44 protein-coding genes are annotated in these 57,671 nt (G+C 72.2%); 26 read left to right on the plus strand and 18 right to left on the minus strand.

All coding sequences use genetic code 11. The features are described 5' to 3' along the window. Window positions 1-1,017, minus strand: a 1,017-nt coding sequence (locus tag A6A29_RS00005; RefSeq protein WP_241838271.1) for a serine/threonine-protein kinase, incomplete at its 3' end; no start/stop codon positions are given. A 154-nt stretch (window positions 1,018-1,171) separates the two neighbouring features. Continuing rightward, on the minus strand, window positions 1,172-2,326 hold the full coding sequence (ku, locus tag A6A29_RS00010) for a non-homologous end joining protein Ku (protein WP_073717824.1): 1,155 nt from the start codon (window positions 2,324-2,326) through the stop codon (window positions 1,172-1,174). A 59-nt stretch (window positions 2,327-2,385) separates the two neighbouring features. Here ku and ligD point away from each other — a divergent pair, with 59 nt between their 5' ends. The 9 genes from ligD (at window position 2,386) to A6A29_RS00055 (ending at window position 13,043) form a co-directional block, all read left to right on the plus strand. Then, window positions 2,386-3,282, plus strand: coding sequence for a non-homologous end-joining DNA ligase (gene ligD / locus A6A29_RS00015; RefSeq protein WP_073717825.1), 897 nt, complete (start codon window positions 2,386-2,388; stop codon window positions 3,280-3,282). A gap of 255 nt (window positions 3,283-3,537) precedes the next feature. Next, window positions 3,538-5,826 carry a HEAT repeat domain-containing protein gene (locus A6A29_RS00020; protein WP_073717826.1) on the plus strand — a complete coding sequence of 763 codons (2,289 nt, stop codon included), beginning with the start codon at window positions 3,538-3,540 and terminating at the stop codon, window positions 5,824-5,826. Next, window positions 5,823-6,140, plus strand: coding sequence for a zinc-ribbon domain-containing protein (locus tag A6A29_RS00025; protein WP_073717827.1), 318 nt, complete (start codon window positions 5,823-5,825; stop codon window positions 6,138-6,140). Before A6A29_RS00020 ends, A6A29_RS00025 begins: the two co-directional genes overlap by 4 nt. Window positions 6,141-6,293: 153 nt before the next feature. After that, complete coding sequence (locus A6A29_RS00030; RefSeq protein WP_073717828.1) at window positions 6,294-7,070, plus strand: hypothetical protein; 777 nt, start codon at window positions 6,294-6,296, stop codon at window positions 7,068-7,070. Next, window positions 7,067-8,368: a sensor histidine kinase gene (locus A6A29_RS00035; protein ID WP_073717829.1), complete on the plus strand. Its 1,302-nt coding sequence runs from the start codon at window positions 7,067-7,069 to the stop codon at window positions 8,366-8,368. The genes A6A29_RS00030 and A6A29_RS00035 overlap by 4 nt, the downstream gene beginning before the upstream one ends. A 136-nt stretch (window positions 8,369-8,504) precedes the next feature. Then, window positions 8,505-9,884 (plus strand): FtsW/RodA/SpoVE family cell cycle protein, encoded by a 1,380-nt coding sequence (locus A6A29_RS00040; protein ID WP_073717830.1) that lies wholly within the window; start codon window positions 8,505-8,507, stop codon window positions 9,882-9,884. After that, the gene (locus tag A6A29_RS00045) at window positions 9,881-11,338 is read left to right on the plus strand and encodes a penicillin-binding transpeptidase domain-containing protein (RefSeq protein ID WP_073717831.1); all 1,458 of its coding nucleotides are present in this window, start codon (window positions 9,881-9,883) and stop codon (window positions 11,336-11,338) included. Before A6A29_RS00040 ends, A6A29_RS00045 begins: the two co-directional genes overlap by 4 nt. Window positions 11,339-11,484: 146 nt before the next feature. After that, entirely contained in the window at window positions 11,485-12,558 is a 1,074-nt protein-coding gene (locus tag A6A29_RS00050; protein WP_073717832.1) for an amidase family protein, read from the plus strand. Continuing rightward, the gene (locus A6A29_RS00055) at window positions 12,555-13,043 is read left to right on the plus strand and encodes a DUF3291 domain-containing protein (RefSeq protein ID WP_073717833.1); all 489 of its coding nucleotides are present in this window, start codon (window positions 12,555-12,557) and stop codon (window positions 13,041-13,043) included. Before A6A29_RS00050 ends, A6A29_RS00055 begins: the two co-directional genes overlap by 4 nt. 140 nt (window positions 13,044-13,183) lie before the next feature. Here A6A29_RS00055 and A6A29_RS00060 read toward each other — a convergent pair whose 3' ends face one another. Both A6A29_RS00060 and A6A29_RS00065 read right to left on the minus strand, forming a co-directional pair. After that, window positions 13,184-14,044: a hypothetical protein gene (locus A6A29_RS00060; RefSeq protein ID WP_073717834.1), complete on the minus strand. Its 861-nt coding sequence runs from the start codon at window positions 14,042-14,044 to the stop codon at window positions 13,184-13,186. Between the two features lie 207 nt (window positions 14,045-14,251). Then, window positions 14,252-15,364, minus strand: a complete 1,113-nt coding sequence (locus tag A6A29_RS00065) for a ferritin-like domain-containing protein (protein WP_073717835.1) — start codon at window positions 15,362-15,364, stop codon at window positions 14,252-14,254. Between the two features lie 213 nt (window positions 15,365-15,577). Here A6A29_RS00065 and A6A29_RS00070 point away from each other — a divergent pair, with 213 nt between their 5' ends. The 5 genes from A6A29_RS00070 (at window position 15,578) to A6A29_RS00090 (ending at window position 21,910) form a co-directional block, all read left to right on the plus strand. Next, complete coding sequence (locus A6A29_RS00070; protein ID WP_073717836.1) at window positions 15,578-16,513, plus strand: AurF N-oxygenase family protein; 936 nt, start codon at window positions 15,578-15,580, stop codon at window positions 16,511-16,513. Between the two features lie 41 nt (window positions 16,514-16,554). Further along, window positions 16,555-17,331: a TetR/AcrR family transcriptional regulator gene (locus tag A6A29_RS00075; RefSeq protein ID WP_073717837.1), complete on the plus strand. Its 777-nt coding sequence runs from the start codon at window positions 16,555-16,557 to the stop codon at window positions 17,329-17,331. Between the two features lie 4 nt (window positions 17,332-17,335). After that, window positions 17,336-17,611 (plus strand): hypothetical protein, encoded by a 276-nt coding sequence (locus A6A29_RS00080; protein ID WP_073717838.1) that lies wholly within the window; start codon window positions 17,336-17,338, stop codon window positions 17,609-17,611. An 80-nt stretch (window positions 17,612-17,691) separates the two neighbouring features. Continuing rightward, the gene (locus A6A29_RS00085; RefSeq protein ID WP_073717839.1) at window positions 17,692-20,394 is read left to right on the plus strand and encodes an outer membrane protein assembly factor BamB family protein; all 2,703 of its coding nucleotides are present in this window, start codon (window positions 17,692-17,694) and stop codon (window positions 20,392-20,394) included. Between the two features lie 163 nt (window positions 20,395-20,557). Further along, window positions 20,558-21,910 (plus strand): C40 family peptidase, encoded by a 1,353-nt coding sequence (locus A6A29_RS00090; protein ID WP_073717840.1) that lies wholly within the window; start codon window positions 20,558-20,560, stop codon window positions 21,908-21,910. A gap of 75 nt (window positions 21,911-21,985) precedes the next feature. Here the strand turns inward: A6A29_RS00090 and A6A29_RS00095 are convergent, their stop codons facing one another. Genes A6A29_RS00095 through A6A29_RS00115 form a run of 5 tightly spaced genes read right to left on the minus strand, consistent with a single transcriptional unit; the run spans window position 21,986 to window position 27,908 of the window. Continuing rightward, window positions 21,986-23,221, minus strand: a complete 1,236-nt coding sequence (locus tag A6A29_RS00095) for a styrene monooxygenase/indole monooxygenase family protein (RefSeq protein ID WP_073717841.1) — start codon at window positions 23,219-23,221, stop codon at window positions 21,986-21,988. Between the two features lie 41 nt (window positions 23,222-23,262). Continuing rightward, on the minus strand, window positions 23,263-23,913 hold the full coding sequence (locus tag A6A29_RS00100) for a GTP-binding protein (RefSeq protein ID WP_073717842.1): 651 nt from the start codon (window positions 23,911-23,913) through the stop codon (window positions 23,263-23,265). Next, entirely contained in the window at window positions 23,894-24,307 is a 414-nt protein-coding gene (locus A6A29_RS00105) for a DUF742 domain-containing protein (RefSeq protein ID WP_073717843.1), read from the minus strand. The genes A6A29_RS00100 and A6A29_RS00105 overlap by 20 nt, the downstream gene beginning before the upstream one ends. Further along, complete coding sequence (locus tag A6A29_RS00110) at window positions 24,304-24,783, minus strand: roadblock/LC7 domain-containing protein (protein ID WP_073717844.1); 480 nt, start codon at window positions 24,781-24,783, stop codon at window positions 24,304-24,306. Before A6A29_RS00110 ends, A6A29_RS00105 begins: the two co-directional genes overlap by 4 nt. Further along, window positions 24,780-27,908 carry a sensor histidine kinase gene (locus A6A29_RS00115; protein ID WP_073717845.1) on the minus strand — a complete coding sequence of 1,043 codons (3,129 nt, stop codon included), beginning with the start codon at window positions 27,906-27,908 and terminating at the stop codon, window positions 24,780-24,782. The genes A6A29_RS00110 and A6A29_RS00115 overlap by 4 nt, the downstream gene beginning before the upstream one ends. Before the next feature lie 364 nt (window positions 27,909-28,272). On the opposite strand from A6A29_RS00115, the gene A6A29_RS00120 reads away from it, so the two are divergent. Then, the gene (locus tag A6A29_RS00120; protein ID WP_073717846.1) at window positions 28,273-29,058 is read left to right on the plus strand and encodes a hypothetical protein; all 786 of its coding nucleotides are present in this window, start codon (window positions 28,273-28,275) and stop codon (window positions 29,056-29,058) included. 126 nt (window positions 29,059-29,184) lie between these two features. On the opposite strand, the gene A6A29_RS00125 is transcribed toward A6A29_RS00120, so the two are convergent. After that, window positions 29,185-29,682, minus strand: a complete 498-nt coding sequence (locus tag A6A29_RS00125) for a MarR family winged helix-turn-helix transcriptional regulator (protein ID WP_107468112.1) — start codon at window positions 29,680-29,682, stop codon at window positions 29,185-29,187. Window positions 29,683-29,929: 247 nt separating this feature from the next. On the opposite strand from A6A29_RS00125, the gene A6A29_RS00130 reads away from it, so the two are divergent. Continuing rightward, on the plus strand, window positions 29,930-30,754 hold the full coding sequence (locus A6A29_RS00130) for a lysozyme (RefSeq protein ID WP_073717847.1): 825 nt from the start codon (window positions 29,930-29,932) through the stop codon (window positions 30,752-30,754). Window positions 30,755-31,000: 246 nt separating this feature from the next. Then, on the plus strand, window positions 31,001-31,681 hold the full coding sequence (locus A6A29_RS00135; RefSeq protein WP_385727163.1) for a polysaccharide deacetylase family protein: 681 nt from the start codon (window positions 31,001-31,003) through the stop codon (window positions 31,679-31,681). 168 nt (window positions 31,682-31,849) lie between these two features. Here A6A29_RS00135 and lon read toward each other — a convergent pair whose 3' ends face one another. Next, entirely contained in the window at window positions 31,850-34,270 is a 2,421-nt protein-coding gene (gene lon, locus A6A29_RS00140) for an endopeptidase La (RefSeq protein ID WP_073717849.1), read from the minus strand. A 239-nt stretch (window positions 34,271-34,509) separates the two neighbouring features. Here lon and A6A29_RS00145 point away from each other — a divergent pair, with 239 nt between their 5' ends. From A6A29_RS00145 to A6A29_RS00190, 9 genes are all read left to right on the plus strand, one after another. Further along, on the plus strand, window positions 34,510-35,151 hold the full coding sequence (locus A6A29_RS00145) for an RNA polymerase sigma factor (protein WP_079182514.1): 642 nt from the start codon (window positions 34,510-34,512) through the stop codon (window positions 35,149-35,151). Then, a complete protein-coding gene (locus A6A29_RS00150) occupies window positions 35,148-36,125 on the plus strand; it encodes a hypothetical protein (RefSeq protein WP_073717850.1) in 978 nt (325 codons plus the stop codon). The genes A6A29_RS00145 and A6A29_RS00150 overlap by 4 nt, the downstream gene beginning before the upstream one ends. Next, window positions 36,122-36,892, plus strand: coding sequence for an ABC transporter ATP-binding protein (locus A6A29_RS00155; RefSeq protein ID WP_073717851.1), 771 nt, complete (start codon window positions 36,122-36,124; stop codon window positions 36,890-36,892). The genes A6A29_RS00150 and A6A29_RS00155 overlap by 4 nt, the downstream gene beginning before the upstream one ends. Beyond that, a complete protein-coding gene (locus A6A29_RS00160) occupies window positions 36,889-38,220 on the plus strand; it encodes a hypothetical protein (protein WP_241838272.1) in 1,332 nt (443 codons plus the stop codon). Before A6A29_RS00155 ends, A6A29_RS00160 begins: the two co-directional genes overlap by 4 nt. Before the next feature lie 104 nt (window positions 38,221-38,324). Continuing rightward, on the plus strand, window positions 38,325-38,912 hold the full coding sequence (locus tag A6A29_RS00165) for a hypothetical protein (protein ID WP_073718905.1): 588 nt from the start codon (window positions 38,325-38,327) through the stop codon (window positions 38,910-38,912). A gap of 142 nt (window positions 38,913-39,054) precedes the next feature. Continuing rightward, entirely contained in the window at window positions 39,055-39,732 is a 678-nt protein-coding gene (locus tag A6A29_RS00170) for a spermidine synthase (protein WP_073717852.1), read from the plus strand. 234 nt (window positions 39,733-39,966) lie between these two features. Further along, window positions 39,967-40,704 carry a response regulator transcription factor gene (locus A6A29_RS00175; RefSeq protein ID WP_073717853.1) on the plus strand — a complete coding sequence of 246 codons (738 nt, stop codon included), beginning with the start codon at window positions 39,967-39,969 and terminating at the stop codon, window positions 40,702-40,704. Next, window positions 40,701-41,777 (plus strand): HAMP domain-containing sensor histidine kinase, encoded by a 1,077-nt coding sequence (locus tag A6A29_RS00180; RefSeq protein WP_073717854.1) that lies wholly within the window; start codon window positions 40,701-40,703, stop codon window positions 41,775-41,777. The genes A6A29_RS00175 and A6A29_RS00180 overlap by 4 nt, the downstream gene beginning before the upstream one ends. 258 nt (window positions 41,778-42,035) lie before the next feature. After that, window positions 42,036-45,872: a multifunctional oxoglutarate decarboxylase/oxoglutarate dehydrogenase thiamine pyrophosphate-binding subunit/dihydrolipoyllysine-residue succinyltransferase subunit gene (locus A6A29_RS00190; protein ID WP_073717855.1), complete on the plus strand. Its 3,837-nt coding sequence runs from the start codon at window positions 42,036-42,038 to the stop codon at window positions 45,870-45,872. Window positions 45,873-46,067: 195 nt separating this feature from the next. On the opposite strand, the gene fxsT is transcribed toward A6A29_RS00190, so the two are convergent. The 7 genes from fxsT to A6A29_RS00220 all read right to left on the minus strand — a co-directional run bounded on the left by fxsT (window position 46,068) and on the right by A6A29_RS00220 (window position 57,519). Next, window positions 46,068-49,046 carry an FxSxx-COOH system tetratricopeptide repeat protein gene (fxsT, locus tag A6A29_RS00195; RefSeq protein WP_073717856.1) on the minus strand — a complete coding sequence of 993 codons (2,979 nt, stop codon included), beginning with the start codon at window positions 49,044-49,046 and terminating at the stop codon, window positions 46,068-46,070. A 69-nt stretch (window positions 49,047-49,115) separates the two neighbouring features. Further along, window positions 49,116-50,303 (minus strand): FxsB family cyclophane-forming radical SAM/SPASM peptide maturase, encoded by a 1,188-nt coding sequence (locus A6A29_RS00200; RefSeq protein WP_079182595.1) that lies wholly within the window; start codon window positions 50,301-50,303, stop codon window positions 49,116-49,118. A gap of 167 nt (window positions 50,304-50,470) precedes the next feature. Then, window positions 50,471-50,647, minus strand: a complete 177-nt coding sequence (locus A6A29_RS45105; RefSeq protein WP_158074357.1) for a YxD-tail cyclophane-containing RiPP peptide — start codon at window positions 50,645-50,647, stop codon at window positions 50,471-50,473. Beyond that, the gene (locus A6A29_RS00205) at window positions 50,644-54,054 is read right to left on the minus strand and encodes an SAV_2336 N-terminal domain-related protein (protein ID WP_143196940.1); all 3,411 of its coding nucleotides are present in this window, start codon (window positions 54,052-54,054) and stop codon (window positions 50,644-50,646) included. The genes A6A29_RS45105 and A6A29_RS00205 overlap by 4 nt, the downstream gene beginning before the upstream one ends. 7 nt (window positions 54,055-54,061) lie before the next feature. Next, a complete protein-coding gene (locus A6A29_RS00210) occupies window positions 54,062-55,072 on the minus strand; it encodes an AAA family ATPase (protein ID WP_073717858.1) in 1,011 nt (336 codons plus the stop codon). A 127-nt stretch (window positions 55,073-55,199) separates the two neighbouring features. Further along, window positions 55,200-57,170: a VMAP-C domain-containing protein gene (locus A6A29_RS00215; RefSeq protein WP_073717859.1), complete on the minus strand. Its 1,971-nt coding sequence runs from the start codon at window positions 57,168-57,170 to the stop codon at window positions 55,200-55,202. Next, window positions 57,163-57,519 (minus strand): CU044_2847 family protein, encoded by a 357-nt coding sequence (locus A6A29_RS00220; protein ID WP_073717860.1) that lies wholly within the window; start codon window positions 57,517-57,519, stop codon window positions 57,163-57,165. Before A6A29_RS00220 ends, A6A29_RS00215 begins: the two co-directional genes overlap by 8 nt. Window positions 57,520-57,671 lie beyond the last annotated feature (152 nt).

The raw sequence follows: 57,671 nt of genomic DNA on the forward strand, positions 1-57,671 counted from the left end.
GGGGTTCGTGGGTGTGGGGTTCGTGGGTGTGGGGTGCGTGGGTGTGGGGTGCGTGGGTGTGGGGTGCGTGGGTGTGGGGTGCGTGGGTGTGGGGTGCGCCGGGTTCAGCGCCAGCGTGTGCGCCGCTGGGGGCGGGCCGGTGGGCACGGCCGTGGGGGGAGCGGGCTCGCGGATCGTTCCGGCGGCCGCGTCCGCCAGCATCCTGTCCAGTTCCTCGACGCCGGGGCGGGCGGGGATGTCCCTGGTCAGCAGGGCCTTCAGGACGGGGGTGAGGGCACCGGCCCGTACCGGCGGCGGCACCTCCTCGTCCAGCACGGCCGCCAGCGTGGCGAGTGTGGTGGCCTTGCGCAGCGGATGACGGCCCTCCACGGCGACGTACAGCATCATGCCGAGCGACCAGAGGTCCGAGGACGGGTCGCCCTCGGTGCCCCGGATGCGTTCGGGCGCGATGTAGTCGGGTGAGCCGATGAGGGCACCGGTCATCGTCAGGCTGGTGGACTCGCGGATCGCGGCGATGCCGAAGTCGGTGAGGACCGGGCGGCCGTCGGCGCGGAGCAGGACGTTGGCGGGCTTGACGTCGCGGTGGTGGATGCCCGCCGCGTGGGCGGCGCGCAGCGCGGAGAGGATGCCCCGGCCGAGCTCGGCGGCCTCGGCCGGTTCCATCGGGCCCCGGGCCAGCCGCTCGTGGAGGGAGGCACCGGGCACCAGCTCCATGACGATCCATGGGTAGCCGTCCTCGCCGGGGTCGACGATGTGGTGGACGGTGACCACGTTGGGGTGGTCCAGGCGGGCGAGCGCGCGGGCCTCGCGCAGCACCCGGGCGCGCAGGGTGCGGGCCGCCTCCGGGTCGTACTCCTCCAGGGCGGGGTCCGGGGGCCGGACCTCCTTGAGGGCGACATCGCGGTGCAGCGCCAGATCGTGGGCGCGCCAGACCATTCCCATGCCGCCGCTGCCGAGCCGCTCCACCAGCGTGAAGCGGCCGTCGATCACCCGTCCCGAGGGGGCCTCTGCGCTCATGGGCCGTAGCGTACGGGGGCGGTGGGACAGCGGTCGTCCGGGGCCGGGTCAGCTGCCCACGACGACCCCGTGTCCTATGGGGACGATCTCCAGAGGACGTTCCCATGGGGATGTTCCGATGGGGCGTCCTTGCGGGGCGTTCCCTGCGGGGTGTTCAGGCCGAAGCGCGCTTTCGGGGCGAGGACCGCTCCGTCTTCTTCGTGGTGCTTCGGCTGCTGGACGCCGTCTTCTTCGCAGCGGTGCTCTTCGCCGCCGTCTTCTTCGCCGCGGTCTTCTTCGTCGGCGACTGCGCGGATGTCTTCTTGGCCGTTGCCGTGGACTTCTTCGCGCCGGTCGCCTTGGGGGCGGACTTCTTGGCGGTGGAGGCCGTGCCACCGCCCGAGCGGGTCACCGTCTTGCCGGTCGGGGTCCGGTGCGTCGTCTTCTGCGTCGTCTTCTGTGCCTTCTTCTGTGCCGTCTTCCTTGCCGGTTTCCGGAGGGGATGGACCTCGGCCACCTCTCCCCCGGTCTCCTCCCCGTCCCCCTCCTCGCCGCGGGACTTCTTCGCCGCGCGGACGCTGTTCTCCAGGGCCGCGATCAGGTCGATGACCTTGCCGCCGCCGGAGTCCGCCGCCGCGGCCGGCTCCGTCGCCTCGCCGGATGCCTTGGCGGCGATCAGCTCCTCGACGGCCTCGCGGTAGTCGTCGTGGAGGGTGTCCATGTCGACCTCGCCGAGGGTGTCCATCAGGGCGTCCGCCAGGTCGAGTTCGGCGTCGCGGACCGTCACGTCGGTCTCCGGGGCCACGCCCTCGGGGGCGCGGATCTCGTCCGGCCACAGCAGTCCGTGCATCGCGATGACGTCGTCGACCACGCGCAGCATGCCGAGCCGCTCGCGCCCGCGCAGCGCGTACTTGGCGACGGCGACCTTCCGGCTGCGCTTCAGCGCCTCGCGCAGCAGGGTGTACGGCTTGGCGGCCGGGACGCCGTTGGCGGAGAGGTAGTACGCCGCGTCCATCTGGAGCGGGTCGATCTCGTCGGCGGGCACGAAGGCGACGATCTCGATCGTCCTGGCCGTGGGCAGCGGGAGGGAGGCCAGGTCGTCATCGGTGATCGGGATCATCGTGCCGTCGGCGTCCTCGTACGCCTTGCCGATCTCGGCGGTGGTCACCTCCTGCTCGTCCAGTTCGCACACCTTGCGGTACCGGATCCGGCCACCGTCGGCGAGGTGGATCTGCCGGAAGGAGATCGAGTGGTTCTCGGTGGCGTTCACCAGCTTGATCGGAATGCTGACGAGCCCGAAGGAGATCGCGCCGTTCCATATGGACCTCACCGTTCACCCCTTTTGCCGGTAATAACCTCTTGGGTCGTCTTTCATGTGATTCTTATCGTATGACGCCCATCACGGAGGTGGAGGGGCGGCGCCTGGCGCTCAGCAATCTCGACAAGGTGCTGTACCCGGCCACCGGGACCACCAAGGGTGAGGTGCTGCACTACTACGCGGCCACAGTGGCGGGGGCGCTGCTCGCCCATCTGTACGACCGGCCCGTGTCCTTCCTGCGCTATCCGGACGGCCCCGACGGCCAGCGTTTCTTCACCAAGAATCCGCCGCCCGGTACGCCCGGCTGGGTGCGTACGGCCGCCGTGCCCCGCCACGAGGGCGAGCATGCCCGGCAGGTGCTCGTCCAGGATCTGCCCTCGCTGGTGTGGGCGGCGAACCTGGTGGTGGAATTCCACACTCCGCAGTGGCGGGCGGACGCGCCCGGGATGGCCGACCGGCTGGTGTTCGACCTGGACCCCGGCGCTCCCGCGAGCGTCGTGGAGTGCTGCGCGGTGGCGCTCCGGCTGCGCGAGCGGCTGGCCGCCGACGGACTCCTCGCGTACGGGAAGACGTCCGGGTCCAAGGGACTGCATCTGCTCGTGCCGCTGGAGCCCACCCCTTCCGGCCAGGTGTCCGCGTACGCGAAGGGGCTGGCCGTGGAGGCGGCGAACGCCCTGCCGGAGCTGGTCGTGCACCGGATGACCCGGGCCCTGCGGCCGGGGAAGGTCTTTGTCGACTTCAGTCAGAACGCCGCCGCGAAGACGACCGCCACCCCCTACACTCTGCGGGCCAGAACGGAACCCACCGTCTCCGCACCCGTCACCTGGGAGGAGATCGAGGGCTGCCGGGCACCCGGTGAGCTGGTGTTCCTGGCCGGTGACATGGCGGCGCGGCTGGAACGGTACGGGGATCTGCTCGCCCCGTTGATCAACCCGAACCGGGCGCGGCCGCTGCCCGTGGATCATTAGCACGGGGCCGGCCGGGGCGGGAACGGGCAGGCGGGACGCTGTGCGGCGGCGGTCGCGCCCCGTGCCGCCCGGCGTTCCGGCCATGAAGTGGTCATGACCTGGTCATGGCACGAGGAAAGGCCGCAAGTGGTGGGTGGATTGTCCGGGCCGTGGTGCACACTCTGCCCAGACGCTTCTTCGGAGCGTGCCGGAAGGGTGTGCCGGAAGACTGTGCGCCACTTCCGGGCGCTGCCGTAATCGTGGGGAGGGCATGGCGTGTTCGCGGGGATCGACGAGGTCGACTGGGCTTCGATGGAGCATGCCTACGGACCGGCCGACGATGTGCCCGGTCTCCTGCGGGGGCTCGCCTCCGCGGATCCGGCGGTGCGCGAGAGCGCGCTCGACGGGATGTACGGGGCGGTTCACCACCAGGGCGATGTCTACGCCTGCACACTCGCGTGCATCCCGTTCCTGTTCGAACTGGCCGTGGATCCGGGCGTACAGGACCGGGGCAGTGTGGTCGAGCTGCTCACCAGCATCGGCGGGTTCGATCTGGACGAGGACGACGAGGACGAGATCGATGAGGACGAGATCGAGGGCGCCGCGAACTACGCCATGGCGGCGGCCGCGGTCACCGCGGGGGCGGGGGTGTTCTTCGAGCTGATCGCCGACGAGGACCCCGGGGTGCGGCTCGCGGCCCCGCTGGCCCTCGCCACCCTGCACCGGCACCCGGTGCGGGTACTCGCGCTGCTGCGGGAGCGGCTGCCGGTGGAGGCGGACGAGGAGGTACGGCTGGCGCTCGTCGAAGCGGCCGGGCGGGTCGCCCTCCGGCACCGCCCGCTGGCCGGCCGGGTGGCGGAATGGCTGAGCCTCCTGGCGGCTCAGGCGTACGCGCCGGGGCTGCGCCTGGCCGCCCTGGCCCAGCTGGCGCGCTGCGCCCCGGACGTCCTGCCCGGCGATGTCGTGCCGGTGGTCTCCGGGCTCCTGGGCGAGCTGCGCTCCACGACCGGCACGCCCCCGGAAGCGAGGGTGGAGGCGGAGGCGCATACGGGCGCGGAAGCCGGTACGGATACGGGCGCGGGCGTGGTCACGGGCCCGCCCCCGGGAGCGGGCCCGTCGCCGGACCCGGGCCTGTCGCCGGATGCGGGTCTGTCGCCGGATACGGAGTCCGAGGCCGCATCGGACGCCGAGCCGGACGCGGAGCCCTGTACCGGCGGGAAGACCCCCGTCGTGGAGCAGGCGCCGCCGACCCTCGTCGGACAGTTTCGCGCGCTGTCCGCCGAGGAGTACGTCGGCCGCAGCGCCCCGTGGACCGCCGACCTGCTCCGCACCCTGCACGTCGGGCTCGACGACCGGGTGAACGACCGGACCGCCCTGCTCACCGACCAGCTGCGCAGCCCCGACCGCTGGCAGCGCATCGACGCGGTGCGGATGAGCGGCGGGCTGATCCGCGCCTGGCGCGGCTCGTACGACGGTCTCGTCCGGCTGGTCGGGGAGCAGCTCGCGGACCCCGAGCCCCGGCTGGCCGACGCCGCCTCGCACGTTCTCGAAGAGCTGTTCGGCCTGGCGGCCCCCGCCGCGGACGCCCTGGCGGCTCGGCTGGCCGCCGACCCCGGCGGCTGGGTCAAGGAGTGGGCCAGCGGTCCTCCCGGCCTCGGCTCCACCGTGAAGGCGCTGGCCCGGCTCGGCGACGCCCGTGCGGTGCCCGCGCTGGCGGCGGCGCTGGAGCAGCCCGAGGTGCCGCACGACGTGGGGTACGCCATCGGCCACCTCGGTGCCGCCGCCGCGCCGCTCGCACAGGCGCTGCGGCGCAGGCTCGGCGAGGTCGGCCTCGACGAGGGGGCCTACGACCGGGCGAGCCCGCTGCTGTCCGGGCTGACCGGGCTGCGGGCGGGCGAGGCGGCGCCCGAGGTGCTGCGGGTGCTGCGCGGGGCGCCCGAGTACCGGGGCGAGTGGCTGCGTACGGCGGCGTTGCGGGCGCTCGGTTCGTTCGGGCCCGCGGCGCGCTGTGCCGTGCCGGAGCTGCGGGCCCTGATCCGGCGGCCGGGGACCGTGGCGGCCACGGAGGCGGCCGACGCGCTCTGGGCGGTCGCCGGGGACGCCGACGCCGTGCTGCCCGTGCTGATCGAGGGCCTCCGGACGGAGCATGTGCACGACCGGCGGACGGCGGCGGCGGCGCTGGGCAGGCTCGGGCCGCACGCGCTGGTGGTCGCGCCCCGGCTGCGGGCGCTCCTGGAGCACGAAGAGCTGTGGCTGCGGGTGGACGCCGCGATCGCGCTCTGGGAGGTGTCGGGGCGGACCGAGGAGACCGTTCCGGTGCTCCTCGCCGCCTGGGAGAAGAACCGGCATGTCCGAGTCCGGGTGGCGGAATGCCTGGCGCGGATGGGTCCCGCTGGTGCAGGCTCGGGAGCAGCGCATGTGCTGCGCGCCGAGCTCGTCTCCGTACGCCGCCACAACGCCATGGACGGCGGATACGGCAGCCATGACACGTACGAGGACGAGAGGCTCCTGGCACTGTGCCGGCAGGCGCTTCACGGGAAGACGGGGAGAGGGACCAGAGCATGATCATTTTTGGTACGCGGGGCTATCTGTACCAGTTGGCCATCCTGACGATGGTGTGCGGCTGGTGCGGCAATCCGGCCGCGCACACGCTGCGCAAGCGGGTCACAAAGTTCACGCTGTTCTTCGTGCCGCTGTTCCCGTTCTCGACGAAGTTCGCGACGCAGTGCACCTTCTGCGGCGGGGAGCAGCAGATCCCGAAGGAGCAGGCCGACGCCCTGCTCGCCCAGCACCACGCCGGGCAGGACGGCAACCCGTACGGCCAGGCGCAGCAGCAGCCCGGTTACGCGCCGCCCGGACAGAACCCGTACCAGCGCTGACGTGGGACCGGGGGCCGCGACGCCACAGGGCCGCGTTCGCCCGGACCACCCCGCACAGCTATCGCCATATCGCTGCATAACATCATGAAATAGGCATTGCGCGTCCCTTTCCGTCTAGGGTGTAGGCCCTGTCGTCGAAGAGGAGGCCGCGCCGTGCGTCCGCACCACGTTCCGACGCCGGCCCGCGCCGCCGCGGCCGTCGGCGCCGCGCTGGCGCTGCTCTGCGGCTGCGGCGCCGCCGGGGGGCTGGAGAGCGCCGGGCGCACGCCGTCCGCCGTCGAACCCTCCCTGCTCTGGCCGGATCTGCCCGCCGCCTCGGCCGCCCCGTACGACTACGGGGAGGGCGAGACCGCCCGTATCCCCGGCATCCGGGTCCCGGACGGCAAGGTGCGCGCGCTGGACCCGGTGGCCGTGGTGCGGGCGGGACTGAAGGCCCACCCCGACCGGGACAGCGGCACCGACGAGCTCCCGCAGGAGACCGTCCGGCGGCTGAACACATGCGGCGGACAAGCCCGCACCTGCCCGGTCCTCGCTCCGTATTTCCGCGATCTGACCGGTGACGGGAAGGACGAACTCGTCCTGGGCATCACGCTGCCCGACCGCCAGCTCGCCGTACGGGTCTACATGGCCGACCGGGGCGGGCTGATCCGGATCATGTCCACCGCGGACGCGGTGATCAGCGTGCAGCTGGCGGGCCGCGACCTGATCATGCGGTCGCCTTCGGCAATCACCGGCTACGAGTACCGCACGGCCTGGACCTGGGACGACCAGCAGCACGCGATGCTGCCCACCAGGGACGAGATCCTGCGCATGCCCCGGCAGCGGAACCCGGCCCCCACCCCTACCACCTCACCGTCCCCCTCCGTCTCCCCGGCCGCCTCCGACGCCGTCTCCCCGGCCGCCTCCGACGCCGCGCCGGGGCAGCGATGAAGAGGCGCGGGCTTCGCACACCCTCCTGGACCGCGACCCTCACCTGGAAGTCCGCGGTCTTCCTCACCCTGATGTGCTGCACGCTCGCCGCCCTGCTGGGCGTCCTGGTGCACACCGCCGTGACCCGGCAGACGGTCGGCCACGCCCGCGAGAAGGCCCTGGACCGGCTGGAGGAGGTCACCAGGGCGTACGAGGCCGGCGAACCGCTCCCCCAGGGCTCGGGGGTCGATCCGGCGGGCCTGCCCGCGTCGCTGCGCTCCCTGGCCGTGGGTGGCGAGCAGGGCACGGTGGTCACCGACGACGCGGGCCACCCGGCGATGTGGGCGGCGGGTCCGGCCGACGGCCGCGCGCTCGCCACCTGGATCGACTACAGCCAGAGCGCCCGCACGATCAGCGGCCTCGACCGGGCGATCGTCGGCTCCTCGCTGCTGGCCATCGCCGCCACGCTCCTGGTCGGCCTGTTCGCCGTCAGCCGGGTGACCCGGCGGCTGCACCAGAGCGCCCGGGTGGCGCGCCGGATCAGCGCGGGCGACCTCGACGCCCGGGTCCACGACCCCCGTACCGCACGCCCGGCGCGGGCCCAGGACGAGGTGGCGATCGTCGCCGGCGCCCTGGACACCATGGCCTCCACGCTCCAGCACAAGCTGCAGACCGAGCAGCGGTTCACCGCCGATGTGGCGCACGAACTGCGCACCCCGCTGACCGGGCTGTCGGCCGCCGCCGAACTGCTGCCGCCCGGCCGCCCCGCCGAACTGGTCCAGGACCGGGTCCGGGCGATGCGGGCGCTGACCGAGGACCTGCTGGAGATCTCCCGGCTCGACGCCCGTACCGAACAGATCGATCCCGCCGTGCACGAACTGGGGCCGGTCGCCGAGCGGGTGGTCCGGGTCTCCGGTACGGACACCGAGGTACGGATCACCCGCTCGGCCCGGGTCGAGACGGACCGGCGGCGGCTGGAGCGGGTGATCGGCAACCTGGTCGCCAACGCCCACCGGCACGGCCGCCCGCCGGTGGTGCTGAGCGTCGAAGGCCCCGTGGTGACCGTGCGCGATCACGGGGCGGGGTTCCCGGCGTACCTGCTCGACGGCGGGCCGCAGCGGTTCCGTACGGACGGCAGCGGGAAGGGCCACGGGCTCGGCCTGACCATCGCCGTGGGCCAGGCACGGGTGATCGGGGCGGAGCTGGTCTTCGCCGACGCGGCGGACGGCGGGGCGGTGGCGCGACTGACGCTGCCGGAGTACGTGCCGCCCGACGACGACCCGGCTCCGGAATCCCCCGGCCCCCCGCCGGCCCCCTGAAGCCGACGGGGCGTCCGGGCCGGGGGCGTGGCCCCCGGCCATCCGGGCCCTGGGCGTGGCTCCCGGCCCTCTGCCGCATTGCGGACGCGCTGCGACATAAGGGAAATACCGCACGCCTCTTGCTACGTTGCGTGGCATGACCCCATCGACGGCGGACGCTCCCCCGCCCGAGCTACGCCTGCCCAAGCGGCGCGGGGTGGAGCTCTGTCTTCTCATCGGGGCCGTCCTCATCTCCGTCTACGGCTACGCGAACGTCGGCCTCGCCAGGAACGGAGCCGTGCCGCCCGATGTCGCCGGTTACGGCGCGGGGCTCGGTCTGCTCGCGCTCCTGGCCCATCTCGCGGTCCGCTTCCGCGCCCCGTACGCCGATCCGCTGCTGCTGCCGATCGCCGTCCTGCTCAACGGCCTGGGCCTGGTGCTGATCTACCGGCTCGACCTGGAGACCCCGAAGGACCAGGCCGCGCCCACCCAACTGGTCTGGTCCACGCTCGGGGTCGCGCTGTTCATCGCCGTCGTGGTCCTCCTGCGCGACCACCGGGTGCTCCAGCGCTACGCGTATCTCGCGGTCGCCACCGCGCTGGCGCTGATGATCGTGCCGATCTTCTTCCCCGCCGTGAACGGGGCCAAGATCTGGATCAGGATCGGCGGACTCTCCTTCCAGCCGGGCGAGTTCGCCAAGATCCTGCTCGCGGTGTTCTTCGCCGCGTACCTGGCCGCGAACCGCAACGCGCTGGCGTACACCGGCCGCCGGATCTGGAAACTCCAGCTGCCCACCGGCCGGGTGCTCGGCCCCATCGTGGCGATCTGGCTGCTCAGCGTCGGCGTCCTGGTCCTGGAGCGCGACCTCGGCACCTCGCTCCTCTTCTTCGGACTCTTCGTCATCATGCTGTACGTGGCGACCGGCCGCACCGGCTGGATCGCCGTCGGACTGCTGCTCGCCGCGGTCGGCGCCTTCGTCGTCGGCTCGTTCGAACCGCATGTGCACAGCCGGGTGCAGGACTGGCTCGACCCGTTCGCCTCGATCGACGCAGGGCAGGGGCCGAGCCAGCTCGCCCAGTCGCTGTTCGCGTTCGCGGCGGGCGGCATGCTCGGTACCGGACTCGGCCTCGGCCACTCCGTCCTCATCGGCTTCGCCGCCAAGTCCGACTTCATCCTGGCGACTGCGGGCGAGGAACTGGGCCTGTCCGGGCTGACCGCGGTGTTCCTGCTGTACGCGCTGCTCGTCGCCCGCGGCTACCGGGCCGGACTCGCGCTGCGGGACCCGTTCGGGCGGCTGCTGTCCATCGGCCTCGCCTCGATCCTGGCCCTTCAGGTCTTCGTGATCGCGGGCGGGGTGATGGGACTGATCCCGCTGACCGGCATGGCCATGCCGTTCCTCGCCCAGGGTGGTTCGTCCGTCGTCACCAACTGGATCATCGTCGCGCTGCTGATCCGGGTCAGCGATGTGGCCCGCAGACCCCATCCCGACCAGGTGGAGACCGGCGTCATCGCCCCGGTCCTGGAGGACGAACGGTGATCCGCTACATCCGGCGGGCCGCCGCCTTCTGTCTGCTGCTGCTCGTGGCGCTGCTGCTGAACGCCGCCCGCGTCCAGCTCTTCGAGGCGGACGAACTGGACGACAACCCCGCCAACCGCCGTAACACCATCGACCGTTACGACGAGCCTCGCGGCAACATCCTGGTCGGCGGCAAGTCCGTCACCGGCTCCAAGGACACCGGTGAACAACTCGCGTACGAACGCACCTATCTGCACGGCCCCCTGTACGCACCGGTCACCGGCTACGCCTCGCAGACGTACGGCACCACGCTCATCGAGAACGCCGAGGACGGCATCCTGTCCGGCACCGACTCGCTGCTCGCCCCCTTCCCCCTGTGGAACGACATCACCCGCGGCCGGCAGCCGGGCGGCGACGTCGTCACCACCGTCAAGGACGCGATGCAGCGCGCCGCGTACGAGGGGCTGAGCGGACGCCGGGGGGCGGTCGCCGCCGTGGAACCCTCGACCGGCCGGATCCTGGCACTGGTCTCGACCCCCTCGTACGACCCCGAGCGGCTGTCCGGCACCGGTTCCTCGGTCACCGACGCCTGGGCCCGGCTCAACGCGGCCAAGAGCCGGCCGATGCTCAACCGGGCCATCCGGCAGACCTATCCGCCGGGTTCCACCTTCAAGATCGTGACGGCCGCCGCGGCGCTGGACGCCCGGGTGGTGACCGATCCGGACGCCGACACGGACACCCCGTCGCCCTATGTCCTGCCCGGCACCACGACCACGCTGCCCAACGAGGCGAGCGGCTGCGCCAAGGCGTCGCTGGCCGAGGCGATCCGGGTCTCCTGCAACACCGTCATGGCGCACCTCGGCGTCGAGGTGGGGCTCGACGGAATGGTGGAGGCGGTGGGCAGGTTCGGCTTCAACGACAGCGGCCTGCGGATTCCGTCCGGGGTGGCGAAGAGCAACTTCGACACGGACATGAGCGACGACCAGCTGGCGCTGTCCTCGATCGGGCAGTTCGACACGACCGCGACGCCCCTCCAGATGGCGATGGTCGCCGCCGCGGTGGCGAACGGCGGCGACCTCAGATATCCGCATCTCGTGGACCGTACGACCACCCATGACGGCGACACCGTCCAGCAGCAGGGTTCCCGCTCGTACCACCAGGCCATGAGCCCGTCGACGGCGATGCGGTTGCAGCGGATGATGGTCGACGTGGTGGAGGACGGCACCGGGTCGAACGCCGCGATCGACGGGGTGAAGGTCGGCGGCAAGACCGGTACCGCCCAGCACGGCATCGACAACTCCGGTACGCCGTACGCCTGGTTCATCTCCTGGGCGCAGAACCCGGACTCCGGAAGGCCCGCGGTCGCCGTCGCGGTGGTCGTCGAGGACGCCTCCGCCGACCGGGCGGACATCAGCGGCGGCGGCAGCGCGGCGCCGATCGCACGGGCCGTGATGGAGGCAGCGCTCGACGAGTGAACGGGCGACGGGCGATCGGTTGAGCGGCCGGGCGGCTGGCGATCGGGCGGGTGAGCGGCTGGCGATCGGGGGGGGCGGCCGGGGAGCGGGCGGGCCGATCCGAAAGCCGCTCGACTGCTCGGGGCGCGGGCCGGGAGACTGGCGTCATGACGCGGGTATCGGCGGTGGCGCGGGCGCTGGAGCGGATCGACCGGCTGGACCCGCGGCTGTGCGCGTTCACCGAGGTGTGGCACGAGGCGGCGCTCGCCCGTGAACCAGAGGCCCGGCTGCTCCCCCTGGCCGGGCTGCCGTTCGCGGTGAAGGGGCCGGCCGGTATCCGCTCGTACGCGGCCCGCCGGCTGATCGCGGCGGGCGGTGTCCCGGTCGGCGCGACGTCCGTTCCGGGCCCCGGCACGGTCTGGCAGACCTGGGGACAGGGCAGGCACGGCCGTACGGTCAATCCCTGGCGGGCCGACCGCACCCCGGGCGGCTCCTCCGCGGGTTCGGCGGTCGCGGTCGCGGCGGACCTGGTGGAGCTGGCGACCGGAAGCGACGGGGCGGGATCGATACGCATCCCGGCGGCCTGGTGCGGCGTGTTCGGGCTGAAGACGACGAACGGACTCCTCCCCTCACCGGACCGTTCGGGGCTCGCGGCGGCCGGGGTGATCGCCCGGTCGGCGGCCGGAGCGGAGCGGTACGTGCGCCATGTACTCGACGACTACGCGCCGCCCGCGGCCCCCGCGCCGCCGCTGCCCGCCGTGTACAGCCCGGACCTCGGGTACGCGGACGTGGACCCGGAGGTCGAGGCTGTGGTGCGGGGCGCGGTGGAGCGGCTGGTCGCGGCCGGGGCCGTCACGCTGCTGGACGGGGACTGCGCCCTGCTCGACCCGGCGGCGGCGTGGATCGCGATACGCGGCGGTGGGCCGGACCAGGACGGCGCCCGGTCCGTGCGGGGCGAGAACGACCGCAGGCTCGATGCCCTGTTCGCCCGTACGCCGTTGCTGCTGACCCCGACCACACCGAACCGGCCGCACGGGCACGAGGGTCCGGGCGACACCTATTCCACGGCGCTGACCTGGGCGTTCAATCTGAGTGGCCATCCGGCGGCGACCCTGCCCGCCGGGTTCACCCGGGACGGCTGCCCGGTGGGGCTCCAGCTGGTGGCCGGGCGCGGGGAGGATGTCTCGCTGCTCGGAACGGCCCGCGCGGTGGAAAACGTCCTGCCTACTGGGCGGCCATGACGCATCAGGATGAACCCGTACGCATACCCGGCCACGAACTGGCCCAGGTGAACATCTCCCGGCTCAGGTTTCCGCTGGACTCGGCCGAGTTCGGGGACTTCGTCGACGCCCTCGACCCGGTGAACGCCGTGGCGGACCGGGCCGAGGGCTTCGTCTGGCGCCTGCAGTCCGACACCGGCAACGCCACCGACGTGGCCGTGCTCGGCGACGACTGGCTGATCATCAACATGTCCGTGTGGCGGGACGCCGACGCACTGACCGGATTCATGTACGCGGGACGGCACCGCGAACTGATGGCCCGCCGCCGTGAGTGGTTCGAGCACGTCCAGGAGTCGATGACCGCGCTGTGGTGGGTCCCGGAAGGCCGGCGCCCCACGGTCGCGGATGCCGAGAAGCGCCTGCTCCACCTGCGTGAACACGGCCCCACCGCATGGGCGTTCACGCTGCGGACGCGCTTCCCGGCACCGGCGGGCGGAGCGGGCTGACCCACCGGCCCGACGCCCCACGGGCTTAACAGCCCGCCGACCCGACGGACCGGCGACGGGCCGACGGGCCGACCGACCGGCGACGGGCCGACCGACCGGCGGGCGACCTGACGGCCGGTCCCCGCCGCCGCGCCGCCTGATCAGCCGAGCGGCTTGCGCGTCTCCTCGCGGACCTTGGCGGCCTCCGCGGCGGACGCCTTCAGATCGATGGACTTGGCGTCCTTCAGCACGTTCTCGGGTCGGATGACCGCGACCATCGCCGCGGTGTTGCCGTCACCCCAGGCGCACATCGGGATGTTGGCGATGCCGCCGCTGTCCTTCGACTGCACGATCTGGCACTCGATCGTGATGTCGTACCCGTCGGGGGTGAACTTCTTGGCGGGTACGACGAGGGTCGCGCCCTCGGCCTCCGCGGCCCCCTCCATGATCTTGCCGCGCATGAAGTCCGGGCTGGCGAGCCGCCCGTACATCCCGGAGAGCACGAGGGCGCCCTGCTTGGCCGAGGTGTACTGCGCCATGACCGCCTTCCCGTCCCGGACGCTGGGGTCGGGCGTGTCCTCGATCTCCTTGCCCTCGGTCTCCGACATGTCCTGGGCCAGGGTGAATTCCTCGTCCAGCACCTTCTTGGGCACGACGAGCTTGTACTCGGCCTCGGGGAACACCGCGTCGGCGCCCTTGTCGACCAGCTGGGAGACGCCGAAGGCGATCCCGCCGGCGACGACCACCGCACCGGCCACGATCCCGATGACCAGTCCGGTGCGCTTCTTGCGCGGCGGCTGTGGTCCCTGCGGCGGCCAGCCGGGTATCCCGGGCTGCCCGCCGCCGGGTATGCCCGGCTGACCCCATCCGCCCTGCTGGGGCGGGGGCGGGGGCGTCTGCGGGTAGCCGTAGGGCTGTTGCTGTTGCGGGTAGGACCCCGGGGCGGCCGGCTGGCCGTACGGATTCTGCTGAGGCTGGGGCGGCCCGTACGGGCCCGGCGGCGGCGGAGGCGGCGTGGTCATGCGCTCAAGTTACGTCACGTTTGCGAACGGAATTTCGACCAGGGTCATATCGGTATCAGGTCGAGAGAATCCCGAGGCCGGACCGGCGCCAGCGGGCCGTACACCGCAGGAACCCGAGGAACCGGAGGAACCGGCCGGGCGCCCGAGGAGCCCGGCGCGCCCGGTTCGGCCGTCCGAACACCCCGGCGCGCCCGGCCGGTCACCGGATCACCCCGCCAGAACGCCGCCCTCCGCTATCGCGTCCGCGACCTCGGCGACCCTGGCCTGCTCCTCCACGGCGAAGCGGTCCCGGTCCAACTGCTCGGCGATCTCCTCGTCCTGGGCCATCAGGAGGTCCAGGCTGGAGTCGCCGAGTTCGAGGACGCCCATGTCGACGTACGCCTTCTGGAGCCTGGGGCCCCACAGTCCGATGTCCTTGACGCACGGGACTATCCGGCTGAACAGCAGCTTGCGGAAGAGCTGGAGGTACTCCGAGTGCTCGGAGAGGTCCTTGGCCTCCTGCTTGGCGATACCGAAGTTCTCCAGGACCTCGACGCCGCTGAGCCGGTCGCGCATGAGGTAGCAGCCCTCGATGACGAACTCTTCGCGCTCGCGCAGCTCGGCGTCGCTCAGCTGCTTGTAGTAGTCGCGCAGCGCCATCCGCCCGAAGGCCACGTGCCGGGCCTCGTCCTGCATGACGTACGCGAGGATCTGCTTGGGCAGCGCCTTGGTCGTGGTGTCGCGGATCATCCCGAACGCGGCGAGGGCCAGGCCCTCTATGAGGACCTGCATGCCGAGGTAGGGCATGTCCCAGCGGGAGTCGCGCAGCGTGTCGCCGAGCAGCCCCTGGAGGTTGTCGTTGACCGGGTAGAGCATCCCGATCTTCTCGTGCAGGAAGCGGCCGTATATCTCCGCGTGCCGCGCCTCGTCCATGGTCTGGGTCGCCGAGTAGAACTTGGCGTCCAGGTCGGGGACGGACTCGACGATCCGTGCCGCGCAGATCATGGCGCCCTGCTCACCGTGCAGGAACTGGCTGAACTGCCAGGACGTGTAGTGCTTGCGCAGCTCGCCGCGGTCCTTGTCGGTCATCTTCGCCCAGTGCGGGGTGCCGTACAGCGTGAGGGCCTCGTCCGGGGTGCCCAGCGGGTCGGCCGGGTCGACCTCGACGGACCAGTCGATGCGCTTGTTGCCGTCCCACTGCTTGTCCTTGCCCTTCTGGTAGAGAGCGAGAAGGCGTTGGCGGCCGTCGTCGTAGTCCCAGCTGAACCGGGCGGCCCCGGAGGCGGGCACCTGCCACAGTGGTTCTTCGGGGGCGGTGGTGTAGAGGTCGTGTGTCGACACGGACGGCTCCTTCGCCTCGCATGACTCGGTAAGTTCCTTGGCACCCACGCGCGTTGATCGTTTTCTGAGCACTTCCAGCGACTGCTTCCCTGGCAGGTTCACACGCTGGTAGACGCTGGGTCAACAAGTCGTGCGCAAGGGATTGACGACCTTGCTGACAGGCAGTCTCATAAGGGGTGACCGCCGGTAACCCACGTGTGAGGTGCCCCAGCCATGACGACAGTGACCGATCGCGATGTGCAGGCGCTCCGCGACGCACTCGGCCCGCTCCGCGACCGTGAGCAGGTGGCCGCGCGCCTGCTCGAATCCTCGGCCAAGCACTCCTTCGACCCCGAGACCGAACTCGACTGGGACTCCGCCGTCGAGGAGGGCAAGTGGTTCTGGCCGCCGGAGCTCGTCTCCCTCTACGACACCCCGCTGTGGGACCGGATGTCCGAGGAGCAGCGGATGGACCTGGCCCGGCACGAGTCGGCCGCGCTCGCCTCGCTCGGGATCTGGTTCGAGATCATCCTCATCCAGCTGCTGGTCCGGCACGTCTACGACAAGCCGGTGACCAGCAACCACGTCCGGTACGCGCTCACCGAGATCGCCGACGAGTGCCGGCACTCCATCATGTTCGGCCGCATGATCGACTGGGGCGGCGCCCCCACCTATCCGGTCCCACGGGTCTACCACAACCTGGCGCGGGTTCTGAAGACCGTGTCCACCACGCCCGGTTCGTTCGCCGCGACCCTGCTCGGCGAGGAGATCCTCGACTGGATGCAGCGGCTGACCTTCCCGGACGACCGGGTCCAGACACTGGTGCGCGGCGTGACCCGCATCCATGTCGTCGAGGAGGCCCGGCACGTCCGGTACGCCCGCGAGGAGCTGCGCCGCCAGATGGTGACCGCGCCGCGCTGGGAGCGGGAGCTCACCCGGGTCAGCTGCGGGGAGGCCGCGCGTGTCTTCTCCGTCTGCTTCGTCAATCCGCAGGTGTACGACAACGTCGGCCTGGACCGCCGTGAGGCCGTCGCCCAGGTGCGGGCGAGCGGCCACCGGAAGGAGGTCATGCAGTCGGGCGCGAAGCGGCTGACGGACTTCTTCGACGACATCGGCGTACTGAACGGGGTCGGCCGCCGGTTGTGGAAGCGCTCCGGCCTGCTGGCTTGAGCCCGCTCCCCGGCGCGGGGCGGCCCGTTAGGCTTCGGGCCATGACCTCCACCGCCGCAGCCCCGCCGCCGCCCCGTGCGTACCGCAGGCTCAGCGTCGAGGAGCGTCGCACCCAGCTCCTCGACGCGGCGCTCAGCCTCTTCGCGCACCGGGCTCCCGACGAGGTCTCGCTCGACGAGGTGGCGGTGGTCGCCGGTGTCTCCCGGCCCCTCGTCTACCGCTACTTCCCCGGCGGACGGCAGCAGTTGTACGAGGCGGCGCTGCGCTCCGCCGCGGACGAGCTGAAACTCTGCTTCACCGAGCCCGCGGTGGGTCCGCCCACCGAGCGGGTCGGCCGGGTCCTGGACCGCTACCTCGGCTTCGTCGACGAGCACGACGCCGGTTTCAGCGCCCTGCTCCAGGGCGGCAGCGTCGCCGAGACCTCCCGTACGACGGCGATCGTCGACGGCGTACGCCGGGCGGCGGCCGAACAGATACTGCTGCACCTCGGCCGGGGCACGGGCCCCGGCCCGCGTCCCGCCGGGCGGCGGCTGCACATGATGGTGCGCACCTGGATCGCCGCCGTCGAGGCGGCGTCCCTGATCTGGCTCGACGAGGAGAAGCAGCCCCCGGCTCCCGAGCTGCGCGGCTGGCTGGTCGACCATCTGATCGCCCTGCTCGCGGCGACCGCGGCGACGGACCCGGAGACCCGGTCCGCGGTGGCGGACCTGCTGGCCCTGGAGACCGCCGGAGGGCCGGCCGGACGGCTGGCGGCGCTGGTTCTCCCGGTCGTCGGCGAGGCGGCGCACCTGCTGCCCGACTCCGCTGCGTCAGACTGACCCGGTGAAAAGCGAGAACACCCCCTTCACCGGCGGCCCCCTGGACGGCAGGGTGCTGCCCGTCCTCCTCGGCCCGACCGGCCACCCGCCCAAGTGGTACGAGGTCCCGGTGCCGGACGCCGACGGCGGGCCGGCCACCGTGTACGCGTACCGGCGGGTTCCGGCCGGGTACTCGAAGCGGCTCGGGATCCAGCGCGGCTGGGTGTACGAGTACGCCCCCGACGGACGCGAGCCGCGCACCCTCAAGTGGCCCTGGACGAAGCCCGGGAGCGGCAGCTGAGCCTGTGGGGCGGAGCGGCGCGGGGCAGGCCCTAAGATCGACGGTCAGGTGCCGAGGGACGGTCACGAGGGGGGTGCGCCATGGAGGCGCTGCGTCAGGACGATCCACGCCATTTCGGCCGGTACACCGTGCTGGCCCGCTTCCGCGAGGGCGCCGCCGCCGTGCAGTACCTGGCGCGGGAGACCGGCGCGGACGAACGCGCCGTGATCACTGCGGCGCGGCCCGCCCTCGCCGAGGTACCGGCCTTCCGCCGCCGCTTCCGGTCGGAGGCCCGCACCGCCGCACGCCTGGCGGGCGGCTGGGTGACGCCGCCGCTCGACGTCCGGTGCACCCGTGACGAGGACACCGACAGTGCGGTGGAGGAGCCCGACAGCCTCTGGACGGCCACCGGCTACGTCCCCGCGCTGACCCTGTCCGAGGCGATCGGCCTCGCCGGACCGCTGCCCGAACGCGCGGTGCGGATACTGGGCGCGGGCATCGCCGAGATCCTCTCCCGGGTGCACGCGGGCGGTGCCGTACTCCAGGGGCTCGCTCCCGGCACGGTGCTGCTGGCCGAGGACGGACCCCGGCTCACCGCCTTCGGCCCGCTGGGCGCGGCGGCCTCCGCCGAGGCGAGGGGTGGACAGCTCTCGGTACGGCTGGGGTACCTGACACCCGAACAGGCCGAGGGCAGGGAAGCGGGCGCGCCCTCCGACCTCTTCGTGCTCGGGCTTCTGCTGGCGTACGCGGCCACCGGTACGACGCCGTTCACGGACGGCCCGCCCGAGGAGGCCGCCGACCGGATCGCGCACGCGGAGCCCGAACTGGGCGCCGTACCCGAAGGGTTGCGGGAACTGATCGCCGGGTGCCTCGCGAAGGATCCGGATCAGCGGCCGAGCGCCGGTTCGGTCGCCGCGGAACTGGCGCTGGAGGGAGCGGCGGGCCTCGCCAGGGGCGGCTGGCTCCCCGAACGGCTGTCGGCGGCGGTGGCGGACCAGGAGGCGCGGGTACGGGCGCTGGAGACGCCGGTCGAGGAGGCGGACGAGGCGGACGAGCCCGAGGACGCACCGGTCGACGCTCCGGTCGTGACAGCGGCCGAACCCGAGGACGCCGTCGTCGTCGCACGGGGTGCCGACGTGGTGTCCGTGCCTGCGGCCCCGTCCGGAGCCGTGGCCGGAGCCCCTTCCGGAGCCGTGGCCGGGCAGGAGGACCGGGGAACCACCCGCTTCCTCGGAACCGTGTCCGGCGCCCCGAGGACCGACCATCCGACGACCCAACTCGCCGTCCCCCGCGAGCTGACCGCCGCAGCCCCGGCCGCCGTACAGGCCCCTCCGGCCCTTCCGGCCCCGTCCCCCGCGGCGCCCTACCAGCACCACCAGGGCGGCCCCGCCCCGTACGCCGCCGCCGCTCTGCCGGGGGCCGCCGCACCGGCGGCCACCCCGATGGTGTCGCTCCCCCTGCCGCCCCCGGCGCCGGCCCCCGATCCCACCGCGAGCCGCCGGGCCCTGCTGATCACGGCGGGCGCCGCGGCCGCCGGGCTGATCGTCGGCGGTGGCGCCGTCGCCGTACTGGGGTCGGACGACAGCCCGTCCACCGACGACGACAAGCCCGCCCCGGACCGCCCCCGTACCCTTCCGGGGCAGGCCCCGGAGCCTCGGTGGACCTACGCGCACCCGGCCTCCGAGTCGACGCCGCTCACCACCGCCCTGTGGCAGGACAAGCTGCTGGTGCTGACCAGCGAGAGCCAGGCGACCGGCGTCGACCTGCGCACCGGGAAGCGCGTCTGGCAGCGCGCGGACGCCGCGAAGGGGCAGGCGGCCCTGGCGGCGGGCGAGAACCTCTGCTTCCTGGCGAGCCCGACCGAGTTCCTGTGGCTGTCGCCCGAGGACGGCGCGGTCGAGCACCGGGTGCGGTACATAGACCAGTTCACCGGCCTGCCGAATCTGACGGTGGGACGGATCACCGGGCTGTCCGGTTCCGTCATCTGGTTCACCGGCTCGCACACGGTCACGGTGAAGGCCCCGAAGCCGAAGAAGGGCAAGAAGCCGGGCAAGGACAAGCAGGTCGTCCAGGCGTACTTCTTCGCGTACGACATCGTGCGGCGCAAGGAGCTGTGGCGCACGGCCGTACCCGCGGGCCGGGCCCCGGGAACGCCCTCCTACCAGCTGGTCGCGGAGCGCTCCGCCGACCTTCTCGTACGTCAGGACGCGGCGACCCTCACACCCGCCGACGTCAGGACCGCCAAGGGGAAGGGCACCATCCGCTCCTTCGACCAGAAGACCGGCAAGCTGCTGTGGGCGAAGCAGTACGGCGCCGTCGCCCCGGGCGCGGGTGTGCTGGGCGACGAGGACGGTCGGCTGTACGGCGCGGTGGGCACGAACCTCCAGGCTTTCGAGGCGGACACCGCCAAGCCGGTGTGGGTCCTGAACGGTGGTACGGGTTCCGTGTACGGCACGCCCGTGGTCGCCGGGCCCCTGCTGCACACCACCAACCGCAGCCAGGAGGTCGGCGCGGTCCAGCGGGAGACCGGCCGGCTCGTGTGGCGGCGTTCGACGGAGGTCCCGCTCGGCGGCAACGCCCCCGCCATCACCCTCAGCGCCAGCGAGAAGACCCTGATCGCCGCCGACGCCTCCCAGGTCACCGTGTTCTCGGCGGCCGACGGACGGCGGCTGTGGAAGTTCCAGGACATCGGGGCGCAGGACCCCAAGGGGGCCACGGTCACCGCCCCGTACCGGGCCCTGACCGCCAAGAAGACCGTCGTGGTCCAGCGGGACCGGACGTTCTACTCCTTCCCCGTGGAGTGACGCCCCGCCGGCTGATCCCCCGGCACCGCCTTTCGGGGGATCCGTCGGCCGCCACGCCGCACGGTGCTTGCCTCACCCGACATCGAGTGAGCGGATTAATCAGATTCGCCTACTTATACGGGGCTCCTTCACGGCGCTCCGCCCCCGTCCCGGAGGTGATGTCGTGTCAGGCAGAATCCTGCGCGCGGTCTGCACGGCGGCACTGGCCGCACTCGTCGCGACCTCCCCCGCCACCGCCTCGCCCGCCTCCCCCGTCGATCCGGGCCCCGCCCCGTCCGGGGAGTCCACGCCGGCGGGGGAAAAACCCGGGGAGGAAGCCGGAGCCGAGGACACGGACGCGGATGTAGAAGCGGACGTAGACGTAGAAGCAGACGTAGAAGCGGATCCGAACCTGGACCTGGACACGGACGCCGCCTCGGGCGCGGACGCCGACCCCGGCCTCGGCGCGGACGCCCCCGAGGCGGGCAACGGACCCGGAACCTCCAGGAGCATCGGCGAGCTGCTGACGGAGCTACGGACGCTCTATCAGCAGGCCGAAGAGGCCACCGAGACCTACAACGGCACCGCGGAGGAGCTGAAGAAGCGCACCGCGGCGACCAGGAAACTGACCTCCGATCTCGCGAAGGCCCGGCTCGCCCTCGACGGCAGCCGGGATGACGCGGGGCGGCTGGCCCGTGAGCAGTACCAGGGCCGGTCCGAGTACTCCGCGTATCTGCATCTGCTGCTGGCCCGCGACCCCGTACACGCCCTGGACCAGAGCCATGTCATCGAGCGGGCAGCCGCCGGACGGGCGGCGACCGTGAACCGGCTCACCGGTGCCGAGAAGCGCGCCGCCGCGCTGGCGACCGCCTCCCGCAAGGCGCTGGCCGAGCAGCGGACGCTGACCGCGAAGCAGAAGAAGCAGCGCGACAGCGTGCGGTCGAAGCTGAACAAGGTCGAGGCACTGCTGGCCACGCTCTCCGCCGAGCAGCTCGCCGGGCTGGCGACGCTGGAGGGGCGGAACACGGCGAAGGCCCAGCGCGAGCTGGTCGCCTCGGGGGCGCTCAGCTCGACCCGGCCACCGACCGAACAGGGCGGTGACGCCGTGGCGTTCGCGGTCGAACAGATCGGCAAACCGTATCTGTGGGGAGCGGAGGGCCCGGACTCCTTCGACTGCTCCGGGCTCACCTCGCAAGCCTGGTCGAAGGCGGGGCGCGCCATTCCGCGGACGTCGCAGGAGCAGTGGCGGCAGCTGCCGAAGGTGCCCATGGAGTCGCTGCGCCCCGGCGACCTGGTGATCTACTTCCCGAAGGCGACCCATGTAGCGCTGTACATCGGCAACGGCAGGGTGGTGCAGGCGCCGCGCCCCGGGGCCTCGGTGAAGGTGTCGCCGGTCGCGTCGAACCCGCTGCTGGGCGCGGTCCGCCCCGATCCGCAGGGCACGCCGCTGAGCACGTACACACCGCCGGAGCTGCCCGAGGGAGCGTCGGAGGGCTCGGACGAGGGGTACAGCCCGGGCACGGCCCCGGACGCGTAGACCGGCACATGCGGCGGCCGGGCCGGCAGGTCGACACATCGACTCCGGCCCGGCCCGGCCGCCGGATGTACGGGGTCAGGCCCCGGAGACCTCGGCGAGGTACGCGTTCGTCTTCTCGGGCTCGAAGAAGAAGTTGTCGAAGTCCGCCGGGTCGTTGAACCCGTTGGCGAAGCGGTCGGCGACCGGCTGGAGCTGACCGGCGGCGCCGATCAGGTTCAGGACGTGCTCCGGCGGTACGCCGAGCATCGCGTTGGTCCACTTCGTGACGTGCTGCGCGGTGTCCCAGTAACGGTCGAACGTGGACTGCATCCACTCCGCGTCGAACTCGCGGTCGCCGTGCTCGATGATCGAGTCCAGATACGCGTTCGCGCACTTGGAAGCCGAGTTGGAGCCCTGCCCGGTGATCGGGTCGTTGGCGACGACCACGTCGGCCACGCCGAGGACCAGACCGCCGCCGGGCAGCCGGCCGATCGGCTTGCGGACGGTCGGGGCGTAACGGCCCGCCAGGGTGCCGTTGGCGTCGGTCAGCTCGACCTTGGTGGCGCGCGCGTACTCCCACGGGGTGAACTTCTCCATGAGCTCCAGCGTCTTGGCGAGGTGCTCGGACGGGTCCTTGATGCCCTGGAAGACGTCCAGCGGACCGCCCGGGATGCCCTCCCAGAACAGGATGTCCGCACGGCCGGAGGTGGTCAGGGTCGGCATCACGAACAGCTCGCCGACGCCCGGTACCAGGTTGCAGCGGACCGCGTCGAAGTCGGGGTGCTCGGGGCGCACGCCCATGCCGTGCACATACGCGACCGCCAGCGCACGCTGCGGGGCGTCGAACGGCGAACGGGACGCGTCCCGGCCGAACATGGAGACCAGCTCGCCCTTGCCGGCCGAGACCATCACCAGGTCGTAGGTGCGGGAGAAGTAGTCCAGGTCGGAGACGGCCGCACCGTGGATCACGAGCTGACCGCCGCGCTGGGCGAAGGTCTCCATCCAGCCGGCCATCTTCACGCGCTGGTCGACGGACTGGGCGAACCCGTCCAGCTTGCCGACCCAGTCGACGGCCCGCGAGGAGTCCGGGGCGGCGACCGAGACGCCCAGGCCCTGGATCTTCGGCGCCTGCGACTCCCAGAAGTTGAGCTGGTAGTCGCGCTCGTGCTGGAGGGCGGTGTGGAACATGCACTGGGTCGACATGACCCGGCCGGACCGGATCTCGTCGGCCGTGCGGTTGGACATCAGGGTGACTTCGTACCCTCTCGACTGAAGGCCGAGGGCGAGCTGGAGACCGGACTGACCGGCTCCGACTATGAGTATCTTCCGCATCGCGGTTTCTCCGTTACGTGTTTCCGGCTGACGCCGTGGCTCTACGCCGGGGTGGCGTCGAGAGCGTGGCCGACCAGGGCCAGCAGCGACTCGACGACCGTGATCCTGTTGCGCGCGTCCATGATCACAACAGGTACGTGCGGGGGTACGGTCAGGGCCTCCCTGACGTCCTCCGCCTCGTAACCGGGCGTGCCCTCGAAGTGGTTGACAGCCACGATGTACGGCAGTCCGCAGCTCTCGAAGTAGTCCAGAGCGGGGAAGCAGTCGGCGAGCCGCCGGGTGTCGGCGAGCACGACCGCGCCGATCGCGCCGCGCACCAGGTCGTCCCACATGAACCAGAAGCGCTGCTGGCCGGGTGTGCCGAAGACGTACAGGACAAGGTCGTCGTCGAGCGTGAGCCGGCCGAAGTCCATCGCGACGGTCGTGGTGGTCTTCTCGGGCGTCGCGGAGAGATCGTCGGTCTCCTCGCTGGCCTGGGTCATCAGCGCTTCGGTCTTCAGCGGAGTGATCTCGGAGACCGAGCCGACGAAGGTCGTCTTGCCCACCCCGAATCCGCCCGCGACCACGATCTTGGTGGCGATGGGGGCACGGGTGTGGTCGAGCTGCCAGCTCTGGATCGATTCGTCGGCCTGGTCCCTGGGCCCCGGCTGACGCGGGGCGAAGAGCGGCGACTCAGAGACGACGGAGTCCATTGAGCACCCTTTCGAGCAGTGCGCGGTCGGGCTGGCCGGCGCCGTGGCCGGTTCCGTACACGCGGATCTTTCCTTGGTCGGCCAAGTCGCTGAGCAGCACCCGGACCACGCCGAGGGGCATCTTCAGCAGGGCCGAGATCTCCGCGACCGTACGCATCCGGCGGCAGAGTTCCACGATGGCCTGGAGCTCCGGCATCACACGCGAGGCGAGGTTGCCGTTGGTGAGCTCGCGGCGCTCCTCGGGTGCCTCCAGCGCGGCGACGAACGTCTCGACGAGCAGGACGTGGCCGAAGCGGGTGCGGCCCCCGGTGAGGGAGTACGGGCGGACCCGTGCGGGCTTCTTGTCGGACCCGCGGACGGGGAGCCTGCGGGCGGGTTCAGCAGCGGACGTCACTGGGTGCTCTCCATCGATTTGCGCAGCTCACTGCGGAGTTCGGGGGTGAGGACGTGTCCGGCACGGCCGACGAAGAGGGCCATGTGGTACGCGATGACGCTCATGTCGCAGTCGGGGGTGGCGTGCACACCGAGCAGGGAGCCGTCGCTGATCGACATGACGAAGACGCTGCCCTCGTCCATGGCGACCATCGTCTGCTTGACGCCTCCGCCGTCCATCAGCTTCGCGGCTCCCACGGTGAGGGAGCCGATACCGGAGACGATGGTGGCGAGATCGGCGCTGGACCCCCTGGGCCCGTCCTGGCGGCCTTCCGTGCGGGCGGTCAGATGGCCGGGATCGGAGGAGAGCAGCATGAGTCCGTCGGACGAGACGACGGTGACCGAGTGGACCCCTGGCACCTCCTCCACCAGATTGCTCAGCAACCAGTGAAGGTTCCGGGCTTCGGTACTCAGCCCGAATGTGCTGGGCGCAGTCAACTGCGTGCCTCCTCGACTGTGTCCCCCGTCTCATCGGTCCGGTCATCCGTGCGGCCGGTCAGCTCAGTGTGCTCGGTCGGTGAACTGCGCTCGGTGTGTGCGGTGTGTGCGGTGCGCGCGCCCTGGTCGGTGACGGCCACCTGGCCGGTGCTCTCGGCGATCTCCACCTCGACATCGCGCCGGCCGTCCTTCGCGCCCTGGTGGAAGCCGCCGAGCCGACGGCGCAGGGCTTCCTTGTCGAGGCTGCCCTTGCGCTCGGTGGCGGGTGTCGCGGCGGGCTGGACGACCTTGGGGGTGCGCTTGGGCAGCCCCTTGTCGGTGATCCGCCCGGCCGACGGCTGCCGGGGCCCGGGAAGGGTGTCCACCGCCGGGGCGGGCGCGGGTGCGGGTGCGGCGGGCGGCTCCGGTGCCACCGGGGCGGCGTACGGCTCCCGGGCGGCCGGGACGGGCTGCGTGGGGCCGGTGTCGGCGGGACGTTCGTGCCGGTCGGGGCCGATCGCGTACGGGTCCGAGGTCTCCTCCGGCACCACCGGGAGCCGCACCTGGAGGGTGATCTCGGACTCGGACGGCGTGTGCGCGGACTCGGACGGCGTGTGCTCCGGCGCGGTCGGCGTGTACTCCGGCTCGTCCGGCGCCTGCGCGGCGGTCGGCGCCCGCTCCGGCTCGGACGGCGTCTGCTCGGGGCCGGTCGGCGCCTGCTCGGGCGCGGGGGCCGGAGCCTGCGCTTCTGCGGCCGGCTGGACCCCGGCGTCCCGGATCGCCTGCTCGGCGGCGGCGATCAGCGGGTCGACGGAATCGCTGGGTTCGACCGGTTCGACGGATTCGACAGGTGCGACGGATTCGGCGGGGGCGACAGGTGCGACGGGTTCGGCGGGTTCGGCGGGGGCCGCGAGTGAACGGCTGGGCAGTGCGTTGGAGTTGGCCTCGGCGACCGAGCCCGGCAGGTGCAGCGACGGCGTGTCCCCGGACTTCGGCACCGGCGGCGGCGAGGCGGCCGGAAGTGCCTTCGGCAGCAGGGACTGGGGCAGGACGACGACAGCCGTCACTCCACTCCCCTTCTGCTCGCGCAGCTGGACCCGTACGCCGTGGCGCGCGGCCAGCAGCGAGGTCACCTGAAGCCCGAGCCCGGCGCCGTCGGCATTCTGCTCCCCCGCCTCGAACGAGGTCGGGTCGGCCAGCCTGGCATTGAGTTCGCCCATCCGGACCGACGACATGCCGATGCCCTCGTCCTGCACGGAGAGCATCACCTCACCGGTCTCCAGCAGCCAGCCGGAGAGCTCGACATGGGAATCCGGCGGCGAGAAGGCGGTCGCGTTCTCCAGGAGTTCGGCGACCAGGTGACTGAGGTCGTCCGCGGCGAAGCCCGCGATCTGGGCGTGCGGCGGCAGGGACTGGATGGTGACCCGTTCGTACCGCTCGATCTCGCTGACGGCCGCGCGCAGGACGTCGACCAGCGGGATCGGGCTCGGGTGGCTGTGGCCGTGCTCGGCGCCCGCGAGGACCAGCATGTTCTCGCTGTGCCGGCGCATGACGGTCGCCATGTGGTCCAGCTTGAAGAGCGTGCCCAGGCGATCCGGGTCCTGCTCGCGCTCCTCCAGGCTCTCGATGACGCCGAGCTGACGCTCGACCAGACCGAGGGTGCGCAGCGAGAGGTTGACGAAGGTGTGGTGGACCGTGTTCTTCAGCCGCTCCAGCTGTGCGGCGAGGTCCGCCGCGTGGACCTGGAGTTCGGCCCGCTGGAGGGTGAGGGCCTCGCGGCCCGCGATCAGTTCGCCCCGCTCGCTCTGGAGGTTCTCGAAGCGTCCGGTGAACTCGTTATGCAGCCCGTGCAGCTTGCCGTGCAGCGTGTTCATCGACCGGACGACCTGGGCGAACTCGTCGTTGCGGCCGGTGTAGCGGACCGGTTCCGCGCTCTCCGGTTCGCTCGCGAGGCGGGCGGCGCCGATCCTGAGGACGGCGAGCGGCTGGGTCAGTGTGCGGGCGACCGCGGTGGAGACGCCGACGGCGATCAGGAAGCAGCCGCCGAGCAGCGCGATGCTCAGTTCGAGCGCGGTGACGTCGTCGTCGCGCAGCCCCTCCAGCCGTTGGACCTGGGCGGTGCCGAGGGCGGACTCGACGCTGCGCATCCGGTCGATCCGGGCGGAGAGCGCCGCCCCGACCTTCTCGGCGTCCGCCTCGCGGTCCGACGCGGAGAGCTCGGGCCGGTCGGTGAGCCTGGAGAGGTACTTCTCCGCGCTGTTGACCTCGGACCCGGTGACGACGGTGGCCAGCTTGTCCCGGGCGACGGGGCTCGCCGCCTGGTCGAAGTCGGCGAGCGAGGCCAGTTCGCGCACCCGGGCCTGCTGGGCGGCGGCGCTCAGCTCGTCCCGGTCGCGGTCGCCCTCGGTGTCGCCCTCGTCCTGGGTCTCCAGCGGCAGCCCGGTGAGGGGGTCGGTCTGCGTCTCCGTGGCCTTCTTGCCGGGGACGGCGAGGGCGGCGAGGAGAAGCCCGCGGGTGGCGGACGCCTGCTCGACGGCACCGCCCAGCGCCAGCGGGGCACGGGTGGCCTCGGCGGCGCGCGGCGGGGTCTTCTCGGCGAGCTCGTCGGCGAGGTCGTGGAGCTTGGAGATGACCTCGGAGTACGCCTGGTGGGCGTCCAGGGCCGATCCCTTGCCGGTGAGGGCGTCACGGCGCAGGGAGGGAACGGTGGAGAGGTCGCGGCGCAGCGTGGCGGGTGCGGCGGCGCGGATCTCGTCGATCTGCTGGTCCACCCGGGTGCTGCGGCTCTTGGCGTCGGCGTTCCTGCCGTTCCTGCCGTTCTTGCCGTCGCCCTTTCCGCCCGCGTCCCGGCCGGCGGCGATGTACGCGGTGACCGTGTCGCGCTCGTCGGCGAGGGAGTGCGCGAGGGTGATCGCCTGCTGGTTCAGCTCGGCGAGGGTGACCAGGCTCTGGGACTCGTTCAGTTCTGAGGAGGCGTCAAGAGCGGCGGGCGCACCCGCCGCGATGACGGTGATCCCGACGACTGCCACTCCCGCGACCAGCCGACTGCGTACCCGCACGGTCCGCTTGTCGGCGCCCGCCACCGGAGGCATCGCCCCGGAACCGTCGCGCGTGCTGCCCTTGCTCCGCGGCCGCTTCTTCTGCACCGGTGCTCGCAATCTTGACTCGTCCACCCTTGAAGCGGAGGTGACGCTCGGTCACGTAAAAAGGCGCCCCGCTCCTGGTACGGCTTCCGACCATTCCAGTGCTTTTGAGAGGGGGGCGCGCATCAACCGCTCCGCCACTCGAACGAGTGAACATCACTCCTGAGTTGGCGAACAAGTCTGCCCGCGCGCCCTCTCGGCCACACATGGCCGCCGAGGTGGAACTTCCGCCCCGGCTTTGGCAGGATGCCCGCCCGCACGCCGGGCGGAGCCGTTCCTTCCGCCTTGAGGGACCGTACTGACCTGCCGGTACGAGCCAACGACCTTCTCGTGCAGGCCCCGTGAAGAGTGCGTGCAGACTGGCTGTATGCGCATCGAACTCGCCTCCGCACCCGGCAGTCCCGAACGCCCCAACGAAGACTGGACCTCGACCATTCTTCCCGCGTCCGGGCAGGGTGGAACGCTGGTCCTGCTGGATGGCGTCACACCACCTCAGGGCAACGTCGGATGTGTGCACCCGGTTCCCTGGTTCACCGCGCGGCTGGGTGGCGCACTGGCCGAACTGTCGGGTTCGCGACGAGATCTGACGCTTACCGAGATCCTTTCGGAGTCCATCCGGCGCACCGCCGACGCCCATCGCCCGACGTGTGACCTTTCTCACGTACGCACGCCTCAGGCAACCGTCGTCCTGGCACGCTGGGGCGAACACACGGTCGAGTACCTGGTGCTCTCCGACTCGGTCCTCCTTCTGGAGGCGGCGGACGGGACGGTGCGGCCCGTTCTCGACGACCGGCTCGACCGGCTGCCGCCCGGTTCCCTGGCCTCCGACGCGATCGCCGACGCACGGGCTCGCAACAAGGAGGGCGGCTTCTTCACGGCCGCCGCCGACCCCTCGGTGGCGTCACGTTCCGTGACCGGGGAGGTCCCGTCGACGGAGGTCCGCTCGCTGGCCGCGCTGTCGGACGGGGCGGGGCGCTGGACGGAGACGTTCCGCGAGGGCGACTGGGCGGCCGCTCTGGGGCTTCTGCGCAAGGTGGGGCCCCAGGGGCTGATCGACCGGGTGCGGGAGCTGGAGAACGCCGACACCGACCGCGCGTATCTGCGCCGCAGCAAGACGCATGACGATGCCACGGCGGTGTTCGTGGAGCTCTGAGGGCCGTCCCGCGGTTTCCTTCCCCGGGGCGTCCCGGCGGCAGGGGTGACGGCCGCCCGGCGCCCGGTTCTCCGCTCCGGCGCGCACACCCGCCTCCGGCGTACGCGTCAGCCTCCGGCGTACATGTCAGTCCTCCGCGCGGGCGTTGAAGTGCTGCAGCAGCCGGGCCAGTTCCGCCACCTCGGCCCGGTCCCAGTCCGCGAGCTTGCTCACATAGCGGCTGCGACGGGCGTCGCGGACGCTGCGGAAGCGGGCCAGACCCTCGTCGGTGAGATGGACCAGCCAGGCGCGGCCGTCCGCCGGATCGGGTTCACGTGCCACCAGTCCGAGGTCTTCCAGGGCGCGCAGTTGACGGCTCATCGTCGCCTTGCCGACGCCGAAGTAGCCCGCGAGTTCGGTGGCGCGCTGACGCCCCGCCGACTCCAGGCGTACGAGAAGGCCGTAGGCGGCCGACTCCAGGTCGGGGTGCACCTCGCGGGCCATCTCGCCCGAGTTGGCCCGCGCCCGGCGCAGAAAGACCGCCAACTCACGCTCCAGCGCGAGGAATTCGTGGTCCACACCACTTCCCGCGCTGGCACCGGGCCCCTGCCCGCTATGGCTCCCGTGCACGTCAGCACCCCTCATACGCTTTCCCGCCGATGAAAGTTTCTTTCGCCGTCGGCCATCACCGCAGCTCGGTCAGTATTTCGCAGGCGTAGACCAACGGCAGCGCGCAGGCCCCCTTCCGCCGCACGGGTCTACGTGCGTAGCGTCAGGTCTGTCACGAGTGGCATGAACACACCATGATGCCCTCGCGGGAGCGGCCCCCCAACCGCCCCCGGGTCAGCAGCTCCCCCATGCTCCCCCCACCGAGTCCTCGGAGGCACGCACCATGCCCGTGCTCAGATCCGGTTCGCCCCGCCGCTCGCGCTTCGCCGCCGCGGGAACCCTGCTCGCAGCCTTCTCCCTCCTCCTCGCCCTGCCCGGCACGGCCGCGGCCGGCGACACCCCCGCCCGCGGTACCGCCCGGATGGGCCAGGGCGTCATCGAACACGACGGCCAGGGCGGACTGCCGCGCGACCCGCGCGCCGTGCAGACCGAAGGCGTGGACGTCAGCGGACACCAGAACGCCGTCGACTGGGCGACGCTCTGGAACAGCGGCGTGCGCTGGGCCTACGTGAAGGCCACCGAAGGCACGTACTACAGGAACGAGGACTTCGCCCAGCAGTACAACGGCTCCTACAACGTCGGGATGATCCGGGGCTCGTACCACTTCGCCACCCCGAACACGACCGGCGGAGCGGCCCAGGCGAACTACTTCGTGGACAACGGCGGCGGCTGGTCCAGGGACGGCAAGACACTGCCGGGCGCGCTGGACATCGAGTGGAACCCGTACGGAGCCCAGTGCTACGGCCTGTCCCAGGCGGGCATGGTCGCCTGGATACGCGACTTCGTGAACACCTACAGGGCACGCACCGGACGGGACCCGGTGATCTACACCGCGACCAGCTGGTGGCAGACGTGCACGGGCAACAATGCCAGTTTCGGGGCGACCAACCCGCTCTGGGTGGCCCGCTACGACTCGACCGTCGGAGCGCTCCCGGCCGGCTGGGGCTTCTACACGATGTGGCAGTACACCTCGTCCGGCCCGACGGTCGGCGACCACAACCGCTTCAACGGCGCCCTCGACCGCGTACGGGCGCTGGCCAACGGCTGACCGGCCCGAGGAACCGCACGACCGAGCCCCGGTGACAGCAGGTGTCACCGGGGCTCCGCGCTGCGCGCACCCCACTATGAACACCATGTATACGTGCTGTGTATAGTCCTGGCCGTACCGCACGGGTGTGCGGATCTTACGTTCATGGAGGAGTGACCCGCCTTGCCCAGGAAGACGAAGTCGTTCGGCACCGGGTTGGCTGCCGTCCTTGTGACCGCGCTCACGCTCACGCTGAGCGGCTGCTCGATGGAGACGACCGCTCCGGGCTCGGCACGTCAGGACGCCGCATCCGATGCCAAGGGCTCGTTCGGCCCGGTGGACTGCCGCAAGGCCAAGTGCATAGCCCTCACCTTCGACGCCGGTCCGGCGAAGGACACCCCGCATCTCCTGGACATCCTCAAGGAGAAGAAGGTGCACGCCACCTTCTTCCTGCTCGGCAGGGACCACGTCCTCAAGCACCCCGACACGGTGCAGCGCATCGAGGACGAGGGCCACGAGGTGGCCAACCACACCTGGTCGCACGAGATCCTCACGGACAAGAAGCCCGACGAGATACGCGCCGAGCTGAAGAAGACCCAGGACGCCATCGCGAAGATCACCGGGAAGAAGCCCCGGCTGATGCGTCCGCCGCAGGGCCGCACCGACGACACGGTCTCCGACATCAGCAAGGACCTGGGGCTCTCGCAGATCCTCTGGAGCGCCACCGCCAAGGACTACTCGACGAACGACTCCGCGCTGATCAAGAAGCGGATACTCGACCAGGCGGGCAAGGACGGCATCATCCTGCTCCACGACATCTACAAGGGCACCGTGCCGGCCGTGCCGGGCATCATCGACGCGCTCCAGAAGAAGGGCTACACCTTCGTGACGGTCCCCGAGCTGATGGCCCCCGCCACCCCGGAGCCGGGCACCATCTACCGCCCTTAGCAAGCCCTGACCGCTGCTGACCGCTGCTGACCGCCGAGGGTGTCGGCACGGGCGACGACGCCAGGCACCGATGTCCGCACGCGGAACGGCCCGCCCCCCGTTGACTCGGGTGGGCGGGCCGTCCGTACCGGCCGCGCACCTGGTGCCACGCCCGTCACGCCGTGGCACCTAGGCGGCTGCCGGGATCCTCTCCTCGACCCTGGCCGAGGCCGGGGCGAGGGCGATCTCCAGCACCTGGCGGACATCGGTCACCGGGTGGACCTCCAGCGTGTCGAGGACCTCGGCGGGGACGTCGTCCAGATCGGCCTCGTTCCGCTTGGGGATCACCACGGTGGTGATGCCCGCGCGGTGGGCCGCCAGGAGCTTCTGCTTCAGACCGCCGATCGGCAGCACCCGTCCGGTCAGCGACACCTCGCCGGTCATCGCCACATCCGTACGGACCAGCCGCCCGGAGAGCAGCGAGGCCAGCGCCGTCGTCATGGTGATACCGGCACTGGGCCCGTCCTTGGGAACCGCGCCCGCCGGGAAGTGGATGTGCGCGCCGCGGTCCTTGAGGTCCGCGACCGGCAGTTCCAGTTCCGCTCCGTGGGACCGCAGGAAACTCAGCGCGATCTGCGCCGATTCCTTCATGACATCGCCCAGCTGGCCGGTGAGGGTCAGCCCGGACGCCCCGGTCTCCGGGTCGGCCAGCGACGCCTCCACGAACAGCACGTCACCGCCGGCTCCGGTCACCGCGAGACCGGTGGCCACGCCCGGCACCGCGGTACGGCGCTCGGCCGGGTCCTGGGCGGACTCGGGAACGTGGTGCGGCCGCCCGATCAGACCGCGCAGATCCTTCTCGGTCACCGTGAACGGCAGCTCCCGGTCGCCCAGTTCGTGCTGGGCCGCGACCTTGCGGAGCAGCCGGGCGACGGCGCGTTCCAGGTTCCGTACGCCCGCTTCGCGGGTGTACTCGCCCGCCAGCCTGCGCAGCGCGGACTCGTCGAGGCCGACCTCGTCCTTCTCCAGACCGGCCCGCTCCAGCTGGCGCGGGAGCAGGTGGTCACGGGCGATGACGACCTTCTCGTCCTCGGTGTAGCCGTCGAGCCGGACCAGCTCCATCCGGTCGAGCAGCGCCTCCGGGATGGCCTCCAGCACATTGGCCGTGGCCAGGAACACCACGTCGCTGAGGTCGAGTTCGACCTCCAGGTAGTGGTCGCGGAAGGTGTGGTTCTGGGCCGGGTCCAGGACTTCGAGGAGGGCGGCGGCCGGGTCGCCCCGGAAGTCCGAGCCGACCTTGTCGATCTCGTCGAGCAGGACGACCGGGTTCATCGAACCGGCCTCCTTGATGGCCCGCACGATGCGTCCGGGGAGGGCGCCCACGTACGTACGCCGGTGGCCCCGGATCTCCGCCTCGTCCCGGACACCGCCGAGCGCGACGCGGACGAACTTGCGGCCCATGGAGTGTGCGACGGACTCACCGAGCGAGGTCTTGCCGACGCCGGGAGGGCCCACGAGCGCGAGCACGGCACCGCCGCGCCGCCCGCCGACCACTCCGAGTCCCCGGTCGGCACGCCGCTTGCGCACCGCGAGGTACTCGGTGATCCGTTCCTTCACGTCCGCCAGGCCCGCGTGCTCGGCGTCCAGGATCTCCCGCGCGCCGCGGATGTCGTAGGCGTCCTCGGTGCGCTCGGTCCAGGGAAGTTCGAGAACGGTGTCCAGCCAGGTCCGGATCCAGGAACCCTCCGGGCTCTGGTCGGAGGAGCGCTCCAGCTTGTCGACCTCCTTGAGCGCGGCCTCGCGGACGTGCGCGGGGAGGTCGGCGGCCTCGACGCGGGCCCGGTAGTCGTCGGACTCGTCCTCCGGGTCGCCGTTGAGCTCGGAGAGCTCCTTGCGCACGGCGTCGAGCTGACGCCGCAGCAGGAATTCGCGCTGCTGCTTGTCGACGCCCTCCTGGACGTCCTTGGCGATGGACTCGGCGACATCCTGCTCGGCGAGGTGCTCACCGAGCCACTGGATGGCGAGCTTCAGCCGGGCGACCGCGTCCGTGGTCTCCAGCAGCTGGACCTTCTGCGTAGTGGTCAGGAAGGGTGAGTAGCCGGAATTGTCCGCCAGTGCGGAGATGTCCTCGATCTGCTGGACCCGGTCCACGACCTGCCAGGCTCCCCGCTTCTTCAGCCAGCTGGTGGCGAGCGCCTTGTACTCCTTGACGAGCTCCGCCGCGGAGCCGGGCAGCGGGTCGGGAACGACCACGTCGATCCGGGTCCCCTCCACCCACAGCGCTCCACCGGGACCACTCGTCCCGGCCCCGATCCGCACCCGGTCACGGGCCCGGATGAGCGCGCCCGGGTCGCCGTCCGACAGACGGCCGACCTGCTCGACGGTGCCGAGGACACCGGTCCCCGTGTACGTCCCGTCGATCCTTGGCACCAGCAGCACCTCGGGCTTGCCGTCGCCCGGACGCGCGGCGGCCTGAGCGGCCTCGACGGCGGCCCGCACCTCCGCGTCCGACAGATCCAGCGGCACCACCATTCCGGGCAGTACGACTTCGTCGTCGAGCGGCAGCACGGGCAGGTCGATCGTTGTGAACGCCTTGGACTCCGTAGTCATGATCTCCCCTTCGGCAGGCAAGTTGAGCTATGTGGACTCAATGCACCTGAGCGGCCGATTGTTCCCCGTCCGGTGTTCGCTCTGAGCGATCGGCCGCTTCCGCTGCCTGCGCGCCGCCCTGCCTCAGCACCTCCCGTGCCTCCGTACCGGGTGCAACACCCGCGGAGCCTCCCGCCTTCCATGAAGGAGCCTCCCGCCTTCCATGAACCGGATACGGTCCGGCCGTCGATAGGGAGGGTGTGAGGCTGTTGCGCCCTGCGGGGGAGGGCCCGGGACACCGGGACGACGGGATCGACGAGGACGACGGGCACCGTGCGGACGGGAGGGACGAGGACGCGGCACTGCTGCGGGCGGTCGCGCGGGGGGACGCGGTGGCCCTGGGCACGCTGTACGACCGGCACTCCGGCTGGCTCCACGCCCGGCTGAGCCGCCGGTGCCCGGACGCCGAGACCGTGCGGGAGGTGCTTCAGGACACCTTCGTGGCCGTGTGGCGGTCCGCCGGAACGCACCGGGGCGGGCCGGCGGGCGGCTGGCTGTGGGTGATCGCCGCCCGTCGGCTCGTCGACGCCCAGCGGGCCGCGGCCCGACTGGACCGGACCGCCGACACGGGGTGGAGCACCACCGTGCCCTCCACCGAGGAACGGGTGCTGGCCGGACTGGAGTACGGGGACGTGGGCGACGCGCTCGACCGGATCCCGCCCGAGCTGGGTGAGGTGCTGCGCGCGACGGTCGTCGACGGCCTGACGACCCGGGAGGCCGCGCGGCTGCTCGGCATCCCGGAAGGCACGGTCAAGACCCGCGCGCTGCGGGCCAGACGCGAACTGCGCGCCGCCCTGGCCCGGCCGGCGCCGAACGACGCCCCACTGGGAGGCACGGCATGAGGCACGGCAGGACATCGGGAGCTGCCACGAACGCGGGCCGGCACGTGGGTCAGGAGTCGGCGGCACGGTACGCGGACGGCACGGCGTCCGGGACGGCTGCCCGGTCGCTGGAGGAACACATCGAGATCTGCGGGACCTGCGCGGCCCGTGTGTCGTCGGCGGTCCGGGCCCGGGGAGCGACGGCGGCGGTACTGGCCGACGTCCGGGCGGCGGTGCTGACCGCGGCACTCGCCGAGCCCGGTGGGGCCCACGAGACGCGTGGGACCGGTGAGGCGGTCACCGCGCCGCCGATCCCTCCGATCGCCCCGATCCCCGCCATCGCCCCGATCCCCACGGTCGCCCGGGTTCCCGCCATCGCCCGGGTCCTCTGGGCGGCGGGGCCCGCCCTGCGCGGGCCCTGGTTGCTGGCGCTCGTGCTGGTGGCCGTGGGGGCGGTGGCCCTGGCGTACGGGGCGGGGCTCGGAGCCTCGGCGCGTCCGCTGCTGCTCGTGACCGCGCCGGTGCTCCCGCTCGCCGGGGTCGTCGTCTCGTACGGACGGTATGCCGACCCCCTGCACGAGATCGCCGCCTCGACCCCGTCCGGCGGGGTGGGGCTGCTGCTGACCAGGTCCGCCGCCGTGCTCGGGGTGAGCATTCCGGCGCTGACCTGCGCCGGTGCGCTGCTGCCCGCCTCGGCGGGCGGCCCCGGTGCCGCGGCGTGGCTGCTGCCGGGGCTGGCGATGACCCTCGCGGCGCTCGCCCTCGGCTCGTACATCGGCTGCCGCGCGGGCGCCTCGGTCGTCGCGGCGGGATGGGCCGCAGCGGTCGTCCTGCCCACCATCGGCGCGGCGCCGGGGGCCGCCGCGCTGGTGGCCGGGGCCGCCCCGTACTTCGCGGGGCCGGGCATCCAGGTCTGCTGGGCGGCCGGTGCCCTCGTATGCGCGGCGCTGATCGCCGTACGCCGTAGATCCTTCGACCATCTGGAGACGTTGTGAGCGTAAAGGTCACCAGACTGACCGTCCGGCACCGCAGGAAAGCCGTGCTGGACGCCGTCGACCTGGACTTCGCGCCGGGCGTACACGGCCTGCTCGGTCCGAACGGCGCGGGCAAGACCTCGCTGATCCGGATCCTGGCGACCGTGGCGGCCCCCGCCGAAGGCCGGGTGGAGCTGCTCGGCAACGAGGTCGGCGCCGCGTCGGACCACCGCGGCCGGTCGGCGGTGCGGCGCAGGCTCGGATATCTGCCGCAGGAGTTCGGCCACTACCCCGGCTTCACGGTCCGCGAGTTCATCGCCTATGTGGCCTGGCTCAAGGAGATGGACGGGGCGCGGGTGGCGTCGGCCGTGGAACGCGCCGTGGAACGCGTGGGTCTGGCGGACCGGATCGACACGAAGGTGAAGACGCTGTCCGGGGGCATGATCCGGCGCGTCGGTATCGCCCAGGCCATCGTCAACGAACCGGCGCTGCTGCTGCTCGACGAGCCGACCGCCGGGCTGGACCCGGAACAGCGCGTCGAGTTCCGGGCGCTGCTGCGGGAGCTGGGAGAGACGTCCACCGTGATCGTGTCCACGCATCTGGTCGAGGACGTCGCCGCGGCCTGCACCGATGTGACGCTGATCGAGACCGGCCGGATCGCCTACCGGGGCACGACCGCAGAGCTCATCGAGCTGGGCGGCGAGCCGGACGGGCTCGGCGGCAACCCCATCGAGCGTGGCTACACCACCGCCCTGCGCGCACACCGTACGGAGGTGGCGGCCCGATGACGGACACCATGAGCCCGCCGGAGCCCACCGGTGCGGCTCCTTCACCCGCGCCGCGGCCGTCTCCGCACGCCGCCCGGTCCGTGCTCCGCGCCGAGCTGCGGCGCGGCTCCGTCCCGTGGACGGGACCCGCCGTCGCCCTGGCCGTCCTGGTCCCGATGGTGACCAAGGCGGACGAGTGGCAGGGGAGCTGGGGTGAGACCCAGGGGCTGCTGCACTCGGCCGCCACCCTGATCGCGGGGCCGCTCGCCGCGGCCGCGGGCTGCTGGCAGGGCGGCCGGGAGCACCGGCGCCGGACCGCCGGGCTGTGGCTGTCGGTGCCCCGAGGCCGGCCGGCCCGGCTGGTGATGGCGGCCCTGCCCGTCGCGCTGTGGGCGGCCGTCGGCTATCTCGTCGCGCTGGCCGGGGTGTCCGTGGCGACCTGGCCGTACACCGGGGCGGGCGGCCCGTCGGCCGCGGTCGCCGTCATCGACCTCTGCGCGCTGGTGTCCCTGACCTTCGTGGGCTTCGTGGTGGGGCGGGTGTGCCGTTGGCGGCTGACCGCCCCGGTGCTCGCGGCGGTCGGGTACGTCGGCCTGGGCGCCCCGTCCTCTCTGTCGTCCGATGCCCGGTTCCTGAATCCCGCCCAGCAGTTCGAGCTGCACGGGACCGTGCCCGTCTGGTGGTTCGCACCCGTCATGGTGATCTGGGTGGGCGGCCTCGCGCTCGCGCCGGTGCTCGGATACGCGGCCCGGCGCCGGTACCTCGCTCTGGTGCCGCTCGCCGTGGCGGCCTCGGTGGCGCCGCTGATCGTGGGCACCGGCGAGGGGCTGTTCCGGGACGATCCGGTGGCGGCCCGGCTGATCTGCGGCGACACCGTCCCGCAGATCTGCGTGGGCGGGCTGGACGGCCCGCTGCTGCCCCGGGCGTCCGAGGCGCTGTCCGGGATGCTGTCCCGGCTGGACGGCGTTCCGGGAGCGCCGGTGCGTTACGTGGACCCCGCCGTGCGCCCCGGCGCGGACGAATCGGCCCTGCCGTCCCTGACCCGGGGCTGGAGCGTCGTACGCGACGAGTTTCCCGACCCCGTGGACTACGCCGCCCAGACCGTGTGGCAGCTGACCGCCCGCGACTGCCCGGCTTCCCTGGAGCAGAACGACCCGGCGGGCGCCGCGCGGATGTGGGAGACCGATGACGCCGTGGCCGGCTACCTGGCGGACCGGGACGAGGCCTTCCCCGATCCCCCGCATCCGGCGCGGCTCACCGCCATGCCGGACGGCGAACGCAAGGTCTGGCTCGGGCGCTTCCTGGCCTCGCGCGGCAGCTGCGATCCGCAGGAGGTTCCGGCGCTGTGACCGCCCCCGAGCCCCGTTCCGCACGCCGCCGGGCGCCTTCGCTCGCGCCTCGCGCCACCCCGCCCGCGACCTCTCCGGCCGGCCTGCCCGCGCGCCTTCCGCGCCTGCCCACCCTCTACCTCCGCTCCCGCGCTTTCCCGGCCACCGCCGTGGCGGTGGCCGGGCTCGCCCTCCTCGCCGCGTGGGCCTCCCACGGGCTGGGTCACGGGCCCGGCTTCGACTCCGCTGCCCGCGTCGCGGTGACGGTGTTCGCCCCGTTGTTCGCCTCGGCCGCCATCGGTACCAGCCTGTTCTCGCACAGCGACGAGCTGGACCGTACGGCCGCACGCCGGTGGTGGCCGCGCCGGCTGGGGCATCTGCTGGCCCTGACCGTGCTGGCCGCCGGGGCGCTCGCCCTGGCCGTTCCGGAGCAGTTCGGCGCCGCCGCGACGGTGCGCAACGTGCTGGGCGCGACCGGGGTGACGGTGGCCGCGGCAGCCCTGTCCGGGGCCGGTACGAGCTGGCTGCCGATGACGCTCTACGGCAGCGCGGTCTATCTGGCGGCACCCCGCGCCCCGGGCGGGGCCGCGGCCTTCTGGGCCTGGCCGATGCAGCCGGGAGGGCAGGCCGCCGCGTGGGCGATGGCGCTGTCCGCGTACGTGGCCGGGGTCGCCCTCTTCATCCTGCGCGGCCCACGCCCGGAGCGGCCCTGACGTACCGGACCGGCCGCCCAGCCGCTCCGGTACGTCGAAGAGTTGGCCCTTCCGGTACGTCAAAGAGTTGGCCCTCGCCGCGTCCCGCGCGCCAGGATGGCCGCACACCGACCGCCACCACCGGATACCGGAGAGCAACCACATGTCCGCCAGCACCGGCCCCGTCACGCTCGACCGACGCGAAGGACCGTACGGCGAGGTCGTCCTGCGCGAGCGCGGGGCGGACTTCGAGATCATCGCCAACGGCTGTTTCCTGATGGACACCTCGGACGGGCGGTCCGAGCGTCTGCTGATCGACGCGGCGCTCGCGGCCCTCCCGGACGGGCGGCCCGGTCCCGCCGTCCTCATCGGCGGACTCGGGGTCGGATTCTCGCTGGCGCGGGCCGCCGCCGAGGAGCGCTGGGGGCGGATCGTCGTCGTCGAGCGGGAGCAGGCGATCGTCGACTGGCACCGGCAGGGGCCGCTGGACCGGATCTCCGCCGCGGCGCTGGCCGACGCACGGACCGAGATCCTGCACACGGACCTCGTCGCGCACCTGCGGACGACCACGGAGCGTTACGACGCTCTCTGCCTGGACATCGACAACGGACCCGACTGGACCGTCACGGACGACAACGGAAACCTCTACTCCCCCGCCGGTCTGGCGGACTGCCTGGCACGTCTGACGCCGGGCGGAGTGCTCGCCGTCTGGTCCGCGCAGCCGTCCCCCGCCTTCGAACAAGCTTTGCGGAATGCCGGGTTCAGTGGGGTAAGGACGGAAGAGGTAGCCGTTGCCCGAGGTGTGCCCGACGTGGTCCATCTCGCACTTCGGACGATCTGAACCCCCCGCCCGGTGTGCGTGGCCCCGTCGTGGCGCGGGGCAACCGGCACAAGGCCGACGATCCGCCTCTCCGACGGGCCGAACTCGTCCACACGTGACAACACCCTGCGTAGCCGGGAGCCGTCCGCTGCCTTTACGCTGCTGACCGGTACAAGGGATCACCCACGAAATCCACGAGCGAAGACCGTGCCTTGCGGGGGAATGGCTCCCGCGAGAACGGGCAGGGGCGGGGCGATGGAACAGACACACACCACCCACAACGGCGTCGCGGCCACCCCAGGGGCTCAGCGCCGGGTGCTGGTGGTCGAGGACGATGCGACGATCGTCGACGCCATTTCCGCCCGGCTGCGGGCGGAGGGCTTTCTGGTGCAGACCGCACTGGACGGGCCCGCGGCCGTGGACGCGGCCGAGGCATGGCAGCCCGATCTGATGGTGCTCGACATCATGCTTCCCGGCTTCGACGGGCTGGAGGTCTGCCGCCGTGTGCAGGCCCAGCGTCCCGTGCCGGTGCTGATGCTGACGGCACGCGACGACGAGACCGACATGCTGGTCGGGCTCGGGGTCGGCGCCGACGACTACATGACCAAGCCGTTCTCCATGCGTGAGCTGGCGGCCCGGGTACATGTCCTGCTGCGCCGGGTGGAGCGGGCGGCCCTGGCCGCGGTGACGCCGCGCAGCGGCATCCTGCGCCTGGGCGAGCTGGAGATCGACCACGCCCAGCGCCGGGTCCGGGTGCGCACCGAGGACGTCCACCTCACGCCGACCGAATTCGATCTGCTGGTCTGCCTGGCCAACACCCCGCGCGCGGTGCTCTCCCGGGAGCAGCTGCTGGCCGAGGTCTGGGACTGGGCGGACGCCTCGGGCACCCGTACCGTCGACAGCCACATCAAGGCGCTGCGCCGGAAGATCGGCGCCGAGCGGATCCGTACCGTGCACGGTGTCGGCTACGCCCTGGAGACCCCGGCACCATGACCCGGCCAGGGGCGGGACTGCGGCCCTTCTCGATCAAGGCCAAGCTCGGCACGCTCGTCGTCGTCTCGGTGTTCATCACCACGGGGCTCCTGATCGTCGCCCTGCGGACCAGGACCGAGTTCCGGTTCATCACGGTGTTCTCGGTGATCGCGACGCTGCTGATCACCCAGTTCGTGGCGCACGGTCTGACCGCGCCGCTGGACGAGATGAGGGCCGTGGCCCGGTCGATCTCGCACGGCGACTACACGGGCCGGGTGAGCGGTGCCGGGCGGCGGGACGAGCTGGGCGACCTGGCGCAGACGATCAACCGCATGGCGGACGACCTGGAGGCGGAGTACCGGCACCGCAAGGAGCTGGTCGCCAACGTCTCGCATGAGCTGCGCACTCCCATCGCGGCGCTGAGAGCCGTGCTGGAGAACGTCGTGGACGGGGTGTCTCCCGCCGACCCCGAGACGATGCGCACGGCTCTGAAGCAGACGGAACGCCTCGGCAGGCTGGTGGAGACCCTGCTCGATCTGTCCCGCCTGGACAACGGGGTGGTGACGCTCAGGGCCCGCCGCTTCGAGGTGTGGCCGTATCTGTCGGGGGTGCTGAAGGAGGCCAATCTGGCCGCCTCGCACCGCAGGCTGTCCTCGGGCTCCGGCAATCACTCGCGCAACGACGTCCATCTGCACCTCGATGTGTCACCGCCCGAGCTGACGGCGCACGCGGACGCGGAGCGGCTGCACCAGGTGGTCGCCAACCTCATCGACAACGCGGTCAAGCACAGCCCGCCGCACGGCCGGGTCACGGTGCTGGCGCGGCGCGGGGCGTACCCCGAGTCGCTGGAGCTGGAGGTCATCGACGAGGGTCCGGGCATCCCGGAGGCCGAGCGGCACCGGGTGTTCGAGCGGTTCAACCGGGGGCAGGCACCGTCCCCGCACGGGCCGGGCAGCGACGGCGGGACGGGTCTCGGGCTGGCCATCGCCCGCTGGGCGGTGGATCTGCACGGGGGCCGGATCGGGGTGGCCGAATCAGCGCGCGGCTGCCGCATCCAGGTCACTCTTCCGGGAATGTCCCAGCCTCGCGGTTGACATAGGGTTCGAACCGGAAGGGCACGTTCTCCGTGTCCTCCGTAAAGGGGATACGGTCGCAGGGCCGTACCCACGGCTCTGCGTACCCGAAGTGCAGCGGAACCCCGGTTGTTTCCCGCCATTTCCTGCGCCGAAACCCGCCTTCTGATGTGACTTGCACGACGAAGACCGGTCCGGTCTGCAAGGAACGGTAAAGGAGGCGTAGCCTTGATTTCCGCTGTCCATCACCTTGTGAAGCGGAAGAGGGCGGTTGCCGCCGTGTCGTCTCAGTCCCCCAGTAACTCAAGCATCTCGACCGACCAAGCCAGCCCGGGTGGGAACCCGGCCGCGGCCTTCGGCCCCAATGAGTGGCTCGTCGACGAGATCTATCAGCAGTACCTCCAGGATCCCAATGCGGTCGACCGCGCCTGGTGGGACTTCTTCGCCGACTACAAGCCGGGTACCTCCGGCACGGCGGACAAGCCCGTTCCCGGCGCCGCGGCCGCGGCGGGGGCTGCGGTGATTCCGGCCCCGGTCGCCACCCCTCCGGCGCAGCCCGCGGCACCGGCTCCGGCCGCCGCACCGGCCGCTCCGGCCCAGCCCGCGGCTCCGGCCCAGCCCGCGGGCGCCGCTCCGGCACCCGCGAAGGCCGCTCCCGCCGCCGCTGCTCCGGCAGCTCCGGCGAAGGCGGCCCCCGCGAAGGCCGCTCCGGCGCCCGCCAAGGCCGCCGGGTCGGCCGAGGCTCCCGAGGGCCCGGAGTATGTGACGCTGCGCGGCCCGTCGGCCGCCGTCGCGAAGAACATGAACGCCTCGCTGGAGCTGCCGACGGCCACGTCCGTCCGCGCCGTTCCGGTGAAGCTGCTCTTCGACAACCGCATCGTCATCAACAACCACCTCAAGCGCGCCCGCGGCGGGAAGATCTCCTTCACGCACCTCATCGGGTACGCGATGGTGCAGGCCCTCAAGGCCATGCCGTCGATGAACAACTCCTTCACGGTGAAGGACGGCAAGCCGACCCTGGTCAAGCCGGAGCACATCAACCTCGGCCTGGCCATCGACCTGGTGAAGCCGAACGGTGACCGCCAGCTCGTCGTCGCGGCCATCAAGAAGGCCGAGACGCTCAACTTCTTCGAGTTCTGGCAGGCGTACGAGGACATCGTCCGCCGGGCCCGTATCGGCAAGCTCGGCATGGACGACTTCACCGGGGTCACCGCCTCGCTGACGAACCCCGGCGGCATCGGCACCGTTCACTCGGTGCCCCGCCTGATGCCCGGTCAGGGCCTCATCATGGGTGTCGGCGCGATGGACTACCCGGCGGAGTTCCAGGGGACGTCCCAGGACACCCTGAACAAGCTGGGCATCTCGAAGGTCATGACGCTGACCTCGACCTACGACCACCGGGTCATCCAGGGTGCCGCCTCCGGCGAGTTCCTGCGGGTCCTCGCCCAGCTCCTGCTCGGCGAGAACGAGTTCTACGACGAGATCTTCAAGGCGCTGCGCATCCCCTACGAGCCGGTCCGCTGGCTCAAGGACATCGACGCCTCGCACGACGACGACGTCACCAAGGCCGCGCGGGTCTTCGAGCTGATCCACTCCTACCGGGTCCGCGGCCATGTCATGGCCGACACCGACCCGCTGGAGTACCACCAGCGCAAGCACCCCGACCTGGACATCACCGAGCACGGCCTCACCCTGTGGGACCTGGAGCGGGACTTCGCGGTCGGCGGTTTCGCCGGCAAGACGATGATGAAGCTCCGCGACATCCTCGGTGTGCTGCGTGAGTCGTACTGCCGCACCACGGGCATCGAGTTCATGCACATCCAGGAGCCGCGGGAGCGCAAGTGGCTCCAGGACCGGGTGGAGCGTCCGCGTCCCAAGCCCGAGCGCGAGGAGCAGCTGCGGATCCTGCGCCGCCTCAACGCCGCCGAGGCGTTCGAGACGTTCCTGCAGACCAAGTACGTCGGCCAGAAGCGGTTCTCGCTGGAGGGCGGCGAGTCCGTCATCCCGCTGCTCGACGCGGTCATCGACTCCGCCGCCGAGGCCCGCCTCGACGAGGTCGTCATCGGGATGGCCCACCGCGGCCGTCTGAACGTGCTGGCCAACATCGTCGGCAAGTCGTACGCGCAGATCTTCCGGGAGTTCGAGGGCAACCTCGACCCGAAGTCGATGCACGGCTCCGGCGACGTGAAGTACCACCTGGGCGCCGAGGGCACCTTCACCGGTCTGGACGGCGAGCAGATCAAGGTCTCGCTGGCCGCCAACCCCTCGCACCTGGAGGCGGTCGACCCGGTCCTGGAGGGCATCGCCCGCGCCAAGCAGGACATCATCAACAAGGGCGGCACGGACTTCACCGTCCTGCCCGTCGCGCTCCACGGCGACGCGGCCTTCGCGGGCCAGGGCGTCGTCGCCGAGACGCTCAACATGTCGCAGCTGCGCGGCTACCGCACCGGCGGCACCGTGCACGTGGTGATCAACAACCAGGTCGGCTTCACCGCCGCCCCGGAGTCCTCGCGCTCCTCGATGTACGCCACCGATGTGGCGCGCATGATCGAGGCGCCGATCATCCACGTCAACGGTGACGACCCCGAGGCCGTCGTCCGGGTCGCACGGCTCGCCTTCGAGTACCGGCAGGCGTTCAACAAGGACGTCGTGATCGACCTCATCTGCTACCGCCGCCGCGGTCACAACGAGACCGACAACCCGCAGTTCACCAACCCGCAGATGTACGCCCTGGTCGACAAGAAGCGCTCGGTGCGCAAGCTCTACACCGAGTCCCTCATCGGTCGCGGCGACATCACGCTGGAAGAGGCGGAGCAAGCGCTCCAGGACTTCCAGGGGCAGCTGGAGAAGGTCTTCGCCGAGGTCCGCGAGGCCACCTCGCACCCGGCCCAGACCCACATCCCGGACGTCCAGGCCGAGTTCCCGGTGGCGATCAGCACCGGGGTCTCCCAGGAGGTCGTGAAGCGGATCGCCGAGTCGCAGGTCAACATCCCCGACAACATCACCGTCCACCCCCGTCTGATGCCGCAGATGCTGCGTCGCGCGGCCTCGGTGGAGGACGGCACGATCGACTGGGGCATGGGCGAGACGCTGGCCATCGGTTCGCTGCTGATGGAGGGCACCCCGGTCCGGCTCGCCGGCCAGGACACCCGCCGCGGCACGTTCGGCCAGCGGCACGCGGTCCTGGTCGACCAGGAGACCGGCGAGGACTACACCCCGCTGCTCTACCTCTCCGACGAGCAGGCCCGGTACAACGTCTACGACTCGCTGCTCAGCGAGTACGCGGCGATGGGCTTCGAGTACGGCTACTCGCTGGCCCGCCCGGAATCGCTGGTCATCTGGGAGGCCCAGTTCGGTGACTTCGTCAACGGCGCGCAGACCGTCGTGGACGAGTTCATCTCCTCGGCCGAGCAGAAGTGGGGCCAGACCTCCGGCGTCACGCTGCTGCTGCCGCACGGCTACGAGGGCCAGGGCCCGGACCACTCGTCCGCCCGCCCGGAGCGCTTCCTCCAGATGTGCGCGCAGGACAACATGACGGTCGCGATGCCGACCCTGCCGTCGAACTACTTCCACCTCCTGCGGTGGCAGGTGCACAACCCGCACCACAAGCCGCTGATCGTCTTCACCCCGAAGTCGATGCTCCGCCTCAAGGCGGCCGCGTCGAAGGTGGAGGAGTTCACCACCGGCGGCTTCCGCCCGGTGATCGGCGACGCGTCGGTCAAGGCCGAGGACGTCCGCAAGGTCGTCTTCTGCGCGGGCAAGCTGTACTACGACCTGGACGCCGAGCGGCAGAAGCGCGGCGACACGGAGACGGCGATCATCCGGCTGGAGCGCCTGTACCCGCTGCCGGGTGCGGAGCTGCAGGCCGAGATCGCCAAGTACCCGAACGCCGAGAAGTACCTCTGGGCCCAGGAGGAGCCGGCGAACCAGGGTGCCTGGCCGTTCATCGCGCTCAACCTGATCGACCACCTGGACCTGGCCGTCGGCGCCGACATCCCGCACGGTGAGCGCCTGCGCCGCATCTCGCGGTCGCACGGCTCGTCCCCGGCGGTCGGCTCGGCCAAGCGCCACCAGGCCGAGCAGGCGCAGCTGGTCGCCGAGGTCTTCGAGGCCTGATCAGCGGCACCACCCGTCACGGGCCCCGGCCCCCACCGATGTACGTATCGGTGGGGGCCGGGGCCCGTATCAGGTGGTGGGTGCGGTGTGCGGACACCGCACGGGCGCCGCACGGGCGAGGTACGGGCCCGTCGGATCGGCGGATCAGGCCGGTGGGTCAGACAGTGCATCAGGCCGGTGGATCAGACCGGTGGATCAGACCGGCTGGGGCTCGAAGTCCCAGTACGGGCGTCCTCCGGCCACCGTCGACCGCATCCGCCGGTGCTCGTCCCCGGCGTCGTCGCCACCCCGGTCCGGTGCCTCGTCCGCCGGCGCTCCGGCCTCGTCCTCCTTGCCCGCCGCCCGCAGGTCGAGGGCGAGCCCCGCCCTGAGGGCGACCGTCATGGCATGCCCGTCCCCGAGGCCCGCACGGGCCCGTTCCAGGGCGGCGCGCCCGAGGTCCGCCGCCCCCCGCGGGTCGTCCACCGCCGCCCGTGCCGCGGTCGTGTTCAGCGCGCAGCCGATGCTCCAGGGGTGCGCGTCGCCGAGTGCGCGTGCCATGCCCGCCGTCGTCTCCTCGCCGATCGCCAGCGCGTCCGTGCGGTGGCCCAGACAGCGCAGGACGACCCCGCAGTTGGCCCGGCTGCCGATCGCGTACGGATGGTCGTCGCCGAGCTGGGCGGCGTACACCCGGGCAGTGGACTCGGCGATGCCCAGCGCCTCGTCGTACCGGCCCATCTCCCGCAGCAGCATGGCGTAGTCGGTGGAGATCAGCAGCGTTTCGGGGTGGTGGCCGCCCCGGCGGACGGTCATCTTCTCGCGGACCCGGCGCATCATGGCGTGGGCGTACTCCAGGTCGCCCTCCCTGCGCCTGCACAGGGCGAGGTTGTGCTGTGCCTGGAGGGTCTGCGAGTGGTCCCGGTCGAGCACCTGGCTGTGCAGCCAGGTGTTCCGTTCCTGGATCACCAGCGCTTCCCGGTAACGGCCCAGCAGCCGCAGCGTCCAGGCGGTGTGCAGGGCGGACATCAGGGTGAGGGCGTTGCGCGGGCCGAGCAGGCCGACGCGGGCTTCCAGGATCGAGCGGTGCTGGTCCAGGGACTCGGCGTACCGGCCCTGGAGGGCGACGGCCTGGGCCAGGTTGCTGCGGATGGCGAGGGTGCGCGGCACCTTGCTGTCGCCGAGCTCCTCCACCGCCCTGGTGGCGGCGCTCTCGTAGAGCGTGCGCGCCTCGTCGTACCGCCCGAGGGCCACCAGTGTTCCGCCGAGGCCGTTCATGGCCCGCATCAGCTCGATGGCCCGCGCCTCCGGGTCCGCGGAGAGCCGGTCGAGGATGTCCCGTCCGACTCCCTCGGCGTCCGCGTAACGGCCCAGCCGGCGGAGCATGTTGGCGTACTGGTGGGTGGCGACCAGGATGGTGCGGTCGGTGGGGCCCGAGTCGTTGCGCCAGTGATCGAGTGCCTTCCTGGTGATCATCCAGCCGTCGGCGTACTCGCCGCGCATCCGGAGGTACTCGACGCAGTTGAGGACGAGGCTGCGCACGTCCTCGTCGGCCGACGCCAGTGCTCCCGAGGGTTCCAGATGGGGGATCAGGTCCGCGTAGCGCTGCCAGTGGCGGGGGGCCGTGGGGTCCCTGGGGTCGGCGGCGACCAGGACCCGGCAGGCGGTCTCGGACGCCTTGCGCCGGTCGTGGACCGAGAGGGTGCTGCGGACGAAGCGGTGGAAGAGCCGGTGCATGCGCAGGGTGCCCACGGTGAGGATGTCGTCCTGCGGACCCGTCTCGTACTCCAGCCGCATGGACGTGGTCTCGGAGAGCGTACGGAGCGCGGAGTTCCAGTTGCTGGGCTCGCTGACCAGGCGGGCCAGATGGGTGGGCAGGTCCGAGGCCCTGGCCGAGCGCAGCAGCCTGACGGGCACGGTGTCGGCGGAGAAGTGGGCGAGCAGTTTGAGGAGTTCATGGGCGTGCGGCGCGTCCTCGCCGAGGGCGTTCAGCGTGGTGGACCACACGGCCTGGAACCGCTGCGCCTCGCCGCCCGACGGCATGACGTCCAGGGCGTTGGGGTCGCCGTCGCGGATGTCCTCGACATAGCGGGCGACCTCGGTGAGCGGGTACGCCTCCAGCCAGGCGGCCATCTGGTCGATGAGGATCGGCAGGTCCTCGACCACATCGGCCAGCCGGTCGGCCTCCTCCTCGGTGATCCGCGGTGCCCGGCGGCAGGCGAAGGCGACGCTCTCCTCCCGGTCGAAGCGGGGCAGCGAGACGAGTTCCGCGCCGTGGGCCGGCCAGGAGGTGTCGCGGGTGGTGATCAGTACGTGGCCGGGGCCCCGCGGCAGCAGGTCGGCCAGCCCGTCCGGGCTGTCCGCCCCGTCGAACACGAGGAGCCAGCGCTTCCGTGACGAGGCGAGGCGCTCCTGGGCGGCGGTGATGAGCCCGCGCAGTTCGTCGCCGTCACCCGTGCGCAGTTCCTTCGCGAGCGCGGCGAAGTCCTCGCGCGCCATGAGCGGGGTGTGGGCCCTGACCCACCAGATGACGTCGTACTCGCCGGCGTAGCGGTGCGCGTACTCCCGCGCCAGTTCGGTCTTGCCCATCCCGCCCGCGCCGTGCACGGCCACCAGTGCGGAGGTGGCGGGCGATGCCGGGGTGCGGTCGGTCAGCAGCCGGTGCACCTGCTCCAGGGTCCGCCGTCTGCCGGTGAACCGGCGGTTGCGGCGTTCCACGTTCGAGACGGGCGGCGGCTCGTCCGGGAAGCGCAGTCCCCGGTCGAGGTCGACTCCGGTGTGCCTGTCCAGCACGAGGCCGCACGCGGTCAGCAGCCGCTGTTTGGCCTCCTCCCGCCCGATCCCGAACAGGCCGGCCGGGTTCAGTTCGCGGGCCGCTTCGGGCAGGCTGTGCGGGGTGACGGAGATGGCCGCGACCTGCGAACGGTGGGCGGGGAGCACCTGGCGGAGCACATCGGCCCAGGCCCGGTAGCGCCCCGCGTCGAAGCGCAGATACCAGTCGTCCAGGACGAGCAGGACCCGGCCGGGCGCCGCGAGCAGGTCGGTGAGCGCTCTGCCCTCCGGCGGTTTGCGCAGGGGGTCCCAGCGGACGAGGTGCGTGCGGATGCCCGCGGTCTCGCACTCCTCCTCCACCCACTTCGCCCAGGACTCACTCTGTCCCGCGAAAACGACCGTGACGTGGTCGGAATCCTCCGTCATCCCGGTACTCCCTCGACGCAAGTTGTTCAACTTTGTGCGCAAGCCATTCGATTGTGCGTCAGATTTCGCTCAGTGAGGGCCCGTTGGCGAACAGTGACCACTGTTTCCCGCGTCACACAGCCGTCGCGCGATGTGCCGTATGAGGTGTTCGAGGTCGGCGCAGTAGACGCTCGGGTGCAGAAAGCCGCTGTGCGGAGCGTACCGGTGCGCGTAGTTGCCGCCGCCGCACACCCGGAGCACCGGGCAGGTGCGGCACTCGGGCGCGAGCCCCCGTTCCCCCAGCTGGCGCGCGGCGACGCCGGGATGGCGCAGCGCGTCGTCGAAGGAGTGGGCGAAGACGTCCAGACCGGTCGCCGGGGCGCCCGCGTAGGCGGTCTTGAGCGAGTCGACCTGCTCGATGGCGCCGTCCGTGTCGACCACGATCGCCGCCATCGGGGAGAGCCCGACCGCCTCGGCGGCGCTCCGGCTGCCGAGCAGCAGGGCCAGTATCTCCGTGAACAGCCGGACTCCCGTCCGCAGCCCGTCCGACTGCCACCACAGGTCGAAGACCTCCGTCAGCCACTGTCCGTACGGCGCCGGGCCGGGCCGGTGCCGTCCCGGCGGCACGGCCGCCCTCCCTGCCGGGGGCGCGCCCCAGTTGGCGTGGGGCAGCAGGAAGTCCAGGCCGGGCGGGTCCAGGGCCAGCAGCGAGGTGTAGACCTCGCGCGGGTCGCTGTCGAGGTCGATCGTGCTGAGGATGCCCGCGTACTGCGTACCGCGCCGGGCCAGCAGCGCGGCGGCGCGGGACGCGGCGGGCCAGGAGGGCCGGCCGTCGTGACCCACGCGCCGCCGGTTCAGGCGGGCGCTCCCGCCGTCCAGGCTCAGGCCCACCCGGATGCCCTCGGCGTCGAGCCGGTCGAGGACGCCATCGGTCAGCAGCGTGCCGTTGGTCTGCACGCTGGGCAGGACCACGCAGCCCCCGGGCACCGCCCGGCGTACCGCGCGGGTGTAGGCGAGCAGCGGTTCGGGTCCCGCCAACAGCGGCTCTCCACCGTGCAGTTCGATCCGGATGCGCTCCAGGCCGTGGGCGGCGGCGTGCTCGCCGATGCGGGCCGCGGTGCGGGCCATCGTCCCTTCCGGGACCCGCGCCGGGCGCTCGCGCCAACTCGTGTCGGGGCTGCGGTAGATGTAGCAGTAGTCGCAGGCGAGGTTGCACCGGCTGTGCACCTTGAGCACGAACTGCCGCAGCGGTACCGGGTGCAGCGCCGCAGTGTCCAGCGCCCGGTGCGGCCAGTACGGAACGGTGTCCGGCGCGGGACGGGACGCGGGACCTGCCGTGGAAGCGGAACCGGCGGTGGAAGCGGAACCGGCGGTGGTGACCGCCGCCGCACCCGCCGCACCCGCCGCACCCGCCGCACCCGCCGCACCCGCCGTGGTGCCCGCCGTCACGGGGCGTCCTCGTAGTACGCCACGGACGGGCCCGCCTCGGCGGACCGGTCGCGCAGACCCGCCAGGACGGCGTCCAGCACCGGGTGCCCGGTCGCGCCGCCGTGGTCGACGAGGGCGGCCAGGGAGCCGAAAACGGGCAGGGGCGTGCTGCTGTCGTCGGGCGGTGACGTCATGCGTCACCCGATTCGAGCCGGCGCACGCTCTCCCGGATGCGGTCCGCGACCTCGTCGTGCTGCTCGCCGTGCTCGGTGAGGATGCCGAGCGCCCGGTGGTACTCGGTGAGCGCGCGGTCCGGTCCGGCGGTCCGCTCCAGCATCCTGGCCCGGTCCGCCAGGTAGGCGGCGGCCATCACGGCGGATCCGGTGGCGAGCGCACGGTCCGCGGCCTGCTTGAAGTACGTCGCCGCCTCGGTGAAGCGGACCTCGGCCCCGGTCGTCCGGCCTAGCGCCTCGGCGACCTGGCCGCGGATGGCGTGGGCGGAGGCCGCGACGTCTCCCGACACCGCCTCGCGGGCCGCCGCTCCCAGTATCCAGTCGGCCTCGTACAGGTCGACCAGGGCTCCCACGAGCCGGAAGCGGACCATCAGCGCCAGCCCGAGATTCATTCTGCGGGCGGCGAGCGCGGGGCTCTTCCCGGAGGTTCCGGCGACGGACTGCCGCAGCAGACGCACCGTCTCGCGCAGATCCTCCTCGGACCCGGTCAGCTGGCCCCGGCGCATCAGGGTGAGGCCGTAGATCTGGAGGTTCCCGGGCTGCCACGGGCTGTCGGGGGGCGTCAGCGCCCAGACCTCCGCCCAGGCGCCGACGGCCCGGTCGAGCGCCTCGCGCCGGGATTCCGCGCCCTCGTGGAAGCGCCGGCTCTCGATGGACGCCTTCGCCTCCAGACAGCGCAGCGTCAGCCGGTCGCGTCCGGGACCGGGCGGCAGGCCCCCGGCGACGGCGCGGCCCTCGTCGAGCGCCCGCAGGGCGTGCGCCCAGCCGGTCTCCATGTCGAGGCCGGTCCAGGCCAGTTCATGGGCCTCGGCCAGAGCGATCCAGCCGTCGACCAGGTCGGCGGGGTCGGGCTTCCATTCGGCCGTCGCCGTACGCGTCGGTCCGTCGTCACCGACACGCGGCGCTCCGTCGTCACCGTCGGCGGTGACCAGGCGTGTCATCCGGGCCAGCGACTCGGTCAGGTCCGCGCGGGCCCGCCGGGCCGCTTCCCGCACCCGCTCCGGATCGGCGGACGGACCGTCGTCCAGCCGCCCCTCGAACCGGCGGGCCAGCAGGGCGTAGGAGCGGCCCCGGAGGTAGAGCGACGACGGCGGGACGGGGTCCGCCTCGACCAGGGTGTCCAGTACGTCGATCGACTGGAGCATTGTGGCCGAATACCACTCCTGGGGCCCCTCGGGCGGCGGGTTGCGCAGTCTCAGGGCCTGTTCGGCGAAGTCGGCGGCCAGCTCCTGGAGCACCCGGGCACGGACGACCGCGGCCGTCCTGCCGATGCTTCCGCCCCCGGCGACCGCGTCCGCCAGCGCCCGCTGCGCGTCGTCCAGCAGCAGGAACCGTACGGAGTCCGCGTCCGCGGCCTCCCCCGGTGCGGCGGCGGCCTCTCTGAACCGGTCGGGCACCGCGTCCGTGTCCGGCCCGGCCGAGGCCACCTCCTCGGCCATCCGCACCAGTACGTCGCCCATGGTCCGGTAGGCCCGGGAGATGGCGGGCACGGCCCGTTCCGCGGCGCTCAGCGCGCCTCTCAGGTCCTCGCCGAGCCGGCGCGCCTGCCAGCGCTCGACGAGCGCCACGGCCAGGTCCGCGTGCAGCCCGGCCCGCTCCGGGCGGCGCTGCTCGGCCCCGGCCGCCGAGGTCAGCAGGGCGATGCCGGAATCCAGGTCCCGCGACGTGCCCTGGCGGCGGAACCGTTCGAGCCGCGCCTGTGCCTCGGCCGCGAGTTCACCGGGCGAGCCGGCGCCTTCCGCCCCCGTGGTGACGGGCTGCGGCAGCGAGCCGCGCAGCACCCGGGTGGAGACGACGGCGAACTCCCGCAGCAGCGGGTCGTCCACGGAGCCGCCCGGCGGTCCCGCGGGCTCCACGCCGCCCGCCAGATAGGCCGCCGCCATCGCGGGGAAGTTGCGGGCCGTGCGCCCCCAGCGCCCTTCGACGTATCGGGACAGGTGTTTCAGTGCCAGATCGGGGTCGCCCGGCGCCAGCCGTTGGTGCAGCTCGGCCCATACGCCGTCGCGGAACGCGTAGGCCGGACTGTCGAGTCCCCGGTCGAGACGGGTGAGCAGGCCCCCGAGCAGCACTTCGGCGAGCACGTCGGGGCCGCTGTCCGGCAGCATCGCGCGCTGGAGGTGCTGCATCACCGGCAGTTCCAGCGGGGTGGTGGTCAGCCACTGGGCGAGCCGGACCGCGGCGGGCGAGGCATGGCGGCGGAAGTTCCGCACCCGTTCGCGGGCGGGTACGTCGGTGGCGCGGGGCGCCGACGCGGGGGCGGGCCGGGGATCGGCGCCGACCCAGGCGGCCGCCGCCCGCAGCGTCAGCTCGCCGGTCCCCGACAGCAGCCGCGCCCAGGTCTCCAGGGACAGGTGGTGGGGCGCCAGCACCGGAACGGCCACCGCGCGGCGGGGTGCCTCGCCCCTGGAGAGGAACTCCAGCCGCCCCGCGGGCCCTTCGGGCCTGCGCAGCAGTCCGGGCCGGGCGGGCAGATGGGTGGTGCGCCACATCCGCTGCGGCAGCGGCTGGACGACGGCGACCGGCATGGTGCCCGCCCAGCGGTGGAGCTGCCGCTGCATGGCACCGCTGCGCCACATCGGTCCGGCGCAGTCGCTGAGCAGCAGCGTGATCTGCCGTCCGGTGGGGTCCGTGAACTGGGCCGGTGGCCGCAGTCGCCCCGTACCCGGGGCGGGGGTTGTGGGTGTGGTGGCGGCGCCCGGGGTGCCGTCCGTGCCCTCGTGCAGGTAGTGGACGCGTACTTCGCGGAAGGCACCCGCGCGTTCGAAGACCTCCCGCAGCTCGTCGAGCGTCTGCTCCCAGACCATGGTCGAGGAGGAGACGTCCATGAGCAGTTGGGCGCGCGCCTCCCGGCGGCGGGCGGGGCGCAGCACCGGCAGCGTCAGCCCGGTCTCGGCCGCCCGGTGTGCGGTGGCCTTCTCGTCGAGGAGGCCGCGCGGCGGGACGGAGGGCGCGCGGAACCGCTGCAGGGGGCGCAGCGCGCGTTGCAGGGCGAGCGGGTCGGGCAGGGTGGGCGCCGTGGGGACCCGTACGGGCGAGCCGCCGCGCCCGGCGCCGCCCTCGCCCCGGGCGGCCGGGGCGCGCAGGGCCGCGTGTCCCTCGGCGGGTGCGGCGGGGCCGGGGACGCGCGGTGCCACCGGCTCCGGCCCATCGGTGAGCGGGTCCGCCGGGTCGCCGGGCGCGGGCTCGGCGACCGTCCCGGCGGCGGGATGCCCGTCGGGCCAGGTCGCGGGCCCGACCCAGCGCGCGAGCCACAGCGCGTCCGCCACCTCTTCGGCCGTGGCGCTGAAGTCGGCCTCCCGGAGCCGGGCGACCAGCGCCGTGAGCACACCGTGCTCGGTGCCGGATGCGCTGCGGGCGGCGGAGGTCATCGTCACCTCACCGCTGCTGCGGGTGCTGTTCCAGGGGACGCATGAGCAGCCGGGCGATACCGTCCCGCCGGCTGCCCGCCTCCCGGGCGGTGTGCTGGGTGAGGAAGATGGCGTTGAGCAGTTCGTCCGTCGGCCGCAGCCCTTCGTCGTCGCCCCTGCTGAAGCTCTCCAGCAGGTCGCGGTTGGCCTCGTGCGCGCCCTCCCCGAAGTGGGCGTGCACCAGGGCGGCGAGCCGTTCGTTGCGCGGGGGTTCCAGGTTCAGCCGGATGCAGCGGCGCAGCAGCGGCCGGGGGAAGTCGCGTTCGCCGTTGCTCGTCATCACGACGAAGGGGAAGGCCCGGCAGCGCACCTTGCCGTCGACGACGGGCACGCTGCGGCCGTCGTCGTCCAGGACGGTGACGGGTGCGTGTCCCTCGCGCTTGGCGGTGCGCTCCAGTTCGGGGATGCGGAACTCGCCCTCCTCCAGCACGTTCAGAAGGTCGTTGGGCAGGTCGATGTCGCTCTTGTCCAGCTCGTCGATGAGCAGCACCCGGGGTCGCTCCGAGGGCAGGAGTGCCGTGCCCAGCGGTCCGAGCTTGATGTATTCGCCGATGTCGCCCTCACCGGCGCCGCGCTCACGGGAGAGCTGGGCGTCCTGGAGCCGGCCGATCGCGTCGTACTCGTACAGCCCCTGCTTCAGTTCCGTACGGCTGACGACGGACCATTGCAGGACCCTTCCCAGGCCCAGTTCCTGGGCGACGGCGTGCGCGAGCGTGCTCTTCCCGGATCCCGGCTCCCCGGTCACCAGGAGCGGTCGCCGCAGATACAGGGCGGCGTTGATGAGCTGGATCGCGTCCTCGTCCTGGACGGGGAGCAGGGGGCGTCCGCCGAGGCGCCGCTTCGTCGAGGAGTCCGGTCCGGGGACCGGGAGCCCGATCGGCTCACCGGTGAAGGCCCGCCAGGGCGGCGGTGGCGGAAGGTCGCCGATCCGGTCCGGGTCGGGGTCTCCCTCACCCCGGTAAATCAGCCAGTTGCTCATTTCTCGCTCCTCGTCGGCGGTCGGTGGCTTCCCGCGCTCTGGCCGACGGGGCAGGCAGCGCCCGCAAATGGGCCCACGGGAATGTACCCCCGAGAGACCCCGCCAAAGCTGATTTCCGGCCAAGTCGTCATGGTGAGTCCACCGGTCCCACGGGCCTCTCGGGCACCGGGCGGCGGGGGTCGTCGTACATGACGGCGACGGCTTCGGCCCAGTGCCCCGTCGTCCGGGTCTCGTGGATCTCCTCCCTGATGCGGCGCAGCCGGTCGGGGAGTTCGGGGAGGGAGCCGGTGTGCGCGAGCAGTTCGGCCACGCCTTTGTGCAGGTCCTCGCAGTCGCTGCCGCAGGGGCCCCGGTCATGGCCGTCGATGCGCCACAGGGCGATGCCGTGGCCCGCGTCGAAGGCGAACTCGATGGCCTTGCGTCCGATGCCCCGGCTCACGGGCTGGCACAGCACCGGGATGCCGGACGGCTGGATGTCGGCGAAGTGCCTGCTCCGGGGGAGCTGTCCGGTGGGCGGCATCCGGACCGCCGCGAGCGGTCCGGGGCCGGCCGCCGCGCTCCAGCGGTCCGTCCAGCGGGGGTCCGGTTCCCCGCGCCGGTCCACGTTGCGCAGGACGATCCGCCGTCTCACCCCCACCGGCAGATGGGCGGGATCGCCCAGGGGCGCCTCGTCGGCGAGCTGCCATCGGTGCACCGGTGTGTCGAAGTACCCGGCGGGCACGACGACTTCGCAGGGTGCGGGGACCCCGCCCGCCGTGTCGGCGAAGTGGAAGGCCTCGGCGAGGTGTTCGCGCAGGTTGAGGCGGAGGCGGCCCGGTGTCACTCCGTTGGGGTCGGTCTCCGAGGCGAAGATCTCGTGGTCACCGCTGCCGTCGTCGATCCTGATCTGCCAGTGCAGGGTCCCGTACGGCAGTTCGTCGAGTTCGACGACGACGACATGGGCCGGGTCGGCGGGCCCCGGGTAGGGGATGACGACGCGGTCCGCGCTCTCCCTGTCCGGCAGCCGGGCCTGTTCCACCAGCCGGCGCAGCTGCGGCGGAAGGCGGCGCAGCCGGTCGTTCAGCCATGCGTCGAGTCCGCTCGTGTCGCCCCCGTAGTCGCGGGTGAACTCACCGACGAGCCGCAGGTAGTGCATGAACACGTACGCCGGGAGGGGGCTGCCGTCGCCTCCGTAGAGCAGCCCGTGGCCGTCCCGCCAGGTCATGGGCGCCGGGCCGGTGTGCGACAGCCGTTCGCCGCGTACGTCGCGCGCCAGTTCGGCCACGACGCCCGTGGGGGCGGGGGCCAGGCCCGCGAGGTGGTTCAGGGCGTTCACCCGGTCCTCGGGGGACCACTGTTCGGGGTCGACGCCGGAGCTCCGGCCGCCGATCCGGGCCTGGTGGGCGGTCCAGCTGCCGGTGTCCCCCCGGCGGCCGTGGTGCCAGCGGTCGTGGGCGTCCATGACCTCCCGGTACAGCCCGCCGAACCGGCGCAGGGCGGTGGCGGAGACGGCGCGCCCGCCGTCCTGGTCCTCGCGGCCGGACTTGACGATCTCCAGCACGGCCCCGGTGGCGGGATCGAGCACGGGTCCGCCCGAGACCCCGGGGGGAAATTCGGCCAGGGACTCGAACCGGACGGCGACGGCGCCGTCGTCGACGTTCGCGCGGACCGTGCCGCGCCAGAGTCCGTACGGCCCGCTGTCCTCCTCGGCCTCGTCCGGTGTCGGCCGGAATCCGAAGGCCAGCCGCTCCCCCGCGCCGGACACCGCCCGGTCGCCCATCCAGACGCACTCGTGCTCGACGGTGTCATCGAGCAGCCGCACCAGGGCCAGATCGCGCTGGGCCGGAATGCGATCGCTCCACGGGTCGGTGACCAGCCACTTCCGCAGCCGGACCGCTGTCGGCGCGATGCCGTGCTGCCGTTCGTCACCGGCGACCCTGAAGCGCATTCCGGGGTTCTCCCGCACATGCGGCACCAGCACATGCGCGGCGGTCAGGATCCAGCCGGGCGCGATGAAGAAGCCGCTGCCCCACATCTGCGTCGAGCGGGGGTCCTCCGGGAGGAAGCGCACGGTGGCCGCGCGGACGAGGGCGTCGAGGTCGGGGAGGCCGTCAGACATCCGTGCCGGCCGGCCCCTCCGGGTCCTGCTCGCCCAGCCGCCAGGTGAGGGAGACCTGGACGGACGCCTTGGCCTCGCCGTCCGCGAGGATGGCGAGCGCCTTTCCGGGCTTGGTGCTCAGCTCCACTCCGAAGGTGACCGACGCCTCGTGCGGTCTCACCGCGGCGGCGGCGTCCAGGACGGTGCTGCCGACCCGCGCGATCAGCTCGTTGAGCTGTTCCAGCTTGGCCGCGGCGGTCTCGGCCACTCCGACGTCCCGGTCGGACGACCCGTACCCCTCGGCCGCACTCACCCGGGCGTAGACAATCTTGCCGTCGCCGAGATCGATACGACGGACACGACCACTCACGGCTCCCCCGATCCGCACGTCAAGGCGCTTGCCCCGGCGCTGACTTGATCCGGTCACCAAGATTACTGGCCGGTGCCCCGGCAGGCGAGGGGGAGCGGGCCCGCGCAGTCGAGATCCGGCCGCCCGCGCCGACGCCATACCCTGAGGGAAGA

Source organism: Streptomyces sp. TSRI0281 (assembly GCF_001905125.1).
Lineage (GTDB): Bacteria > Actinomycetota > Actinomycetes > Streptomycetales > Streptomycetaceae > Streptomyces.

Coding starts and splice junctions, on each gene's coding strand:
- ligD (WP_073717825.1), top strand. CDS start 2,386: ATGACGCCCATCACGGAGGTGGAGGGGCGGCGCCTGGCGCTCAGCAAT.
- A6A29_RS00025 (WP_073717827.1), top strand. CDS start 5,823: ATGATCATTTTTGGTACGCGGGGCTATCTGTACCAGTTGGCCATCCTG.
- A6A29_RS00035 (WP_073717829.1), top strand. CDS start 7,067: ATGAAGAGGCGCGGGCTTCGCACACCCTCCTGGACCGCGACCCTCACC.
- A6A29_RS00040 (WP_073717830.1), top strand. CDS start 8,505: ATGACCCCATCGACGGCGGACGCTCCCCCGCCCGAGCTACGCCTGCCC.
- A6A29_RS00050 (WP_073717832.1), top strand. CDS start 11,485: ATGACGCGGGTATCGGCGGTGGCGCGGGCGCTGGAGCGGATCGACCGG.
- A6A29_RS00055 (WP_073717833.1), top strand. CDS start 12,555: ATGACGCATCAGGATGAACCCGTACGCATACCCGGCCACGAACTGGCC.
- A6A29_RS00060 (WP_073717834.1), bottom strand. CDS start 14,044: ATGACCACGCCGCCTCCGCCGCCGCCGGGCCCGTACGGGCCGCCCCAG.
- A6A29_RS00070 (WP_073717836.1), top strand. CDS start 15,578: ATGACGACAGTGACCGATCGCGATGTGCAGGCGCTCCGCGACGCACTC.
- A6A29_RS00075 (WP_073717837.1), top strand. CDS start 16,555: ATGACCTCCACCGCCGCAGCCCCGCCGCCGCCCCGTGCGTACCGCAGG.
- A6A29_RS00085 (WP_073717839.1), top strand. CDS start 17,692: ATGGAGGCGCTGCGTCAGGACGATCCACGCCATTTCGGCCGGTACACC.
- A6A29_RS00095 (WP_073717841.1), bottom strand. CDS start 23,221: ATGCGGAAGATACTCATAGTCGGAGCCGGTCAGTCCGGTCTCCAGCTC.
- A6A29_RS00100 (WP_073717842.1), bottom strand. CDS start 23,913: ATGGACTCCGTCGTCTCTGAGTCGCCGCTCTTCGCCCCGCGTCAGCCG.
- A6A29_RS00120 (WP_073717846.1), top strand. CDS start 28,273: ATGCGCATCGAACTCGCCTCCGCACCCGGCAGTCCCGAACGCCCCAAC.
- A6A29_RS00125 (WP_107468112.1), bottom strand. CDS start 29,682: ATGAGGGGTGCTGACGTGCACGGGAGCCATAGCGGGCAGGGGCCCGGT.
- A6A29_RS00130 (WP_073717847.1), top strand. CDS start 29,930: ATGCCCGTGCTCAGATCCGGTTCGCCCCGCCGCTCGCGCTTCGCCGCC.
- A6A29_RS00135 (WP_385727163.1), top strand. CDS start 31,001: ATGGAGACGACCGCTCCGGGCTCGGCACGTCAGGACGCCGCATCCGAT.
- lon (WP_073717849.1), bottom strand. CDS start 34,270: ATGACTACGGAGTCCAAGGCGTTCACAACGATCGACCTGCCCGTGCTG.
- A6A29_RS00150 (WP_073717850.1), top strand. CDS start 35,148: ATGAGGCACGGCAGGACATCGGGAGCTGCCACGAACGCGGGCCGGCAC.
- A6A29_RS00160 (WP_241838272.1), top strand. CDS start 36,889: ATGACGGACACCATGAGCCCGCCGGAGCCCACCGGTGCGGCTCCTTCA.
- A6A29_RS00170 (WP_073717852.1), top strand. CDS start 39,055: ATGTCCGCCAGCACCGGCCCCGTCACGCTCGACCGACGCGAAGGACCG.
- A6A29_RS00175 (WP_073717853.1), top strand. CDS start 39,967: ATGGAACAGACACACACCACCCACAACGGCGTCGCGGCCACCCCAGGG.
- A6A29_RS00180 (WP_073717854.1), top strand. CDS start 40,701: ATGACCCGGCCAGGGGCGGGACTGCGGCCCTTCTCGATCAAGGCCAAG.
- fxsT (WP_073717856.1), bottom strand. CDS start 49,046: ATGACGGAGGATTCCGACCACGTCACGGTCGTTTTCGCGGGACAGAGT.
- A6A29_RS45105 (WP_158074357.1), bottom strand. CDS start 50,647: ATGACGTCACCGCCCGACGACAGCAGCACGCCCCTGCCCGTTTTCGGC.
- A6A29_RS00205 (WP_143196940.1), bottom strand. CDS start 54,054: ATGACCTCCGCCGCCCGCAGCGCATCCGGCACCGAGCACGGTGTGCTC.
- A6A29_RS00210 (WP_073717858.1), bottom strand. CDS start 55,072: ATGAGCAACTGGCTGATTTACCGGGGTGAGGGAGACCCCGACCCGGAC.
- A6A29_RS00215 (WP_073717859.1), bottom strand. CDS start 57,170: ATGTCTGACGGCCTCCCCGACCTCGACGCCCTCGTCCGCGCGGCCACC.